Genomic DNA, 55,687 nt, shown 5'->3' on the forward strand with positions numbered 1-55,687 from the left:
ATCCTGCGACTGATTGTTCGCGGAAAATCCACCCGGGAAATCGCCAATGGCCTGGCTCTGAGCATCAAGACTGTCGAAACCCACCGCTCGCAGATCATGAAACGCTTGCAGATCTACGATGTGGCCGGCCTGGTGCTGTTCGCCGTGCGCGAGCAAATCATCAGTCTGGACGATTAACTGGATTCGAGACGCTCAGCAGCGGCGAGCCTTCGGGCAAATGCACACGCAATGCCGCCGGGCGCGCCGAGAAACGCAGACTGTCGCCCTCCAGAGGCTCACCATCAAGGTTGATATAAAGGCCCTCCGAGACTTTGATCTCCACCCATGGCAAGCGAGCTCGTACGAACATGTTGTCGATGCCGAAGCCATCGGCCAGCAAATCTTTCAAGGTACCGACCACTTCCTGTGGCGCGGGCAAAATGCTGATATCCAGCAGACCATCGTCAGCCAGCGCCAGCGGGCACAACACATGACCACCGCCAGCCTGTCGGCCATTGCCAATGCCCAATGCCAACAATTCGCCGCGCCAGTGAAAATCTGGCCCCTGCAACTCGCCATAGGCCGCATGCAACTCACTGAAGCGCGATAAACCCGTGAAGAGATAAGCGGCGCCGCCAAGAATTTTTTTCAGATCTTCGGAGGTATTGGCCGTGACCTGACTGCCAAAGCCGCCAGTGGCCATGTTCAGGAAAACCTGACCGCCGACTTCCCCCAGATCAATGGTTCGCGGGACAGCCTCCAGAAGATCCAACGCCTGAGCGGGCTCCAGAGGCACACCGGCAGCACGCGCAAAATCATTGGCGGTGCCCAAGGGCAAAAGTACCAGACTGGCCTGCGTCGAATGCGCCGCCATGGCTTCAGCGATGTCACGCAAGGTACCGTCGCCGCCGCCGGCAATCAGTTGCGTATAGCCTGCCGTCAGCGCTTCTTCCACCAACCGCTGCGCATCACCGGCCTCCCAGGTCAGTCGAACAGCCAGTTTCCAGCCCTGCCGGCGCTTGCCTTCGACGGCTGCACGGACCTCCTCATTGAGTGCCTGCTTGCCATGCAGAATCAACAGTGCCTTGCGCTCGCTCATTTTTGCCACTCCCCTATCCGCAATTCCATGGGATATGTTGACCTCGCAGCCCCTGATAAAAGTCGACTGGATTTCAATTATTTCCAAGGGAAGGAAACGTGAGTCCTACAGAGCGGTATTTTTTCGTACAAAACATGAGGAATCGGCTCAATTGACCCATCCGAACAATTGGTACACCGTTGGGTCTCTGTCATCAGTGATTACCCGTTTAATTTACACAGGGATGTGAAAACAATGAATGAAACCCCCTTAAGGGCCTCAAAAAGCGCAAGCAACAACGGCATCGATCACCTGAATGGTTTTAACGCAAGGAGCCAGTTAGTCCATGCAAAGCCATGACCTCAGACTACCGGTAACCCCGGTCGCGCCGTTCGCGCCGTTCGCAGAAAATCGCGCCAATCATCAGGCTGAACTCAAAAACAGCGCAAAGCACGCCGGAGAAGTGGACATGGAACCTCGCGTCATTGAACTGGAGACACACCTCAAGTACATCCGCAGAGACATGGATGAAGTCCGGGGTGACGTCAAATCCATCAAACACAGGCTTGCCTATTCAGCTGGCGCAACAGCCGTGATCCTGGGTCTTCTGGCCTGGATCGCCAACAGCCGCTTCGATCAGGTCGTGACACTTCTGGCACATTAAGAAATGGTCACGCACGCAAGCCCGATGCGATCAACCGGGCTTGCGGGGCAAAACCAGTGCCTGTATCAGCTCAAGACTTCACTCAGCGGGATGAAGCTCACCCAATCACCCTCGATCAGCGTACGGTCCTCCAGCACCTCAACCAGACCGTCAGCCCAGGCAGCACTGCGCAGTACGCCAGAGCTCTGATTCCTGTAGATGATTGCCCGGCCATTCTCCAGACGTCCGCGCAAGTACTCACGTCGGTTACCCGCCTTTGGCCAGACGAATCCTGCCGGCACCTGAAACTTCAGGGGCTCGACTTCTTTTACGCCTTGGCGGCGCAAAAGGTAGGGCCTTGCCAACAGAGCAAAAGTCACCAGGGTAGACGCCGGATTGCCGGGTAAACCGATCACAGGCACGCCGCGAAAATGCCCGAACGTCAGCGGCTTGCCTGGTTTAATGGCAAGCTTCCACAGCGTCAATTCGCCTTCTTCCCGCAAGGCAATGCCCAGAAAGTCGGCCTCTCCCACTGATACGCCACCAGTCGAGAGAATCAGGTCGACATCCTTCAACTCACCGAGGCGAGCACGAGTGGTCGCTAAATCATCGGGAAGAATACCGGCATCTATCACCTCACAACCTAACCGCTGCAACCAGCTGCAAAGCAACACTCGATTACTGTTGTAGATCTGTCCTGGCCCAAGGGCCTGACCAGGCTCAATCAACTCATCACCGGTAGACAAGACCGCAACACGAACCTTACGAACCACGTCCAGCTCAGCGCATCCCAGTGATGCCGCCAGCCCCTGCTCAATAGACCCCAGACGCGTTCCGGCGGGCAGGATCAGCTCACCGACGGTGGCTTCCTGACCTTGTGGACGGATGTTCTTTCCTGGGGTCATGGTTTCGGTGAAACGTACCCGCTCATCCGCCTGAGCCTCGGCGTTCTCCTGCATCTCGACACAGTCGGCACCGGCGGGCACAGGCGCGCCAGTGAAGATCCGCGCACAAGTACCTGGTTTCAAGGGCTCCGGGGCCTGGCCTGCAAAAATCTTCTGACTGACCACCAACGGCTCTCCCGTCCAGTCGGCCAGGCGCAAGGCATAACCGTCCATGGCACTGTTGGGCCAAGGCGGCAAATCAAGTGTCGAGACCAGGTCAGCGGCCAGTACACGCCCCTGAACCTGCGCCAACGGCAAGCGTTCGTGCTCACGAATCGTCGAGGCGTCGGCCATTCCCAGTAAACGCGCCAGTGCCGCCTCGACAGCCATCAGACTGCCTGTCTTGCCTGGCTTACCCGCGGGTTTCACAGGGTGCCGCCTGTTTCAGATGGGCCACGAAATTGCACGGACGGTGACGAGAATCCAGTTGCTCGGCGAGAATGCCGTCCCAACCGGTGCGCACCGCGTTGGTCGAGCCCGGCAAGCAGCACACCAGCGTGCCATTTGCCAGACCGGCCAAAGCCCGGGACTGAACCGTCGATGTGCCGATATCCGCTACCGATATCTGCCGGAACAATTCACCAAAACCATCGACCTGTTTATCCAGCAGGCAACTCACGGCTTCGGGCGTGCTGTCGCGACCGGTGAACCCGGTACCACCGGTGATCAGCACCACTTGCACGACCTCATCAGCAATCCAGTTGGCGACTTGCGCGCGAATTTTGTAGAGGTCATCTTTAAGCAATACACGGGCCGCCAGGTTATGACCGGCAGCGCTCAAACGGTCGACGAAGACCTGGCCTGAGGTATCGGTTTCCAGGGTACGGGTATCGCTGACAGTCAGCACCGCGATGTTGAGCGGTGCGAAAGGTACATCAGCCTTGGCTTTCATAGGCTCGTCCAGTTGTAGGAGAAACAGCCCGGTGTTATATCACAGCGCCTCATTTTTTCGCCGCCCTCATGGAGAAGTGTAATGACCTCGAATACACCTCTGGCACCTTGCTCCATTCTGCTCCTGGCCGGCGGTCGCGGCCAACGCATGGGCGGTCAGGACAAGGGATTGCTGGATTGGCACGGCGAACCGCTGATCGCGCATCTGCACCGCAAGACGCGCCCGCTGAGTGATGACCTGATCATCTCCTGCAACAGAAACCTGGAAAAATATGCGCCTTATGCGGATCAGTTGGTCCATGACGACGAAGGCGACTTTCCGGGACCGTTGGCGGGTATTCGCGCAGGCTTGAGAGCCGCCCGCCATACTCACCTACTGGTGCTGCCCTGCGATGTACCACGCATCGATGCCGCGCTGCTCCAGGACATGCGTGAAACCGCCGGACAGCATCCGGACAAACCGCTGATGCTGCGCCATGGCGAACACTGGGAACCCTTGCTGTGCATGATTCCCGTCGCCCTTTCAGCGGCTTTCGAAACCGCCTGGAACGAAGGCGAGCGCAGCCCGGGCCGCCTTATGCGCAAGCTGGGCGCCACAGCCCTGCAATGCCCGGATAACGACCCCCGTCTGGCCAATCTCAATACGCCGGAACTGTTAAGCACACACCACACTGTGTCAGACTGACACGCGAAGGAACTTGCGCGCGTTGTATACGTCTCAAGCTCAGCAACCAAAAGAATTCCCATTCGGAGACACACCCATGACTCAACGGACCCTCGCCACTTTCATGCTCGCACTGGGCCTTGCCACCCTCGCCGGTTGCGCATCGCCTACAGTGATCACCTTGAATGACGGTCGAGAAATCCAGGCCGTCGACGCGCCTAAGTACGATGAAGAATCGGGCTTTTACGAATTCGAACAACTGGATGGCAAGCACACCCGCGTCAACAAAGATCAGGTCCGTACCGTTAAAGATCTGTAATCTTTACGGCGACAACCAGATACAGAAAAGCCCGCTTTTAAAGCGGGCTTTTTCGTGGCTGAAGAAAAGCAGGGTCGTTAGCCCTGTGATCACCACTGCAAGGTGATGGTGCTTTCGAATTCTCTTTCCTGCCCCGTGACCGGATCGACAAATCGCAGCCCCTGGGCCAACAGCTTCAAGGGATTGGCATAGTCATCTTCTACGTCCTTGAGCACCTGCGGGTAGAACGGATCATTGCAGATGCTGGCCCCCAGGGCTGTCATGTGAACTCGCAACTGATGTTTCTTGCCCGTCACCGGGTACAGCGCATAACGCCAGAGTTCACCGTTTTTTTCCCTGACCTCGACAGCCGTCTCGGTATTGCTGACTCCCGGGCCTTCTTGCATGCGAAAAAACGGCTCGCCATCGATAAGTCGGCTTTTATGAACCAGCGGGAAGGAGTGTTCCGGCAATGCCCGGGCGATTGCTTCATAGCGCTTTTCGATCTGGCGTGCAGGAAACAAGGATTGATACGCCGACCGACTCTGAGGGTTTGCTGAAAACAGCACCAGCCCGGCCGTATGCCGGTCAATGCGATGCAAAGGCACCAGATGCGGGTTATCCAGGCGACGGATCAGCCGCCGCAGCAATGTCTGCTCCACGTATTCGCCCGCCGGAGTCACGGGCAGAAAGTGTGGTTTGTCCGCCACCACCAGATGCTCGTCGGCATAGAGGATCGACTCCACCACCGGGATCGGTTTTTCGTCCGGCACCTCACGGAAATAATGAATCCGCAGACCTTCCTTGTAAGGCAGGTTCAGGGGAATCGGCAGGCCTTGCCCATCAAGGACACGACCGCGAGCAATTCTGTCCAGCCATTGTTCACGACCGATGGCGCTGAAGTGTTCGCACAGGCAATCGAGTACAGTCTGCCACGTCCCCGGCGGCAGATAGAGCGTACTGGCCTGGTTGTGTGCGGCAGAAAAAGATGAAGTGGACATACGAAAAGCTCTAACCCTCAATACAGAGCGGCATTATCCAACAGTGGCCGGAACGAACCTAGAAGAGAATCCTCAGGCCGGTATCGACTGTGCTCGAGCGGCCGCTTCGGTGAACTCCTTGAGCCAACGCAGCACATCGACCGCTTCCCAGCGCCCCGGATCATAAAGCGCATACAACAACCCCTGATAGCCCACGACATCCAGCTGCCGGTGGTAGCCCGCACGCTGGAACAAGGCTTCGATTTCGGCGAAACAGGTATTGAAATGCAATTTGTTGAAGGGTGTTTTCCCCTCCGTGACCAGACCATCCAAACGCAGTTCGAGGACAGCCTCGCGCACCACGTCCGCCGACATCCGGTTCACGCTGTTCTTCAATTGCTCGACATTGACCAAGGTTCATCCCTCTGACGTCCGGGATCGCCTGCGTAAACCCGAAACAGGGAAAAGCATGGCAGGCAATCGGAATAACTGTATGCGCATACAGTAGCCGAATAACCAACCTTTCGCCAATGGATGAAACGAGTACTGCGACGGGTGGGGCATCGCTGACAGTGTCAGAGTCAGCGCAGGAACGCCACCACTTCATCGGCACTGAACGGCCAGCTCAGCTCTGCGCCGGTATCGACCCGTCGCAACACTGGAATACGCAGACTGTAGGCTTCGAACCACGTTTCGTCGTCAGCGATATCCACCAGTTCCACCAACAGACCACGCTCGACAAACTCCATCAGCATGGCTTCGGCGACTTCACAAAGATGGCAACCAACGGTGCCGAACAACTGACATTCAGGAGGCATGACGACAAGACCCATCGAAGTAAGCGCTCATTCTAGGCCCGCGATCAAACGCAGTCGAGCCGATGCCCTATCTGTCTGAGCAATGGCATTTCAAGAGATTTCGGCAAACTCCTGACGCACATCATTCGCCTTAACGGCCATTTGCGCGATGCTCGCGTCTTTTTTACTTCTACGCTTGAGTAGCCAGATCCCTCACCGGAGTTTTTTGTGTTCGCCAATCTGTTGATCATCTTCACCGCCTCTTTGGTAGTGATTGCACTGTTCCAGCGCCTGCGCTTGCCACCGGTGCTGGGTTACCTGTGCGTAGGGCTGATGATCGGACCGACCGCGTTCGACTGGGTGAATGAAAGCGAAGAGTTGCCCGACCTTGCCGAGTTGGGCGTGGTGTTCCTGCTGTTTTCTCTCGGGCTTGAATTTTCCCTGTCGAAAATGCTCGCCCTGCGCCAAGTGGTATTTGGCCTGGGCAGCCTGCAAGTGCTGGTTTCCGGGGTCGCGCTGGGGGTGTTGCTGATGCTGTTCGGCATGCCAACCACGCCTGCACTGTTACTCGGTGCCGGTTTGGCGCTGTCGTCCACTGCCATTGTCAGCAAGGAGTTAAGCAGCCTCGGTGAGCTTTTCAGCCGCCACGGCCAGAATGCCATCGCCGTGCTGTTGTTCCAGGACGTGGTCGCTGTTTTGCTACTGACTCTGGTCCCGGTGTTCGCCGGTACCAGCGACCAGGTTTGGTATTGGGCTCTGCCATTGACGCTGGGCAAGACTGTCGTGCTGTTCGTCGGTCTGCTGCTGGTCAGTCGCTGGTTTTTGCCACGGCTGTTTCATGAAGTCGCCGCGTCCCGGTCCGCTGAGCTGTTCGTGCTGTTGGCACTGGTGATCGTTCTGCTGACGGCCTGGCTGACTCACCTGCTCGGCCTCTCCCCAGCCCTGGGCGCCTTTCTCGCCGGCATGCTACTGGGGGAAAGCCACTACCGACATCAGATCGAGGCGGACATCCGTCCGTTTCGCGACATTCTGCTCGGGGTATTCTTCGTCAGCATCGGCATGTTGATCGACTTGCGCTTGTTTGCCAGCCACGGCTTGCTGATTCTCGGACTGACGCTGGGATTACTGCTGATCAAAGGCACCGTGGTCGCGCTGCTGGTCAAATGGCGCGGCAGCGATGTCGAAACCGCCTGGCGCAGCGGCCTGGCCTTGGCTCAAGGCGGTGAATTCTGTTTTGCCCTGATGACGCAAATGCAGCAGAACAAACTGATGCCCGCCGACTTCGGTGGCCTGCTGCTGGCTGCCACGTTCTGCTCGATGCTGGTGACGCCTTTACTGCTGCGCGCCGCTCCCCACATCGCCACACGCCTGCACCACAAGCCCAACGAAGAAGCCGAACTCGAAAAAATCAGTGCACTCAACGCAGGCTTGCACAATCACGTAGTGATCTGTGGGTATGGCCGCGTAGGTCAGTCCATCGGGCGCGTCCTGCGTAATGTAGATCAACCGTACATTGCGCTGGATACCGACCCGGTGCGGGTTCAGGAAGCAGCCGTCAATGAAAGCTGCGTTCATTACGGCGATTCACGTCGCGGCGAACTGCTGGTGGCGATAGGGCTGGAACGCGCCAGACTATTGGTGGTCGCCGTGGATCAGACGGACATCGCACTGTTGATACTCAAGGAGGCACGCCGGTTCAACCCGAGTGTATCGATCCTGGTGCGCACACGGGACGACAGTCAGTTGGCCGAGTTGAAGGCGGCCGGTGCCAGCGAAGTCGTACCCGAGTTGCTGGAGTCGAGCCTGATGCTCGTCTCCCACGCGCTGATCATGCTGGGCATACCCGGCCAGCAGGTGCGAGACCGGGTCGACCAGGTACGGCGTGACCGCTATCGCCTGCTGCACGGCTTTTACCCCGGTGCCGACGATGAGGAACGCTGATTCAATCCTGGCTCACGGCACCGATCTTGTGCACCGACAAGTCCGCGCCGTAATACTCCTCTTCCTGGCTCAGGCGCAGACCATGGAACGCCTTGATTACGCCATACACCGTAAAACCGCCGGCAAGCGCCACGATCACACCCAGAGAAGTGCCGATCAACTGGCTGATCAGGCTCACGCCCCCCAAACCACCCAAGGCGGTTTGACCAAAGATGCCGCAAGCGATCCCGCCCCAGACACCACACAGTCCATGCAGAGGCCAGACGCCCAGCACATCATCGATATGCCATTTGCCTTGAGCTGCGGTAAAGCACCAGACAAACAGTGCCCCGGCGATGGCACCGGTCACCAACGCGCCCACCGGGTGCATCAGATCCGATCCGGCGCAGATCGCCACCAGTCCGGCCAATGGGCCGTTATGCAGGAAGCCCGGGTCATTGCGCCCGACAATCAACGCCGCCACGGTGCCGCCGACCATGGCCATCAACGAATTCACCGCGACCAGCCCGCTGACCCCTTGCAGTGTTTGAGCGCTCATTACGTTGAAGCCGAACCAGCCAACGATCAGAATCCAGGAACCCAACGCCAGAAAGGGAATGCTCGACGGTGCGAATGCCACCAGTCGTCCATCGCGATAACGACCTTGCCTTGGGCCGAGCAACAACACCGCCGCGAGTGCCAGCCAGCCACCCATGGCGTGAACCACCACAGACCCTGCGAAGTCATGGAAACTGGCACCGAAGCGTTCCAGCAACCAGGCTTGCAGACCAAAGTTGCCATTCCAGATCATGCCTTCGAAGAAGGGATAGATGAACGCCACGATCAGCGCCGTCGCACACAACTGCGGGACGAACCGGGCGCGCTCGGCGATGCCTCCGGAAATGATTGCCGGTATCGCCGCAGCAAAGGTCAGCAGAAAGAAAAACTTCACCAGCCCATAGCCATGATCGGCAGTAATCACCGCCGCCGGCTGCATGAAAGTGACTCCGTAGGAAATCCAATAGCCTATAAAGAAGTAGGCCAGGGTCGAAATGGCGAAGTCGCTGAGGATCTTCGACAAGGCGTTGACCTGGTTTTTTTGTCGAACCGTACCCACCTCGAGAAAGGCGAAACCGGCGTGCATGGCCAGGACCATGACCGCACCGATAAGGATGAACAACGTGTTGGAGCTATGGACCAGACTGTCCACAGCACTTTGCAGATTTTCCATGGATTGGCAGACCTGAAGGCTGAAAAAAGCACCAAAGCAGTTCGCGCAGAAGGCTGGCGCACCAAGTTGCAGCCGATCCAGACTGAAGCGCTGATCCGGATGAACCGCTTTGGCGCACAAGAACGGAACCTTTGCGCGAGTTTTGATTATTTGAGTTAAGGTTTTCCTTAAATCATGCCCAGCAACAGCGCAACGGCGCAGGCTGACGCACCACGACATAGCAAAAGTTGTACCAGTCATTTGTACTGAACCTTCACGCAAGGCTCATACTCGAACGCTTCAGAAGCCACTCACGGAGATCACCAATGGCACGCACCACAGCAAAGACTGCTCAAGAAGTTCTGATGGAAGATTTTCAGACACTGGTCACCGACACTGAAAGGTTGCTGGAACACACCAAATCCCTGGCTGGCGATCAAGCCGATGAGTTGCGCCAGCAGATCCATGACAGTCTGCTGCGCGCGCGGGAAACCCTGAAATTGACCGAAGACTCTGTGCGCGAGCGCGGCAAAGCCGCTGTCACCGCCACGGAAGATTACGTCCAGGCCAACCCATGGCAATCGGTCGGAATCGCGGCTGGCGTGGGCTTCCTGATCGGCCTGCTGGCCACTCGGCGCTAATATGGCGATCGGCGAATCCGGCCCGTCCGCGACGGGCACCGGCTCATCCCCGCGGCGCCTCGGTGCCGCGTTTCTTGGACTGCTGCACAGTCATGTCGAACTGTTTGGCATTGAATTGCAGGAACAAAAAGCACGCACGGTAAGCCTGTTGTTGTTTGCAGGCCTGACGCTGGTCTTTGCCTTGTTATTGCTGGTGGGCTTGTCGACGCTGGTGTTGATCCTGTTTTGGGACACCTATCGCCTGGCAGCAATCATCGGGCTCTGTGTGTTCTATACCCTCGCCGCGTTGTTCTGTGCGATGCGCTTGAGAGCAGCGATTTTCGATGAATCCTCGCCCTTCCACGGCACCCTGGAAGAGTTGGCCAATGATCGGGAGCGTCTGTTGCCATGAGCCTGTCTGAACTTCCCCGCAACAGCTCGCGCACGGAAATGCGCAAGGCGCTGATTCGCCTGCGCATGGAAATGCATCGCCAGGAAATTCGCCACGAATCCCAACAGCTGCTGCATCCCTTGCAACGGGTGCGTGGCATGACGCAAAACCTGCAAGACGGTCTCGGCATCAAACACGCCCCGCTCTGGGGCATCGCGGCCGTGATCGGGTTGGGCTTTCTGACCGGCAAGGGTGCCAAGGGTGGAGGTATCGGCAGCCTGACCCGGCTGGCTCGCCTGGGCGTCACGCTGGGGCCACTGATCAAGCTGATCATGCAGAACTCTTCGCGCAAACACTAATCAGTCCTGTTTGGCTGCATTCTTGCAACACCACCAGGATTAACCTCTTTATCGAGAGGTTAGTCCTGCGTGCCTGCTTGGTGTCCAGGTTTACCCGGAACAAAACCTTACTAAGGAGGCCTCGTGATCGACGGGCAACCGCTCGCCTGCTTTCAGCCGTTCATCGATACCGCCACGGGCCGCATCGCTGGCGTCGAGGCGCTGGGTCGACTGCGTCAGGCCGACGGTCAACTGTCCTCGGTAGGACCGCTGTTCGCCGACCCGCGAACCCCCGCCATCGCCCTGCGTCGTCTTGATCGCCAGATTCGCGATGATGCGCTGAGCCGTCTGCATGAAGCGCCCCCGGACTGGTTTCTCAGCCTCAACATATCGCCCCGCTGGATCAGTCGCTTGCACCGGGACCAGGCACTGCCAAGCCTCAAGCAGCTGAGCAGGCATGGCGTCGACGCGCAACGAATCGTCTTTGAGATCACCGAACTGGGCGGCGACAGCCAGCGTCTTGCCGAAGTCGTGGCCCGTTACCGACAAGCCGGGGCGCGGATCGCCATTGATGATTTCGGTGCCGGTTACTCTCAGCTCGATCGCGTGCTGGCCCTGCAACCGGACATTCTCAAGCTCGACATGCGATTGTTCCAGGCCGCCGCATTGGGAGGCCCCAGCAGCGAGGTGGTGAAGGCACTGGCGCAAATGGCGGAGAAAACCGGTTGCTGGATTATCGCTGAGGGCGTGGAAACCGAAGCTCAACTGAATTTTGCCCTGGAGTGTGGTTCTCGCTACGTACAGGGCTTTCTGTTCGCCCGTGCGCAAGCTGATTTCTTCGCCACAGATGCCTTTGTCGAGCGCTTCGCGCAACTGCGTCAGCGCTATGTTCAGCAAAAACTGGCTGAGCGCGCTCGCCTGATGATCATGCGCCAGCAACTCAGCGAACTGATGACCATCCTGCAAGCCTGGGCTCAAGCCAGCGCGCCCCTCAGCACCTTGCCGCAACTGGAAGCGTTTCCCTGGTTGCTGCGCTTTTATCAATGCGACCGCCACGGCACGCAGCTGACCCCCAACCTGGAATGGCACAACAACGGCTGGGAAGCCGATAACCGCTACCTGGGCCATAACTGGTCATGGCGCCCCTACTTTTATCACTTGCTGGCCGAGGGTTGGGATGAGCGCCGGCTGACGCTTTCCAACACTTACCGCGACGCCACCAGCAATCAATACTGCCTCACCGCCGGGCAATTCTTCGATAACGGCGAGCGACTGCTGCTCATCGATATCGATGCCGCGGGGCTCTAGTTCTCCTTGCAGGGACCGGCGCGAACCGGGAAGCTAGGGGATCAGTCACCTGACGGAGAAACCAGCCTTGGATTGGCAAACCCTGCTCACCCGCGAACGCCTCGGAAAGCCTGTGCACAGCCCGGAAGAACTCGGCCGCAGCCCTTTCCATAAAGACCACGACCGCATCATTTTCTCGGGCGCGTTTCGCCGTCTCGGGCGCAAGACCCAGGTCCATCCGGTCTCCAGCAACGATCACATCCACACGCGCCTGACCCACTCGCTGGAAGTCAGCTGCGTCGGCCGTTCGCTGGGCATGCGCGTTGGTGAAACCATCCGCAGCGCCCTGCCCGACTGGTGCGAACCGAGCGATCTGGGCATGGTGGTGCAATCGGCTTGCCTGGCCCATGACATCGGTAATCCGCCCTTCGGTCATTCCGGTGAAGACGCGATCCGCCACTGGTTCCAGCAGGCCGCCGGCCGTGGCTGGCTGGATGCGATGAGCGAAGCCGAACGCAACGACTTCCTCAATTTCGAAGGCAATGCCCAAGGTTTCCGGGTACTTACCCAGCTTGAATACCACCAGTTCGAAGGGGGGACCCGGCTGACCTACGCCACGCTGGGCACCTACCTCAAATACCCGTGGACTGCCCGGCACGCCGACTCACTGGGCTACAAGAAGCACAAGTTCGGCTGTTATCAGAGCGAACTGCCACTGCTGGAACAGATCGCTCACAAGCTCGGTTTGCCCCAACTGGACGAACAACGCTGGGCGCGCCATCCACTGGTGTACCTGATGGAGGCCGCCGACGACATCTGCTACGCGCTGATCGATCTGGAAGATGGCCTGGAGATGGACCTGTTGGAGTACACCGAAGTCGAGTCCCTGCTGCTGGACCTGGTGGGTGACGATCTCCCGGAAACCTATCGCCAGCTCGGCCCGCAAGATTCGCGTCGGCGCAAACTGGCGATCCTGCGGGGCAAAGCCATCGAACACCTGACCAACGCAGCAGCCCGAGCGTTCGTCGAGCAACAGGATGCGCTGCTGGCCGGCACGCTGGCTGGCGACCTGGTGGAACACATGCATGGTCCCGCCAAACGTTGCGTCTTGAATGCCAAGGACATGGCGCGCAAAAAAATCTTCCAGGACAAGCGCAAGACACTCCACGAAATAGGCGCCTACACCACCCTGGAAATCCTGCTCAACGCCTTTTGCGGCGCGGCACTGGAGCAACACAACGGCCGTACGCCATCCTTCAAGCACCGCCGCATACTCGACCTGTTGGGCAACAATGCACCCGACCCTCACGGCCCTTTACACACCTCCTTCTTGCGCATGATTGATTTCATCGCCGGCATGACCGACAGCTATGCCGGAGAAATGGCGCTGGAAATGACCGGTCGTTCAAGCCACCGATAAAAACGTATCGATCAGCCTGTCAGAGAGCTCTGAGCGGCTGATCGAATTCTCGACATTCATCTGTATTTCAACGCCGACAGAATCGCCCTACACCTTGTGCGGAGCGGACTGATCGATTGTTCGGCCATCTCGCGAAATAATCGCACTCCCTTTGCTCGACAGATGACTCATGAAAACTCCTGTATTCAAACATGATTGGCGCATCTTGCTGGTGGAAGATCATCCCTTTCAGCTACGGGCGACTCAGTACCTGCTCGAGAGTTTTGGCTTCACCCAACTGACCGCCACTGACAGTGCCAGAGGCGCCTTGCAACAAATGCTCAAGGCTGCGCAACCGTTCGACATTCTTCTTTGCGACCAATGCCTGCCCGACCTTGCAGGCCTTGATTTGATCGAATACGCCAGTCACCGGGGGATGATCAGGCAGGCAATACTTCTGAGCAGTCTGACATCCGTCGAACTGGACAAACTTAAAGTCATGGCCTACGAACATGGATTGCCCTTGCTCGGTTACTTGATCAAACCATTGAAACAATCAGACTTCAGAAACTTATTGACCTTGGCCTCCATATAAAAACACGAAAACCCAAACACACTAAAACAATGACCAGCGTATAGATTCAGACCTCTAACTCAATGCCTTCCATCGTTTGACTAGTCCTACCAGACTTTTGCCTTTCCTCATGCAAAACCTAGTTGATACGTAGTCCCATTCTTCTTCAGTTGTAGGACTTTTCCTATATTGCCGCTGTAGCTCCCTCAGTTCATGCGGCCCCACAACTATCTGAGCTAAGGTGCGCGCATTATTTGTGCACGTATGGGATTTGATTATGAACTCCGTTTTTATTGTCGACGATCACCCTGTCATCCGCCTTGCGGTTCGAATGTTGCTGGAACATGAAGGTTACAAAGTCGTCGGCGAAACTGACAATGGGGTCGATGCTATGCAGATGGTTCGCGAATGCATGCCTGACCTGATCATCCTCGATATCAGCATTCCCAAACTGGATGGGCTGGAAGTTCTTTCCCGTTTCAACGCCATGAGCACACCCTTAAAAACACTGGTATTAACTGCACAGTGTCCGACACTTTTCGGTATTCGCTGCATGCAGTCCGGTGCATCGGGCTATGTATGCAAACAGGAAGACCTCAGTGAACTGATGAGTGCGATCAAAGCAGTTTTATCTGGTTACAACTACTTCCCCAGTCAAGCGTTGAACCCTGTTCGTCGTGACGACGCGCGCTGGGCCGACCTGGAATTGTTCAAATCCGTCAATGATCGAGAACTGATGGTATTACAACTTTTCGCCCAGGGTCGTACAAACAAAGAAATTGCCAAAGGCATGTTTCTCAGCAACAAGACGGTCAGCACTTATAAAAAACGACTGATGCAGAAACTCAAGGCCAAATCCCTGGTTGAACTCATCGATATGGCAAAACGTAACGCGTTAGTGTGAGAAACAGGATGCCCAGCCGTTTCAAGGATTGTCTGATACTCATGGCCGCGGGTTTATGCCTGAGCACTTCAGTACTCGCGGCTCAGACAGCCAGCGAACACTACACCCTGCTCAGTCGTTCAACGGCCGGGCACATGGAAGTCCAACTGGATACCTCACAACGACAATGGGTCAAAGACAAACGTGAATTGATCCTGGGTACATCGGCCCCGGATTATCCTCCTTTCGACCTGACCCTCAGCGGCCACGACTATGAAGGTTTCACCGCCGATTACGCAGGCATCCTCGGCCAGGCCATAGGGTTGCCGGTCAAGGTTCAGCGCTTCGCCTCCCGAGGGGCCGCTATCGAGGCGCTGGAAAAAGGCCAGGTAGACATGCTTGGCACCGCCAATGGGTTCGAGGCCGACAATGCCGACATTGCCCTGTCCACGCCTTATGCGGTGGATCAACCGGTACTGGTGACACGAGAAGGAGAAACCAGATCGCTGACCGATGGACTTGCCGGCATGCGGCTCAGCATGGTGTATCACTATCTGCCTCTGGACGAAGTCAGGGCGCTGTATCCGAAGGCAATCATCACCTCTTACCCGTCCTACCAGAATGCAATCAATGCGGTTGCCTTCGACCAGGCCGACGTTTTTCTCGGCGACACCATTTCAACCCACTACATGATCAACAAGGGGTATTTGAACAACATCCGCATGGCCAACTTCGGTAAACACGAAGCCCATGGTTTCAGCTTTGCCGTGCAGAAGGACAATCCGGATCTGCTCGCGATCATCAACGCAGTCCTCAAGGCCATCCCCACCAGCGAGCGAGAAAACATCGCAAAACGCTGGAGTGCCGGCAGCGACATTCTTCTCACCGATCACAAGCTGCAACTCAGCCACAGTGAAGAGCGCTGGCTGGCACAACATCCAGTCGTGCGCGTCGTGGTCAATGAAGCGTTTGCGCCACTGACGTTTTTCGACAGCGACGGCAACTTTCGGGGCGTCACGGCTGATCTGCTCGAGCTGATCAGATTGCGCACCGGTTTGCGTTTCGACATCCAGCGCAGCCGAAGCGATGACGAGATGATCGAGCAGATCGCTAACCATCAGGCCGACCTGATCGCTGCCCTGCTCCCCAGCGTTCAACGTGAAACGACGTTGAGCTTCAGCCGTCCCTATCTGGAAAACTCCTTTGTGCTGCTGACGCGCAAAGCGGCCGACAGCCCGACAAACCTCACGCAATTGCAGGATAAACGCCTGGCCATCGCCCAAGGCAACCCACTGGTGGATTACCTGCGCAGCGAGTTTCCGCGGATCAACCTGGTTGAAACCCCGGACACGTTCAGTGCCGTTGAGTTGCTCGCCGAGGGCCAGGCAGAAGGTGCGGTGAACTCACTGGTGATCGCCAACTACTTCATTTCATCGCGGATCTTTGAACAGACACTTCAGATCAGCACCACCATCGGTACCCGACAGGCAGCGTTTTCCCTGGCGACCGGGCGCGACGCCAAGGAACTGAATGCCATCCTCGACAAGGCACTGCTGAGCATCGCCCCCGAAGAGCTGGGCATCATCAACAGCCGCTGGCGCGGCTATTCAGCAGCCTCGCAAAGCACCTGGCGCAACTATCATCGCGTGTTCTATCAGATCGTTACAGGCGCCGGCGTGTTGCTGCTGATATCCGTTGCCTGGAACGCCTATATGAGGCGCCAGATCAAACAGCGGCAGGCGGCCGAGCGCGCATTGAACGATCAACTGGAATTCATGCGATCGCTGGTCAATGGCACGCCTCATCCCATTTACGTGCGTGATCGCCAGGGATTGCTGCAAAGCTGCAACGACAGTTATCTGGAAACCTTCTGCGCGAAACGCGAAGACATCATCGGTAAAGGCGTCATACAAGGCACCCTCGGCAACCTCTTCGAAGCACGGGAATATCAGGCGGACTACCAGCGCGTCATGGCCGAGGGAACGCCGCTGATTCTCGACCGTCCGTTGCACATCGAAGACCGCAAGCTGACGATCTATCACTGGATTCTTCCCTATCGCGACTCCAGCGGTGACGTGCAGGGCGTCATTGGCGGCTGGATCGACATCAGCGAACGCCGGCAACTGTTCGATGAACTACGGGCCGCGAAGGAACAAGCCGATGCTGCCAACCGAGCCAAAAGCACCTTTCTGGCGACCATGAGCCATGAGATCCGCACGCCCATGAATGCGATCATCGGCATGCTCGAACTGACGCTCAAACGTATCGATCACAGTCATCCGGATCGGCCAGCCATCGACGTCGCGTACCACTCGGCGAAAGACCTGCTGGAACTGATCGGGGACATTCTTGATATTGCGCGCATCGAATCCGGGCGTCTGAACCTGAGCCCGGAGCGCGTCAATCTGGCTGAAACCGTAGCCTCGGTGGTGCGGATTTTCGATGGACTGGCCCGGCAGAAAAATCTCGGACTGCAACTGGAGTTCAGCCCTGCCAAACCGACCACCGATGTCGTGTTGGACCCGATGCGCTTCAAGCAGGTGCTGTCCAATCTGATCAGCAATGCCATCAAGTTCACGCAACAGGGCCAGGTCAGGATCAGCGTCGAGTTGCAGTCGACCGACGAGCCCGACCGGGTCCAGTTGCAGTTACTGGTGGAAGACAGTGGCGCAGGAATCAGCGAGCAGGATCAACAGCGGTTGTTCGAGCCTTTCGTCCAGGCCGATAACTCCGGCCAGTTAGCCAGAGGTGGTGCGGGGCTGGGCCTGGTGATCAGTCGCAATCTGTGCGAAATGATGGGCGGCAGCCTGCAATTGGACAGTCAATCGGGCGTCGGCACGCAGGTCCGCATTTCGCTGAACCTGGCCACCCTGCCGACGGAACGGATGCCGGAATCTGTCGAGCCGCAAATCCAGCCAAGCACTACCCCCTTGAACGTGCTGGTGGTCGATGATCATCCGGCCAATCGCTTGCTCATGTGTCAGCAACTGGAGTTTCTGGGGCATCGGTTCAACGTCGCTGCAGATGGCAAGGCGGGGTTCGAAGCCTGGAAGAGTCAGCCATTCGACCTGGTGATTGCCGATTGCAACATGCCGATCATGAATGGATATGAGCTGGCCAGGGCCATTCGCCAACATGAACAGCACCTGCAACGCCCTCCCTGTACCGTTCTGGGTTTCACCGCCAACGCACAGCCGGAGGAAAGACAACGCTGCAAACTGGCCGGGATGGACGATTGCCTGTTCAAACCCCTCAGCCTGACGGCCTTGAGCCAGAGGGTGGAAGGCATCACGCCGACGGTCCGCGCACCGGCCTTCAGTCTGGAGGGGCTGCACCTGTTGACCGGCGGCAACCCGACACTGAACCAGCGATTGTTGACCGAACTGCTGAACAGCACCCGCCTGGACCGCAAAGCGCTGCTGGCGTTATCCGGGTCAAAGGACCGGCAATCACTCCTCGACATTGCCCACAAAATCAAGGGCGCGGCCCGAATCGTCCTGGCCTGTCGACTGATCGACAGTTGCGAGGCGCTCGAACAGGCCTGCAATAACAGACTCCACCACGATGAAGTGGCCGATTGCAGCAAGGCCATGGAGCGCGCCATGCTCGAACTGGAGCAATCATTGCAACAACAGATGGCACGCCATGACAAAAGCACAATGAAGGAGCATTAACTATGCTTGGGGGCTGAGCAGTGTGTTAATCATCATGGAGAAAGCTGCAATGCCCAGCCCACTGCGTCCGGATCAACGCCGGTTTCCTCTGCACATCCATATCAGCGTGATGTTCACCTTCCTGTTGTTACTGACCGGGGTGGTACTGGGTATTTTCAACTATCAGCAAACCACCCGGATCATCCTTTCCAGCAGCGAAAAACTCTTCAACCGCATCGAGCAGGATGTCCGTCTGGGCCTGCATCGCATCTATCAGCCGATTCGTCATCTGCTCAACCTGCTGGCGGACAACCCGGCGACCCAGGCGCCCGACCTTGAGCAACGCCTGGCGTTGCTCAAGCCCTTCAGCCAATCGCTCAAGGACAATCCCGACCTGGCCTCGCTGTACCTGGGCTACGCCAATGGCGACTTCTTCATGGTTCGTCCCCTGCGTACCGTCACCCTGAAAACACAAGTCAAGGCACCGGCCACGGCGGCGTATCAGGTGTGGAGCATCGAGCACCCAAGCGGCGGTCAGATCCGCTCCCAATCATTGTTTTTCGATCAGAACCTGGCCCTTGTCAGCCGCCAGGACAACCCCGACGAGACCTACGATCCCCGTACCCGCGCCTGGTTCTCCAGCGCCCTCGGCAACCACGATCAGATCACCACCGAGCCCTACCTTTTTTTCTCCACCCACAACGTCGGCACCACACTGGCCCGGCGCAGTGGCGAGCATGCAGTGATGGGGGCCGACCTCACGCTGGCTGAACTGTCCGCGACCCTGGCCGAACATGTGGTGACCCCCAGTACCGAAATTGTGCTGTTCGATGCCCAGGGCAATGCCATCGCTTACCCCGACAGCAGCAAACTGATCGTCGACGATCAGACCGCCCGGCTGATCAAAGCCGCCGATCTGAGCCCCACGCTCGCGGCTCTGCTCACCAGCCCCTCCGAGGTCAATCGCCTGAACACCGCGGGCCGTCAATGGATCGTGGCGCGCAGCAGCATCCAGGAGGGTGGCCCGCAGGGACTGCAACTGGCGCTACTGGTGCCGGAGGACGAATTGCTCGTCGATGCCTACCGCATACGCTGGCAAGGCGCGTTGATTACCCTGGCGACGCTGCTGTTGTGCCTGCCGATGGGTTGGCTGACCTCGAGAATCCTGGTCAAACCCTTGCGCGCCCTGGTGCAGGAAGCCGATGCGATTCGCAGTTTCGATTTCAACTTTCCGGCCTCCCGTCGCTCGCCGGTGCTTGAAGTCGACCAACTGAGCGTGTCGATGGCGCGCATGAAAGACACCCTGGCGAGTTTTTTCCAGATCACCGACAGCCTGAGCGCCGAGACCCGTTTTGCCCCGCTGCTGCAACGGGTGTTGTTTGAAACCGTAAAGATCGGCCAGGCCCAGGCCGGTCTGCTCTATCTGCGGGAAAGTGATGACGATCGCGTGGAGCCTCATGCGCTGGTCATCCATGGCAACTCACAGACGTTGCCGTCATTCGCCATTCAAGGACACACGCCTCAGGATCCGCAGAGCCCTCAATGGATGCAGAAATTGTCGAACGCCGACAATGTCGTCACCAGCCTGGGGTTCGAAGAGGCGGGAGATTTGCAGAAGGTTTTGCTCGCACTGGAGTGCCCCAGGGTTCATCTGATCGGTATCCGGCTGCACAATCGCCATAACGAAACCGTCGGCCTGCTGATCCTGCTGCTGGCAGACAGCGGCACGCAGGAAGACCTGGAAAAACTTCGCCCGGACCGCATCGCGTTTCTCCAGGCGGTTTCCGGTGCAGCCGCCGTGAGTATCGAAAGTCAGCGCCTGCAAGCCAAACAGAAACAGCTGCTGGACTCTTTTATTCAACTGCTGGCTGGCGCGATCGATGCCAAGAGTCCCTATACCGGCGGTCATTGCCAACGGGTGCCGGCACTGACGCTGATGCTGGCGCAGGCGGCCGCAGCCAGTCAGGCCCCGGCCTTCAGCAGCTATCGGCCCACCGACGATGAGTGGGAAGCCTTGCACATCGCTGCCTGGCTGCATGATTGCGGCAAGATCACCACGCCGGAATACGTGGTCGACAAAGCCACGAAGCTTGAGACCCTGAACGACCGCATCCACGAAATCCGCACACGGTTCGAAGTGCTCAAGCGTGATGCCTGGATCAACTATTGGCAGGCCATCGCACTAGGGGGTGACGAGCAGCCTCTGGCGCAATTACGCCATGCGAACCTGGCGGCGCTGGATGATGATTTCGCGTTCATCGCCCGCTGCAATCTTGGCAGCGAGGCCATGGCCGAGGCCGATCTGCAACGCCTGAACACCATCGCTCAACGCACCTGGACCCGAACCCTGGACGATCGACTGGGGGTTTCGTGGGAAGAGAACCGTCGTCAGGCACGGACCCCGCCGCCGACTCTGCCGGTCAGCGAGCCGCTGCTGGCGGATAAACCCGAACACCTGATCGAACGCGCCGACAGTGAACTGATTCCGGCCGACAATCCGTGGGGATTCAAGCTTGACGTGCCACGCTACAAGTACAACCGGGGCGAGCTCTACAACCTGAGCATCACCCGAGGCACCCTGACCCGCGAGGAGCGTTACATCATCAATCACCACATGGTGCAGACGATTCTGATGCTCAGTCACCTGCCCTTCCCCGGCCATCTCAATAACGTCGCGGAGATCGCCGGTGGCCACCACGAAAAAATGGACGGCACCGGTTATCCCAAACGCTTGAAGCGCGAAGACATGAGCTTGCCGGCGCGGATGATGGCGATTGCCGATATCTTCGAAGCGCTGACCGCCGCCGACCGCCCCTACAAGAAAGCCAAGTCCTTGAGCGAAGCGCTGGGCATCATGGCCACCATGTGTCGTGACGCCCACATTGACGCTGAGTTGTTCGGGTTGTTCATCAACGATGAAGTCTATTTGCAGTACGCCAACCGTTTTCTCGACCCACGACAGATTGATGCGGTCGACCCGTCAAGCCTGCTGATCAAGGCCGGCTTGAAGGCCTGATCAGCAGTCGGTCAGACGCAGGAAAATCGCCGCCAGTTGCTCGATACCGGCCTGATCTTCAGCAGTAAAACGTGCAAGTTTCGGGCTGTCGAGGTCCAGCACACCGATCAGTCGACCGTCCTTGACCAGCGGCACTACCAGTTCACTGTTCGAGGCACTGTCGCACGCGATGTGCCCGGGGAACGCATGTACATCTTCGACCCGTTGAGTCTGCAAGGTGGCTGCTGCCGCCCCGCACACACCACGACCGAATGGAATTCGTACACAGGCGATCTGCCCCTGAAACGGGCCAAGCACCAGTTCTTCGTTGCGATTAAGGTAGAAACCGGCCCAGTTCAGGTCATCGAGCTGGTTGAACAGAAACGCCGAAAATTGTGCGGCGTTGGCGATAAAATCACGCTCGTCTGCCAGCAGTGATTCCAGCTGCGCCCACAGCATGCCGTAGCCCTCCAGGCCCTGGCCGCTCTTTTGTAAATCGATCATGCCTTGTGCTCCAACAGCTTCAGCCCGACCCAATAGCGGGCAAATTGATACGCGCAACGTCCGTTGCGATTGCCCCGGCCCGTGGCCCAGCGCACTGCGAGGATGTCCAGCTCTTCGTCACGCTGCCACTCAAGGCCGGCCTTGTCGGCCAATTGGCCGATCCAGTGTTCGACGACGTTGAGGAAATGCTCCTGAGTAAACGGATAGAACGACAGCCACAGGCCAAAACGGTCCGACAGCGCGATCTTGTCTTCCACCGCCTCACTGGGATGGAGTTCGCCATCGACCCTTTTCCAGTTCTCGTTATCGCTTTCCTTTTCCGGCACCAGATGGCGACGGTTGGAAGTGGCGTACAGCAGAACGTTATCTGGCGCCTGTTCGAGAGAACCATCGAGCACGCTCTTGAGCACGCGGTAATCGCCCTCGCCCGAATCGAACGACAGGTCATCGCAAAACAGCACAAAGCGCTGAGGCAACTTGGCGATCTGCTCGACCACGCGCGGCAAGTCCGCCAGGTGATCGCGTTCGATCTCGATCAGCCGCAAGCCACTTTTGGCGTGTTCCGACAGCAAGGCACGCACCAGCGACGATTTACCGGTGCCCCGCGAACCCCAGAGCAAAGCATGGTTGGCCGGCATGCCATCGAGGAACTGGCGGGTGTTGCGGCCCAGTTGCTCCAGTTGCCGGTCAACGCCGATCAAGTCGGACAAACGCGTGTCCAGGCTGACTTGCAGCGGCAACAGAAAACCGCTGCGCCCCTCGCGCTGCCAGCGTGCGGCCAGGCAGTGCGCCCAGTCGATGGCTTGCCGAGGCGCGGGAAGCAGCGGCTCGATACGGGCCAGAACGGCATCGGCGCGTTCAAGAAAAGCATTCAATCGGGAATCCACGTCTTCTCCTCGGGCACGTTCACGGTAATGATGGCGGTACAACGACGAAACACAGCGCCTACACCCCCTATGGGTGTTTTGCGAGAACATCGGTATCCATTGATGATCGACTATGCTTGAGCAGCGAAGGGAAACGGAAGTGGTTCAACATCCCATGGATATCAAGTTCAGCCACCGGCTGTCGTACAAACAGGCCAGGATTACGGTGCTGGCCGGCTTCATTCTGGGCACGCTGCTCAGCCTGCTGCAAATAGGCATCGATTATGCCAGCGAAGACGCCTCCATCAACCGCGAAATACTGTCCTTGCTGGAAATCAGCCATAACCCCGCATCTCGCATCGCTTACAACATCGATGCCGAACTTGCTCAGGAACTGGCCCTGGGTCTGTTGCGCTCGCCGGCAATCATCGGCGCGCAATTGACCGACAACAACAATACCGTGCTGGCCAGCGTCAAACGTCCGGGCCTGGAAAACAATGACCGGATGATCAGCGACTTCCTGTTCGGCGCCAACCGGCAGTTCGCAGACCGCCTTTACCTCGACCACTTGCCGGACGAATCCCTCGGGACCTTGCAACTGGAAGTCGATACCTACACCTTCGGCAGTCGTTTCCTGCGCCGGGCCGAAGTGACCCTGCTCAATGGCTTCGCGCGCAGCCTGATTCTCACGGGCATTCTGCTGGCGCTGTTTTATGTGATGCTGACCAAACCGCTGGTGCGGGTTATCCGCGAACTCAGTGGCCGTGATCCGCGCAGCGCGGAACCGACGTTGCTGGAGTGTCCGATGGGGCATGAAAACGATGAAATCGGAGTCTTGGTCAAGGTCGCCAATCAACAGTTTGAAAACATCGCCACCGAAATCCAGCAACGGCGAAACGCCGAAAACCGCCTGACCGACTACCTCTCGCAACTGGAAAACATCGTCTCGGCCCGCACCGCGGAACTCAAGGCGATCAATTCCCGCCTCAGCCAATCGAACGAGGAGCTGGAGGTCGCCCGCAGCACTGCCCTGGACATGGCCGAAGCGCGTTCGGTATTCCTGGCCAACATGAGTCATGAAATCCGCACGCCCCTCAACGGTCTGCTGGGCATGATCGCGCTCTCGCTGGACGGCCCGCTCAACGCCGAGCAGCAGCAACAACTGTCCATCGCCCATGACTCGGGCAAAGTGCTGGTGGAACTGCTCAACGATATTCTCGACCTGTCGAAGTTCGATGCCGGCCAGCTCGAACTCGAACACATTCCGTTCGACCTTGGTTCGCTAATCGAAGACACCGCCAACCTGCTGTCCCAGAACGCCGCGCCCAGTGTCGAGCTGGCATGCCTGATCGACCCGCAATTTCCCGCTCTGGTGCTCGGTGATCCGACCCGGGTCCGGCAGATCGTCAGCAACTTGTTGTCCAACGCTCTCAAATTCACCCGTTTCGGACGGGTCGATGTGCGTCTTTCAACGTTCGAAGACGGTGTGCGAATCGAAGTCTGCGACACTGGCATCGGCATCGCCCAGGATGCGCAGGTGAAAATCTTCCAGCCCTTCACCCAGGCCGGTGCCGGTATTACCCGGCAATTTGGCGGCACCGGGTTGGGCCTGGCGCTGACTTATAGCCTCTGCGAAGCCATGCAAGGGCGTCTGACGATCAGCTCGGAAGCGGGCTTCGGCAGCCAGTTCTGCGCCGACCTGCCCCTGCCCTGCCATACCCGGGCCATTTCCCCGGCCGCACTGCGGGGCAACATCGTCGCGATCACCGCCGCCAGCAGCGGTCTGGCGGAACTGCTGCACAGTCTGCTGCCCAGCTGGGGCCTCGACTATCAGCAGCGTTCCATTGATGACCGGTTGATCGGGCTGAAGCCGGATGTGCTGATCACCGACTGCCCCGAATGCCTGTTTGGCCTGCGCCCTACCTTCACCGCGCCGATTCTGCTGGTGACCGCCTACGGCAGTTTCCTGCCCAGCGACCAAGTCAACGCCCTCGCGCCCTTGCAGCAACAGGCGCGACCTCTGGCGCGCAATGCGCTTTACCAGACATTGCGGCGGATCTTGCAGCCGGAACTCACCACCATCAACGGGGCGCGGATCGAAGCCATCTCACCCCTGCGACGCGGACGCATCCTGCTGGTGGAGGACAATCCGGTCAATCAGTTGGTGGCCAAAGGCATGCTCGGAAAACTCGGTTGCGAGGTGAGCGTCGCGGCCCACGGCGGCGAAGCGCTGGATCAGCTTGAGCAGAGCGAATTCGATCTGGTGCTCATGGACTGCAACATGCCGGTGATGGATGGCTATGAAGCCAGTCGGCAGATTCGTCGCAGCGGGCGCTGGCCACAGCTGCCCATCGTCGCCCTGACCGCCAACGCCATGTCCGAAGAGCGCGAACGCTGCCGTGCGGCGGGCATGAGTGACTACCTGGCCAAACCTTTCCGCCGGGAAGAACTGGCTGCTTTGCTCGACTTGTGGATACCTACTACGACAGCGCTTTGATTTGCCCCAGCAGGTGATCGAGGCCATCGCGCAGATCATTCAGGCGATCCAGATCGACACCGCTATCGCATAACAGCCGGGCCTTGAGCGGCCCGACCTGATCGCGCAAAGCCTTGCCGGCGGGCGACAGGCTCAAGTGCACCTCACGCTCATCGCGCGCCGAACGCTGACGCTGCACCAGTTGCAGTTGCTCAAGCCGCTTGAGCAGCGGCGTCAAGGTTCCGGAGTCCAGCGCCAGGCGCTCACCCAGGGCCTTGACCGTCGGCTGCTCCGGCGCCGCCTCCTGCCATTCCCACAGCACCAGCATCGCCAGGTATTGCGGGTAGGTAAGGCCCAACTGATCGAGCATAGGCTTGTAGGCACGGATCACCGCCCGCGATGCGGCATACAGCTTGAAGCAGAGCTGACTGTCGAGCTTCAGTGAATCAACTGACAACGTATTCATTTGAGCAGGGCTTCGATCTCGCGGCTCAGGTCCTGCGGCTTGGTCGCCGGAGCAAAGCGCTTGACCAACTTGCCATCCTTGCCGATCAGGAACTTGGTGAAGTTCCACTTGATGCCCTTGGATCCCAGCACGCCCGGTGCGCGTTTTTTCAGCTGAACGAACAGTGGATGGGCTCCGGCACCATTGACTTCGATCTTCTTGAACAGCGGGAAGCTCACCCCGTAGTTCAACTCGCAGAACTCGGAAATCGCCCCCTCGTTGCCCGGCTCTTGCTTGCCGAACTGATTGCAGGGAAAGCCGAGCACCACCAGGCCTTGATCCTTGTAGGTCTGCCACAACTCTTCGAGACCTTTGTATTGCGGGGTGAACCCGCATTTACTGGCGGTGTTGACCACCAGCACTGCTTTGCCGGCGAAATCGGCCAGGGTCTTTTGCTCGCCCTTGATGGTGGTGCAAGGGATGCTCAACAGGTTGTCGCTCATGGCACGAACTCCGAGTGGAAGAACAAAGACCAAACATAGCGAGCAATTGAATTGCGTGCAATTTAAATTGTGAGACGCTGATCCTCTGTAGGAGCGAAGCTTGCTCGCGAAGGCGTCTTAACATTCAACACTGATATTGACTGACCCGACGCCTTCGCGAGCAAGCTTCGCTCCTACGGGGCTCGCCTTACTCGCGGGGAACGAGGTCCAGGCACACCGAGTTGATGCAATAACGCAGGCCAGTGGGTGGCGGACCGTCCGGAAAAACGTGCCCAAGGTGCGCATCACACTTGGCGCAGACCACTTCGGTGCGGATCATGCCGTGGCTGACATCACGGATCTCGACCATGGCGCTGTCGCCGATCGGCGCGTAGAAGCTCGGCCAGCCGCAGCCGGAATCGAATTTGGTCTTTGAATCGAACAGCGGCGCATTGCAGCAGATGCAGTGGTAAACACCGTCGACCTTGCTGTCGTTGTACTTACCGGAGAACGGCCGCTCGGTGCCCTTGAGGCGGCAAACGTTGTACTGCTCCGGATCGAGCATGGCCCGCCATTCTTCCAGGGTTTTTTCCAACTTTTCCATGATCACACCTCAGCAGCTGAAAAAGCCCGATCTGTACCTTTTCCACGGATCGGGCGGCACGTATGATTGCGCCTCGTCAAACGCCAGTCTGGCAGCCAGACCACGCGCATTCAAACGGATTATGAGTGCCGCCACTCAAGGCGTCAGGCCTGTGTGAATACGCAGGATTCCCAGTACGGTCGTTCATACGCCGCCTGGATCGTTCATTTTCGGGAACACATCGCCATGCAGGTCAGCAAATCGAACAAGCTCGCCAACGTCTGCTACGACATTCGCGGCCCAGTGCTCAAGCACGCCAAACGCCTGGAAGAGGAAGGCCATCGCATCCTCAAGCTGAACATCGGCAACCCGGCGCCCTTTGGTTTCGAAGCGCCGGATGAAATCCTTCAGGACGTGATTCGCAACCTACCGACCGCCCAGGGCTACAGCGACTCCAAGGGCCTGTTCAGCGCCCGCAAGGCCGTGATGCAGTACTACCAGCAAAAACAGGTGGAAGGCGTCGGCATCGAAGACATCTACCTGGGCAACGGCGTTTCCGAGCTGATCGTGATGTCGATGCAGGCCCTGCTCAACAACGGCGACGAAGTGCTGGTGCCGGCTCCCGACTATCCACTGTGGACTGCCGCAGTCAGCCTGTCGGGCGGCAACCCGGTGCATTACCTGTGCGACGAGCAGGCTAACTGGTGGCCGGACCTGGCCGACATCAAGGCCAAGATCACGCCGAACACCAAGGCGCTGGTGATCATCAACCCGAATAACCCGACCGGTGCGGTGTACTCGAAGGAAGTGCTGCTGGGCATGCTGGAACTGGCCCGTCAGCACAATCTGGTGGTGTTCTCCGACGAGATCTACGACAAAATCCTGTACGACGACGCCGTGCACATCTGCACCGCCTCGCTGGCGCCGGACTTGCTGTGCCTGACCTTCAACGGTCTGTCCAAGTCCTATCGCGTGGCCGGTTTCCGCTCCGGCTGGGTCGTCATTTCCGGCCCGAAACATCATGCCCAAAGCTACATCGAAGGCATCGACATGCTGGCCAACATGCGCCTATGTGCCAACGTGCCGAGCCAGCACGCCATTCAGACCGCGCTGGGCGGCTATCAAAGCATCAACGATCTGGTGCTGCCGCAAGGGCGTCTGCTGGAACAGCGCAATCGTACCTGGGAGCTGCTGAACGACATTCCGGGCGTGAGCTGCGTCAAGCCGATGGGCGCGCTGTATGCGTTCCCGCGGATCGACCCGAAAGTCTGCCCGATCCACAACGACGAGAAATTCGTGCTCGATCTGCTGCTCTCGGAGAAGCTGCTGGTGGTACAAGGCACGGCCTTCAACTGGCCATGGCCGGACCACTTCCGTGTGGTCACCCTGCCACGACTCGACGACCTGGATCAGGCGATTGGCCGGATCGGTAACTTCCTCAAATCCTATCGCCAGTAAGTGGCCTGTCACCGTGCGACGCGGGTTAAAGTCGCACGGTGATTAATTCAGCAACACATCTGTGCACCCTACCCTGTATCGTTGTTTCAAGCGCTGACGGACGACACGTTTCATGCCCGCGCCTAACAACGGCGGGGGCCTGCGACGCTAATTAGCTGACAACCGTTTCCCATGCCGACGTCGGAAATACCCTTCAAGCCGCTAGACTGTTGCTGTAGGACACAGTTTGAAATAGTCACTCGGTTGAATAGCCCGGTGCAGCACCTTATATACCCCGCAGTACGCTACATCTTTAGCACGAGGAGATTTCTACAACCATGATGCGCATTTTGCTGTTTTTGGCCACTAACCTGGCGGTCGTGCTGATTGCCAGCATCACCCTGAGCCTTTTCGGCTTCAACGGGTTCATGGCGGCCAATGGGGTTGATCTCAACCTCAATCAGCTGCTGATTTTCTGTGCGGTCTTTGGTTTCGCCGGTTCCCTGTTCTCGCTGTTCATCTCCAAGTGGATGGCGAAAATGAGCACCAGCACCCAGATCATCAGCCAGCCGCGCACCCGGCACGAGCAATGGCTGCTGCAAACTGTCGAGCAATTGTCCCGCGAAGCCGGGATCAAGATGCCCGAAGTCGGGATTTTCCCGGCCTATGAAGCCAACGCCTTCGCCACCGGCTGGAACAAGAACGATGCACTGGTCGCGGTCAGCCAGGGCTTGCTCGAGCGTTTCTCGCCGGATGAAGTGAAAGCCGTTCTGGCCCACGAAATCGGCCACGTGGCCAATGGCGACATGGTCACCCTGGCGTTGATCCAGGGCGTGGTGAACACCTTCGTGATGTTCTTCGCCCGGATCATCGGTAACTTTGTCGACAAGGTGATCTTCAAGAACGAAGAAGGCCAAGGTATCGCCTACTACGTAGCGACCATCTTCGCTGAACTGGTCTTGGGCATCCTGGCCAGCGCCATTGTCATGTGGTTCTCGCGCAAACGCGAATTCCGTGCCGACGATGCCGGTGCACGCCTGGCGGGTACCAGTGCAATGATCGGTGCCCTGCAGCGTCTGCGTGCAGAACAAGGGCTGCCGGTGCACATGCCGGACACGCTGAATGCCTTTGGCATCAATGGTGGCCTCAAACAAGGGTTCGCCCGTATGTTCATGAGCCACCCGCCTCTGGAAGAGCGAATTGACGCATTGCGTCGTCGGGGCCAATAAATTCCGCACTAAAAGAAAAGGCCCGCAGCGATGCGGGCTTTTTTTGTCTGCTTGATAGGGTGTTCTCAATGGCCTCTTCGCGGGCAAGCCTCGCTCCTACAGGTCTTGTGTCGTTCACATAATCGGCGAATAACACAAAACCTGTAGGAGCGAGGCTTGCCCGCGAAGGGGCCGACACAAACAACACAAATCTATCAGCTGGAAATCCGATACACCCGCTCCTCAAGCCGCGTGACACCGGCCTCAAGAAACTTCCAGCTCTCACCCAGGACGTCCTGGTCTTCCAGAATCTTCAGCGCCCACACATCGCCGAACAACCGCTGCACCTCATCATCCAGCACCGCAAACGGCGGCCCGTCCATCTGCGCCTGATCGTAATCCAGGGTAATCAACAGCCCCAGAGAATCCTTCGGCAGAATGCGAATCAAATGAGCCGCGTATTGCGCACGCATCTCTGGCGGCAGGGCAATCAACGCCGCACGGTCGTACAACCCGCTGCAGTCGGCCACATCGCCTGCCGTCAACTCAAAGAAATCGCCACACCACAACTCGATTGAACCGGCACGGTAGACCTTGAATGGCCCCTGCTCACTGACATCCGGGTCAAATTGATGCTCAGCGAAGAAATCCTCCACGGCCTTTTCCGACAGCTCAATCCCCAAGACCTCATGACCTTGGTGCGCCAGCCACAACAGATCCAGACTTTTCCCACACAGCGGCACTAGAACACGAGCGCCCTCTTCCAGGCCCAACGCTGGCCAAAACCGTTGCAGATGTGGATTCACTTCCGGCAGATGAAAGCCGATCTGATTCGACGCCCATCGTTTGTGCCAAAACTCCGGCTGCATAATTAACCCCGAAAAATTCGATCAAAAGACCCTAAAACTTATATTAGATTTAGATCAATGATCTGACTGAAGATGGTGCCATCTTACTCTCAGGAGCTCATTCATGTTCCCCAGCCTGTATATCTCTCATGGCTCCCCGATGCTAGCCCTGGAACCCGGTGCCAGCGGACCGGCTCTGGCGCGTCTGGCCGCCGCATTGCCGAAACCCAAAGCCATCGTGATGGTTTCCGCGCACTGGGAAAGCAGCGAACTGTTGGTCAGCGGCAACCCTCAGCCTGAAACCTGGCACGACTTCGGCGGCTTTCCGCAGGCCTTGTTCGAGGTGCAATACCCGGCCCCGGGCAATCCGCAACTGGCGGCGGAGGTGGTCGAGCTGCTGAAGGCCGATGGCCTGCCGGCGCGCATCGACAGCCAGCGACCGTTCGATCATGGCGTTTGGGTACCCTTGTCGTTGATGTATCCGCAGGCTGACATCCCGGTGGTGCAGGTCTCGCTGCCCACCCGTGGCGGCCCTGCCCTGCAAACTCGCATCGGCCATGCCTTGGCCAGCCTGCGCGAGCACGGTGTGCTGTTGATCGGCTCCGGCAGCATCACCCACAACCTGCGCGAACTGGACTGGCACGCCGGCCCGGAAAGCGTCGAACCCTGGGCCAGGGCGTTCCGCGACTGGATGATCGAGAAGCTTGAAGCGAATGACGAAGCCGCATTGCACGACTATCGTCAGCAAGCTCCTAATGCTGTGCGCAGCCATCCGAGTGACGAGCATCTGCTGCCACTGTACTTTGCCCGTGCGGCTGGGGGTGAGTTCAGCGTTGCCCATCAGGGATTCACCATGGGAGCTCTGGGCATGGATATTTATCGCTTTGGCTGACAGGTAGACCGAGTCGCCCCCCTTCGCGAGCAAGCCCGCTCCCACACTGGATCTGCGACGTACATAAATTCTGAATTCACTGAAGATCAAGTGTGGGAGCGGGCTTGCTCGCGAAGGGGGCGACACAGCTCTCCAGGCAAGACATCAAACAGCAGGCAAAAAAAATCCCCGAACCAGTCGGGGATTTTTTATGTGCGATCAATCAGCTCGAGAGCGGATCAATCTTCGCGATAGCGACGCAGCTTCAACTGCTTACCGGCAACGCGAGTGTCCTTCAGTTTGGTCAGCAGCTTCTCCAGACCATCTTCCGGCAGCTCGACGAGGCTGAAGCTGTCACGCACCTGGATGCGACCGATGGCTTCACGTGCCAGACCACCTTCATTCAGGATGGCGCCCAGCAGGTTCTTGGCAGCGATACCATCACGCGCACCCAGCGCGGTACGGCAACGAGCACGACCTTCAGCCAATGGAACCGGAGCACGACGCTCGCGATCACCACGGTCCGGACGATCACCGGAACGCTCTGGACGATCGCCACGCGGTGCGTTGTTCGGCACCAGTGGACGTTCTTTCTCGATTGCGGCCAGGGTCAGCGCCTGAGCGTTGGTTGCCTTGCGCAGCAGAGCAGCGGCCAGTGCACGCGGGGTGCAACCGATGTCGGCGGTCAGGCGATCCAGCAGATCACCGTGAGTCGATTCGGCATCAGCGACCAGCGGCGACAGGCTGTTGGTCAGTTTCTTGATGCGAGCATCGAGAACCGCCTGGGCGTCCGGCAGACGAACTTCGGCAACCTTCTGACCGGTTACACGCTCGATCACTTGCAGCATGCGGCGCTCACGAGGAGTCACCAGCAGCAGTGCACGACCTTCGCGACCGGCACGGCCGGTACGGCCGATACGGTGAACGTAGGACTCAGGGTCGTACGGCATGTCAACGTTGAACACGTGAGTGATGCGCGGAACGTCCAGACCACGAGCGGCAACGTCGGTCGCCACAACGATGTCCAGACGGCCATCCTTGAGGGATTCGATCACGCGCTCACGCTGGTTCTGAGCAATGTCACCGTTCAGCGCAGCGGCTTTGTAGCCTTTGGCTTCCAGGGCACTGGCCAGGTCCAGGGTCGCTTGCTTGGTGCGCACGAACATGATCAGGGCGTCGAAATCTTCCACTTCCAGCAGGCTCAATACAGCCGAGGTCTTCTGGTCAGCGTGAACCAACAGGTGAGCCTGTTCGATCGCGGTAACGGTCTGAGTCTTGGTCTGGATCTTCACGTGTTGCGGATCGCGCAGATGGCGTTCGGCAATGGCACGGATCGACTGCGGCAGGGTGGCCGAGAACAATACGGTCTGACGGGTTGCAGGCAGGGCCTTGAAGATAACTTCGAGGTCGTCCATGAAACCCAGTTTGAGCATTTCATCAGCTTCGTCGAGAACCAGGTGGTTCACGGTAGCCAGAACTTTTTCGTCACGACGCAGGTGGTCGCACAGACGGCCCGGCGTGGCGACAACGATCTGTGCGCCATTACGGATTGCTTTCAGTTGTGGGCCCATAGGCGCGCCGCCGTAAACGGCCACAACGGTAACGCCCGGCATTTGCTTGGCGTAGGTTTCGAAAGCGGTTGCTACTTGCAGCGCCAACTCACGGGTTGGCGCCAGGATCAGGGCTTGCGGCTCGCGCTTAGCAGGATCGATGCGATGCAGGATCGGCAGGGCGAACGCAGCGGTTTTACCCGTACCGGTTTGCGCCTGACCAATCATGTCGTGACCGGCCATGATGATCGGGATCGATTGCTGCTGAATAGCCGAAGGTTCTTCGTAGCCGGTCGCAATGACAGCTGCAAGAATATTCGGATTAAGATTAAAAGCGGCGAAGCCGCCGGTTTCCTGGGTCATGGGTCTGCCTCTAAGTGCATCCGCAAAGACCCATGCTCCAAAGCTGCGCATGCCGTGTAAGACTCAAGAGTCGCCCTGGCTGCTTTGTCGGCGGGGATTTGCGAAAACGAATGAATGAAAAAGATTCGTCAAGGAAGAGTCCGCTGTGCGGACGTGCAGCCGAAGCTGGCTTCGGGGAATTGCGCTACCTAAACGCGGCCCGGTTAAAGGCCGGCGCGCACTATACCGGAATTCGCCCAAAAAGGGAGCTTTTTTTATCGGAAAAAACCGGCGCATACCGTTGTGTCACGGGCTTTGCGGATAATTGTGCGACGGTCTATTTTGCAAAGGCCCGGCCCTGCTGACGATGGCGCTAAAACGGTTCACTCTAGCGACGCAGCCCCTTCGGTCTGACACCCCTTCCCCACCCGAGGAAATGCCCCATGAATCAGCCCAGTCCCAGTCGTGTAACCCGTGAACGACACGGTCATGTCCTGATGATCGGTCTGGATCGGGTGGCCAAACGTAATGCCTTCGACCTCGACCTGCTCAACGAACTCAGCCTGGCCTATGGTGAGTTCGAGGCCGACAGCGAGGCGCGGGTGGCGGTGGTGTTCGGCCATGGCGAGCATTTTACTGCCGGGCTCGATCTGGTCAGCGCCGGCGCGGCCCTGGCCGAAGGCTGGCAGGCGCCGCCCGGTGGCTGCGACCCATGGGGCGTGCTCGCAGGCCCTCGGGTCAGCAAACCGGTGATTGTCGCGGCGCAAGGCTACTGCCTGACCGTTGGCATCGAGCTGATGCTGGCCGCCGACATCAACCTGTGCGCCAGCAATACCCGTTTTGCCCAGAAGGAAGTGCAGCGCGGAATCTTCCCGTTTGGCGGCGCGACCTTGCGCCTGCATCAGGTCGCCGGCTGGGGCAATGCCATGCGCTGGCTGCTCACCGGCGATGAATTCGACGCCCATGACGCCTTGCATCTGGGGTTGGTGCAGGAGGTCATGGCCAGCGAGGATTTGTTGCCGCGGGCCATTGAATTGGCGGAGCGGATTGCCCGACAGGCACCGCTGGGGGTTCAGGCGACGTTGATGTCGGCCCGGCAGGCACGCTATGAGGGTGAAATGGCGGCAGCTCAGGCCTTGCCGGCGCTGGTGAAAAAATTGTTGAACAGCGAGGATGCCAAGGAGGGTGTGCGGTCGATGATCGAGAAGCGGCCGGGGGTTTTCAAAGGGGTTTGAGGGATGTATTGGCTGCGAGGCCCTCTTCGCGAGCAAGCCCGCTCCCACATTAGAACGCGATCCAATGTGGGAGCGGGCTTGCTCGCGAAGGGGCCCTTACAGGCAACCATTCAAGTCGCAGGCCGAATCGCCTTGATCAACGACTGCAACGAATACCCCAATCGCGGTGCCAGGCCTTCAGCGCGCGCGATCAGCCCATCCATGTCCAGTTCCTGATCCAGCTCAGACGGCACGATCAGAATTACGTTGCCCTCTTTGACTGGCAACTCCCAGTAATGCCGGTGATAGAGACCGCGCAACAACGCCGCCCCCAACGGTCGACCATCGTCGGTGGCCCACTGGTTGATCACCAGCCAGCCACCCGGGTTCAACCGTTTCTGACAGTTTTCCAGAAAACCCCAGGCCAGATGCCCGACACCCGGCCCGACATCGGTATAGAGGTCGACGAAAATCAGATCGGCCGGCTCAGCCGTTTCGAGTAGTTCCAAGGCATCGCCGACGCGGATGTACAGGCGCGGATCGTCATCGAGCCCGAGGTATTCGATGGCCAGGCGCGGTACATCCGGGCGCAGCTCGATGGCTTCGACGTCTTCCAGCGGCAGGAACTTGAGGCAAGCCTGGGTCAGCGTGCCTGCACCGAGCCCGAGAAACAGCGCGCTTTCCGGCAGCTCGTGGCACAGCGCGCCAATCAGCATCGCCCGGGTGTAATCGTACTCGAGCCAGCTCGGGTCAGCGGTGAACACACAGCTCTGTTCGATGGCATCACCGAACTCCAGGAAACGGTAATCGGCCACTTCCAGCACGCGAATCACGCCGAACTCATCCTGTACCTCGGCGAGCAGATGCTCGACGCGCTCCTCAGTCATTTCGTCTCCTGATCGTCACCGGGATCCGGCAACGTAATAAGACCGCGTGGGTGGCGCGGCAAAGGCGCGATTGTCCGCGAAGCGACGGGAACAGGTCACGCACTAATTGCTGATAACATAACCGTCCGAGCGTAAAACACTAGAGACTGCAATGAGCCAACCCTGGAGCCCTGACAGCTGGCGCGCCCTGCCGATCCAGCAACAACCTCAATACCCCGACGCAGCGCATTTGCTGCACGTCGAGCAAACCCTGGCGAGCTATCCGCCGCTGGTGTTTGCCGGTGAAGCCCGGGAGTTGCGCCGTCAGTTTGCCGAAGTGACCCAGGGCCGGGCGTTTCTGTTGCAGGGCGGCGACTGCGCCGAGAGCTTCGCCGAATTCTCCGCCGCAAAAATTCGTGACACGTTTAAAGTGTTGCTGCAAATGGCGATCGTCATGACCTTCGCCGCCGGTTGCCCGGTGGTCAAGGTCGGACGCATGGCCGGCCAGTTCGCCAAACCCCGTTCGGCCAACGATGAAACCATCAACGGCGTGACGCTGCCGGCTTACCGTGGCGATATCGTCAACGGCATCGGTTTCGACGAAAAAAGCCGTGTACCGGACCCGGATCGTCTGCTGCAGTCTTACCACCAGTCCACCGCGACCCTGAACCTGCTGCGTGCCTTTGCCCAGGGCGGCTTTGCCGACCTGCATCAGGTGCACAAGTGGAACCTGGACTTCATCGCCAACTCGGCGCTGGCCGAGAAATACAGCCATCTGGCCGACCGCATCGATGAAACCCTGGCCTTCATGCGCGCCTGCGGCATGGACAGCTCGCCACAACTGCGCGAAACCAGTTTCTTCACCGCCCACGAAGCGCTGCTGCTGAACTACGAAGAAGCCTTCGTGCGTCGCGACAGCCTGACCAACGACTACTACGATTGCTCGGCCCACATGCTGTGGATCGGCGACCGTACCCGTCAACTGGACGGTGCGCATGTCGAATTCCTGCGTGGGGTGCACAACCCGATCGGCGTGAAGGTCGGCCCGAGCATGAACCCCGAAGACCTGATTCGCCTGATCGATGTGCTCAACCCGGACAACGACCCGGGTCGCCTGAACCTGATTGCGCGGATGGGCGCGAACAAGGTCGGCGATCACCTGCCGCAGCTGATCCGCGCAGTGCAGCGCGAGGGCAAGCAGGTGCTTTGGAGCTCCGACCCGATGCACGGCAATACCATCAAGGCCAGCAGCGGCTACAAGACCCGCGACTTCGCGCAGATCCTTGGCGAAGTGAAACAGTTCTTCCAGGTTCACGAAGCGGAAGGCAGTTATGCCGGCGGCATCCACATCGAAATGACCGGGCAGAACGTCACCGAATGCATCGGCGGCGCGCGGCCGATTACCGAGGATGGGTTGTCGGATCGTTACCACACCCACTGCGACCCGCGGATGAATGCCGATCAGTCGCTGGAATTGGCGTTTTTGATTGCTGAAACCCTGAAGCAGGTTCGGCGCTAAACCGCATTAAACCCTTCGCGGGCAAGCCTCGCTCCTACAGGAATTCACGATCCCTTGTAGGAGCGAGGCTCGCCCGCGAAGGCGTCGGTTCAATCACCCTCAATCTGTGCCAATGCCACCCGCAACCGCGCCGCACTTGCCCGCGGGCAATTCAATTGAATCTGCGCAAGCCCCAACCAATCCGCCATCTGCCGCAGATTCACCGCCAACGCCAACATCCCCGCCTCATCCAGCCCCGGCTCCTCCTCGTGCACGGCATGCACCGCCAACCGGCCCAACGCCCGTTCGGCGCGCAAGTCGACCCGCGCAGCAACCCGCTCATTGTGCAAAAACGGCAATACGTAATAGCCATAGATGCGCTTGTGCTGCGGCGTATAAATCTCCAGCCGATAACGGAAATCGAACAATCGCTCGGTACGACTGCGCTCCCAGATCAGCGAATCGAACGGTGAAAGCAGCGCACTGGCCTCAACCTTGCGCGGTACTTTCGGCTCTGCCAGGCAATAGGCCGGTTGCCGCCAGCCTTCAACTTCACAGACCCGCAGATCACCCGCCTCTACCAACTCCGCCAGCCGCGGCCGGCTGTCTGCCGGGCTCAGGCGAAAATAATCCCGCAAGTCCTTTTCTGTACCGACACCCAAAGCCGTGGCAGCGTGCAGTAACAGGCCGCGCTGAGCCTCGGCCTCGCCGAGCAAAGGCTGCTGAAGAATCGCCGAAGGAATCACCCGCTCCGGCAAATCATAAAGCCGTTCGAACCCGCGCCGGCCGGCCACGGTCACTTCACCGGCAGCGAACAACCATTCCAGCGCATGCTTTTCCGCGCTCCAGTCCCACCACGGCCCTGCCCGCTCCTGACGGGTCGACAAACTGCCCGCACCCAGCGCACCGAGTTCCTGAACCGACGCCAACACGCGGCGAATCGTGTCTTGCTGCTCACGACCGAAGCGCGCCAGTCGCTGATAGATGTCTTCGCCGCGGGTTGCACGCTGCATGCGCCAGCGCATCAAGGGGTACATCGACAAGGGCAACAAAGACGCTTCATGGCCCCAGTACTCGAACAATGTGCGTCGACGGCCCTGACTCCAGGCAGCCTGATCGAGCAAGTCGGAGGAGTAATTGCCAAGACGGGAAAACAAGGGAAGGTAGTGCGAACGCACCAACGCATTGACCGAATCGATCTGCAGAATGCCCAGGCGCTCGATCAGCCGGTTGAGCTGAACCGGTTTGATCGCCGCCGGCGGCTGACGCCCATTGAACCCTTGGGCAGCCAGCGCCAGACGCCGAGCCTGTTTGAGGGAAAAAGACAGTGTGGCGGGCATGAGCATCTCCTTGTCTGCTCGCAACCTACCTCACCCGCAAGTGGTTTGTGTAGCGATGGCATCATCATTTATGCATCGGATCATCCCAGAACGGTCTTACCGTCTCATGCTCCACATCCGCACGGCTCACGCCGATATCCTTCAGTGCTTCGTCGCTCAAGCCCGCCAACATTTCACGTTCACGGTGAAGTTCGTACCAGCGACTAAACTTGTGCAGCAGATCGGATACCGCGTGGATTGAGAATTTTTGTTCCGTTACATGCTCGTTGTGACCTTTCATCGTATTGCCCTCCTTTAGGGATGGCCCAAGTCTCGCGCCAGCGATAAGATCAATCCAACGAATGTTTCTGATGGCATACATCTCGGAGATTGATGAATGTCCGCCTACCCCAGTATCGACACCGATGTACTGCGCACCTTCGTCGCGATTGCCGATCAGGGCGGTTTTACCCGCGCCGGTGAAATGGTCAACCGCACCCAGTCGGCGGTGAGCATGCAGATGAAACGCCTGGAAGAAGACGTGTTGCAGCGCCAGCTGTTCGAACGCGACGGGCGCCAAGTCAAGCTGACCGCCGAAGGCCAGGTATTGCTGGGCTATGCGCGGCGCATCCTCAAACTCCACAGCGAAGTCTTCAATACCCTGCGCGAGCCGCACATGGTCGGCACCGTGCGCATCGGCACACCCGACGATTACGTCATGCGCTTTCTGCCGGGCATCCTGTCGCGCTTTGCGCAGTTCTACCCGCTGATCCAGATCGAGGTTCATTGCGAATCGACCCGGCAACTGTTGCAACGCCAGGACCTGGATTTGTCCATCGTCACCCGTGAACCGGGTAACGAGATTGGCCAATTGTTGCGCAAGGAGCGTTTTGTCTGGGCCGAAGCTCAATGCTTCAGCGCCCACGAACAGACACCGCTGCCTCTCGCGATGTTCAACAGTGATTGTTTCTGCCGCCTCTGGGCATGCAATGCCCTGGATGCCATGGGCCGCGACTACCGCATTGCCTACAACAGCTCCAGCCTGTCGGCATTGATGGCCGTGGTCAGCGCGGGTCTGGCGATCACCGCGCAGCTGGAAAGCCTGATCACACCGGACATGCGTATCCTTGGCGCCAACGAAGACCTGCCGCTGCTGCCGGAAGCCAGCATCATGCTGATCCGCAACCTGAACAACCCTTCGCCGATCACCGAATGCCTGGCCGAGCACATCGTCGAAGGTTTCAAACTTTAAACGCGAGCATCACCGCACAAACCACCAGAAAACCACAGAACAGCCCGCGCAGAAGCCGCTCCGGCAATGCGTGGGCAATTCTCACGCCCCAACTGATGCTCATCAATCCACCAACCGCCAACGGCACACCGATCGCCCAATGCACCTGATGGTGCACCGCATAAGTCGCCAGGGTGACGCCCGTACTCGGCAACGCCAGCGCCAGCGCCAATCCCTGGGCAACCACTTGAGTGGTACCGAACAGGCTGGTCAACACCGGCGTTGCCACCACCGCCCCGCCCACTCCGAACAGTCCGCCCATCGTCCCGGAAGCCGCGCCGAGCACACCCAGCCACGGCCAGGAATAGCGCATCTGCGAAGAGGCCGGTGCGTTGGTGGTGAACATTCGCATCAGGTTGTAGGCCGACAGCGCGATCAGGAAAGCGACGAAGCCCAAGCGCATGGTTTGCGCATCGATACCCACCGCCCAGATCGAACCGACCCAGGCAAAGCAGAATCCCATCGAGGCCAGTGGCAGCGCATGCCGTAATTCGATGCGATTGCGCTGGTGATAGCGCCACAGCGCCAGCATCACGTTCGGCACCACCATCACCAGCGCCGTGCCTTGGGCGATCTGCTGATCAAGACCGAACCACACGCCCAGCAGCGGGATCGCGACCAACCCGCCACCAATGCCGAACAGGCCGCCGAGGGTTCCCAAGGCCGCGCCAAAAACCAGATACAACATGAACTCAATCACGGGGCGTTTTTCCTTTTGTGAGGCTGTTCATCCTACGCAGTCGGCTCTGGCGGGGAAACGCACAGCAACGCACAATGGCTGTGCCAATTTCGCACAAGCGCAAACAAAACCATGAACCCCAATCAATTGACCGAACAACTTGGCCTGTTTCTCGATGTGCTGGAAAGCGGCAGTTTTTCCGCCGCCTCCCGACGCCATCCATTGACGCCTTCGGCCGTGGCGCGACGCATTGACAGCCTGGAAAACGCCGTTGGCAGCCAGTTGTTCATTCGCAGCACCCATGCAGTGCGCGCGACCCCGGCCGGGCTGGCTTTTGCTGAACGTGCGCGGCGGATCGTCGCTGAACTGCGCCTGGCCCGGGCAGAAGCGGTGTCTCTTAGCAGTGCGCCGGAAGGCTTGATTCGGGTGGATGCGCCCGCAGCGTTCGGACGACGACACCTGGCGCCGGTGATTGCCGATTTCCTGACGCTTTACCCTGGCCTCGACGTGCAATTGCACCTGATCGACAGCTTTGTCGACATGCAAGGCTCGAATCTGGGCAAGGTCGATCTGGTGTTGCGTGCCGGGCAGATGGCCGATACCCGACTGGTGGCGACGCCGCTGGCGAGCATGGTGCGCATCGCCTGCGCCAGCCCCGATTACTTGCAACGCCGTGGCGTGCCGACCGATCCGGCGCAGTTGGTCGACCATGATGGCCTCGACTGGGAGGGCTTGGCTCCGCCCTTCGCCTGGCGCTTCGAACGGGATGGGCAGAAGCACTTGCACCGGCCAGCGCGAATCCGCATGAGCGCCAACAATGCCGAGGCGTTGGTCTGCGGTGCACTGGCCGGGTTGGGCATCGCCCATTTGCCGACCTGGCTGGCCAGCGAATATTTATTACGCGGCGAACTGCTGCCGCTGTTCTGCGAGAACGGTCTGCCAAAACCGGAAAGCACCGGCATTTATGCGTTGCGCCTAGAGCAGCAACCCAGTTCGCGCAGCCGCTTGTTGCTGGAATACCTGAAAACCCGTTTCAGTCCCATCCCGCCGTGGGATCTGGCGCTGCAAACCAACCTGGACCGCCACTAGTCCAGAATTATCTGGCGCATTAAAGATTCGCCCGCTAGATTTATGACGATCACTGATCAAGGCTTTGAAATGAACACCGAGCGCAACAACCCGGATAACTGCGACGACCTGCTGCTGGACAATCAGGTCTGCTTCGCCCTGCATTCCACCTCGCTGCTGATGACCAAAGTCTACAAGCCGCTACTACAAGCGCTGGGCCTGACCTATCCGCAGTACCTGGCGATGATGGTGTTGTGGGAAAAGGATGGGCTGACGGTCGGCGAAATCAGCACCCGACTGCTGACCGATCCTGGTTCCCTCACCCCACTGCTCAAGCGCCTGGAGGCCGAAGGCCTGCTGAGCCGCACCCGCAGCCGTGAAGACGAGCGAGTAGTGATTGTCGAACTGACCGAGCAAGGCCGTGCACTGCGAGACAAGGCGCGGGGCATTCCCCAGTGCATCCTCGGCGCCAGCGGACAAACGCTGGAACAGCTGAAAAAGCTGCAAGCGGATCTTCAAGCGCTGCGTAGTCATCTGCAAGACAGCCTCTGACCTCCAAAACACCCCAGATCCCCTGTGGGAGCGGGCTTGCTCGCGAAAGCGGTTTGTCATTCAGCATCAGTGTTGACTGACAGTCCGCCTTCGCGAGCAAGCCCGCTCCCACATTGGTTTTGTGGTGTCCTTTCCAGCTTCGCCCGCCTCTCTCGAAAAAAACTCCCCACCAAAAATTCCGTCTCGACAGCTCTAGCTCAATACTTTTAACCGCATGCTTTCATTGTGGATCAAATTTTTTCGAAAATTTATCTTGCGCACTAAATATTAGCGAGCTACATTCACCTCGCACTTACTTAGCGCGCAAACATTTAGCGCAAAAATATCAAAACCCGAACGAGGCTCACACCATGCAAACTCTCTACACCGCAATCGCAACCTCCACTGGCGGCCGTGACGGTCGTGCGATCTCCAGCGACAACGTCCTCGATGTCAAACTCGCCACCCCGAAAGAACTCGGTGGTGCTGGCGGTGCGGCAACCAACCCTGAACAACTGTTCGCAGCCGGCTACTCCGCCTGCTTCATCGGCGCGCTGAAATTCGTCGCCAGCCAGACCAAACGCAAAATCCCGGACGACGCATCGATCACCGCCCATGTCGGCATCGGCCAGATCCCTGGCGGTTTCGGTCTGGACATCGACCTGCACATCAGCCTGCCGGGCCTTGAACAAGCCGACGCACAAAGCCTGGTCGAAGCTGCCCACCAGGTTTGCCCGTACTCCAACGCCACCCGTGGCAACGTCGATGTGCGCCTGCACGTTACCGTCTAACTGCTGACTCCAAGGCCTGACAGGAAATGAATATGAACACTTTCAGCAACGTCTTGACCGGTACCCTACTCGCCCTGTCCATCAACAGTGCATTCGCAGGCAATGGGGTTGAACACAACACCCAGGCGTTCCTCGATGTACTGAATGCCGGCACCGGCAAACCGATGGAACAGCTCACCCCTGCCGATGCCCGCGCGGTGTTGGTGGGTGCACAGGCCGGGGTGAAACTGACGCAGCCCAAAGCCGACGTCAGCGAGAAGACCATCCAGGTCGACGGCCAACCGATCAGCCTGACCATCGTTCGGCCGGCCGGGGTCAAAGGCGAGCTGCCGGTGTTCATGTTCTTCCACGGCGGTGGTTGGGTGCTGGGGGATTTCCCGACCCACGAACGGCTGGTTCGGGATTTGGTAACGGGTTCGGGCGCGGCGGCGGTGTTCGTCAATTACACCCCGTCGCCGGAGGCGCATTACCCGGTGGCTATCAACCAGGCCTACGCTGCGACGAAGTGGGTGGCCGAGCACGGTAAAGAAATCAACGTCGACGGCAAACGTCTGGCCGTGGCCGGCAACAGCGTCGGTGGCAACATGGCAGCCGTGGTTGCGCTGATGGCCAAAGACAAAGGCACGCCGGCGATCAGGTATCAGGTGTTGTTGTGGCCGGTGACTGACGCCAGCTTCGAAACGGCGTCTTACAACCAGTTCGCCGAGGGGCACTTCCTCACCAAAAACATGATGAAGTGGTTCTGGGACAACTACACCACCGATGCCAAGCAACGGAACGAGATCTACGCTTCACCGCTGCGGGCAACCACCGCGCAACTCAAGGGCTTGCCACCCGCTCTGGTGCAGACGGCCAGCGCCGATGTCCTGCGCGATGAGGGTGAAGCCTACGCCCGCAAACTCGACGAGGCGGGTGTGCCGGTCACGGCAGTGCGCTACAACGGCATGATCCACGACTACGGTTTGCTCAACGTAGTGAGTCAGGTGCCCGCGGTGCGTTCGGCGATGTTGCAGGCTTCTGAAGAGCTCAAGCAGCATTTGATGAAATAATACCCCTTGTAGGAGCGAGGCTTGCCCGCGAAGGCGTAGTGTCAGTTGGCATCAATGTCGAATGATTAATCGCCTTCGCGGGCAAGCCTCGCTCCTACAAGGGCACGCACAAAAAAGCCCGACTCAATGGTCGGGCTTTTTCATTCCTCAAGCTGTGCTTATTTAGCACGGCCTTTGTAGGAACCGCCTTCGCGGGTATCGATCTCGATCATGTCGCCGATTTCGATGAAGTCAGCAACCGACAGCTCGGTACCGTTCTTCAGTTTGGCAGGCTTCATCACCTTGCCGGAAGTGTCACCGCGAGCGGAACCTTCGGTGTAGTCAACCTGACGCACGATAGTGGTCGGCAGCTCTACGGAAACCAGACGCTCTTCGAAGAAGATCGCTTCGCAAACATCGGTCATGCCTTCTTCAACGAAAGGCAGAACGGCTTCGATGTCTTCAGCGTTCAGCTCGTACATGGTGTAGTCAGTGGTGTCCATGAACGTGTAGGAGTCGCCGCTGATGAAGGACAGGGTCGCTTCTTTGCGGTCGAGGATTACGTCGTCCAGTTTGTCGTCGGCGCTGTAAACGATCTCGGTCTTGTAACCGGTCAGCAGGTTTTTCAGCTTGGTCTTCATGATCGCGCTGTTACGACCCGACTTGGTGAATTCAGCTTTCTGAACCAGCCAAGGATCGTTTTCGAGACGGATCACCATCCCGGGTTTCAGTTCTTTACCAGTTTTCATTGCGAATATCCGAATTTGGATGGGATTTACAAAAATCTAGGCCGCGTATCATATCCAATTTAGGTAAAACTGTACCAGCGCTGCGGCAAGATCTGCCTGCAAGGCTTGTTCCAGACACCATGTCTCGGCATGTTTTTCCAGTTCAGGCCAGTGTTTGCGGGTTGATTTCCAGTGATCGGTCATTGTCTCACCTGCATTCCATGCCCGCCATAGACCGCTGATCGCCTCGCCAGCCGGCTTTGAAAGGCCTTGGGTATACAAGGTCAGGAAGGCGTCGAGCTTGTCCAGATGGATGTCTTCGTCCTGCCGATAGATGTGCCAGAGCAGCGGCCGGCCTGCCCATTGGGCGCGGACGAAGGAGTCTTCGCCACGCACGGCGTTGAAATCGCAGCTCCACAGCAGCAGGTCATATTGATCCTGCCGGACGAACGGCAGCACTTGCACGGTCAAGGCGCCGCGCACATGCACCGCCCCGGCCTTCAGCCCATCCACCCCGAGCCAGCGTTCGACGTCGCCGAGAATCCGGCCTTCGGGCACCAGCAGATGAGTCGGCGTCGAGTCGGTCGCCATCGTGTCCAGCCAACTGGCCAGCCCGGTATTTTCGTAGGCAAACAGCGAGATCAGTTGTGCATTCGGCGCGCGATCAATTCCCAAGCCTTGCAGGAATTCTCGCTGAGCTTGCGGACTTTGCTGAAACTGCCGACGCCGCTCGAGCAATCCGCTTTCACGCAACAAGCCACCAGTGCCCCTGCGAAAGCCCGGGAAGAAAAAGAACTTCTGCACGCTCTTGTACTTCACCGACGGCAAGCCGTGGCAGCCGACGACCCAGTCTTCGGCACTCAAGTAATCGAGGTTCATCCACAGCGGCGGTTTTTCCCGTGCGGCCATGGCCTCCATATAGGCACTCGGCAACTGGCAGGCGAACGCGGCGATGACGACATCGGCGGCTTCTGTGGGCTGCCAGTCGGCCGACCACTGTCGCACCTCTACGCCCTGGTGCCACTGCTGCGCAGCGTTGATGTCGATGTCCGGACACAAACGCTCGAAGGCTCGCAAATCGTCGACCCACAAGCGCACCGTCACGGCATGTTCGGCTACCAGTTGTCGGGCCAGACGCCAGGTCACACCGATGTCGCCGAAGTTGTCGACCACGGTGCAAAAAATATCCCAGCGCCAGCGGTTTTTCACTTGAGGCATTTCAGGCATTCCAGGCTCCCGTTGGCAAAGGCGCCGATTGTCCGCATAAATTACCCCGTGCAGAAGAGCCGACGGCGATTAATCTTCATGCGACAATCGCCACTTGCCCGCGACCACCCGCCAGGAGGCAGTCATGCCCTACCGTCCCAACCCGCGCCGTCCCTTGCCGATCCAGTTCAATGCGTTGCAACTGACCGGCATTATTGCCCTCGGTTTGTGGCTGGGATTCATCGCGATCGCACTGACTTGCTGGCTCGCCTGGCGCTTGTTGTTCAATGAGCAATTGGCGCCCTTGGCCCAGGCGGTGGAGCAACTGGCCAAGCCACCGGTGATTGAGCAACCCGCCTCGCAGAACCCGATGTTCGAACAGTACGAGGACCATCTGCGCAGGAATGAACAGCAGCAAATGGTGGAACAGGCCAGAAGCAGCAAACACAATCTGTCCAATCCAAAATGCCAGTTCTGGCTGCAGCAGAATCAAACTGCGCCGAGCGAAAAAAGCCGCGCCAACGTCCTGCAATTCTGCGACTGATCAAGAAGCTCTCCATGCACAAGCCGACCGTCCACCAACTGATTATCGACAAGCTGCGGATCGATCTCGACATCGCCGAACGTGCCGCGCAAACCGCTTACGAAACCGCGACCCACGAAGAAAACATAGCCGAAAACAAGTACGACACGCTGGGGCTGGAGGCGTCTTATCTGGCGGCCGGACAGGCCAGACGAGTGGAAGAAATCAGGCAGTCATTAACCCTTTGCCAGAACCTGACTTTACGGCCTTATGACGATCAGCGCGGCATCGAAGTCGGTGCACTGCTGGGCCTGGAAGACGAAAAGGGTCGCGAACAATGGCTGTTCCTGGCCCCCGACGCGGCCGGGCTGAAGATCGATCTGGTGGGGCAATGGATTACCGTCATTACCCCTCGCTCGCCGCTGGGCAAAAGCCTGCTGGGCAAGTTCGAAGGGGATGAAGTGGAGATTCTGGTGGCGGGCGCTCGGCAACAGTTTTCTGTCACCGAGGTGATCTAGCGATTAATGCACCGGCAGTTCAACGCCGTCGAACAGCTCTTCCAGTTCCTGTTTGTTGTGGCACTGAATGGCCTTGGCCATGACTTCGCGGGTCAGGTGCGGCGCGAATTTCTCGATGAAGTCGCACATGAAACCACGCAAGAAGGTGCCGCGACGGAAACCGATTTTGGTAATGCTGGATTCAAACAACTCGCTGGCATCGAGCACCACCAGATCGCTATCGAGTTTGGTGTCGACCGCCATTTTCGCCACGATGCCCACGCCCAGGCCCAGACGAACATAAGTCTTGATCACGTCGGCGTCGGCGGCGGTGAACACCACTTTGGGTGTCAGACCACGATGGCTGAAGGCTTCGTCGAGTTTCGAACGGCCGGTAAAACCGAACACGTACGTCACGATCGGGTATTCGGCCAGGGCTTCAAGGGTCAGCTTCGACAGCTTGGTCAGCGGGTGGCCTTGAGGCACGACCACGCAGCGGTTCCAGCGGTAGCACGGCATCATCACCAGGTCGCCGAACAACTCCAGCGCTTCGGTGGCGATGGCGAAATCGACGGTGCCGTCAGCGGCCATCTCGGCGATCTGCATCGGCGACCCCTGGTGCATGTGCAGGGCAACGTCCGGGTATTGCTTGATGAAATTGCTGATCACCGGTGGCAACGCATAACGCGCCTGGGTGTGCGTGGTGGCGATCGACAGGGTGCCTTTTTTCTCGTTGGAGAATTCCTGGGCGATCTGCTTGATGCTTTCAACTTTGCGCAGGATTTCGCCGGCGGTGGTGATGATGCGCTCGCCAGCCGGGGTAACCCGGGTCAAGTGCTTGCCGCTGCGGGCGAAAACCTCGACCCCCAATTCGTCTTCCAGCAGACGGATCTGTTTGCTGATGCCCGGTTGCGAGGTGTAGAGGCTTTGGGCTGTAGCTGAAACGTTGAGGTCGTGGTGCGCCACTTCCCAGATGTAGCGCAATTGTTGAAGCTTCATATGAATCCCTCAAAGCAGGTAGACGCCACGGGCATCAGCGACGATATATAACTATATTAATGGTTTGATTAATAAATCTAGAACTTTTTTATCAAAACGCCATTATTCGTGTCCTAGCGATCCCCTTTGCGGCGACGTTCCATCAGCGGCACCAAATAGACCGGCACTCTGGACAGTTGCAACACGCGCGCAGCGGTTCGGCCCAATGGCGTTTCCGCGCCAGCGCCATGACTGTGACTTCCTACGATCAGCAAATCGACGGAGAGTTTCTGCGCCTGGTCGAGAATCACCTGCGACGGATCGCCCTGCAGCACCCGCACTGCCCGAATCCGTTCCAGGTCCTGCTCCCCCTCATCCCCCAGCTCTTCGCGAAAGCTGTCGAGCACCCGCTGCTCGATATTGGCAATCACCGTATTGAGGCCCTGACTGTGAAACTCGTTCAAGGCCTGCTCATCGAGGTAACTCTGAAGCACCGATTCGGCGAACAACCCCATCGGCTCAACCGCGTGCACCACATACAAGTCGGCATTGAATGTTCGAGCCAGTGCCAACGCATGCTGCATCACAAAAGGTGCATACAGACCGAGGTCGGTGGCATACAGCATCGAATGAATCATAGGGACCTCCTTTAATGCCAACATGGCGGAGATTGATTCAGCTTAGCAGTGCCGTGGCGAGTGCGGCGTTCGGCTCAACGCATTGAACCGCAGCGCTTTAAATCGACGGCTCGTTACTGATGCCATGCGGCACGTGACCGGTGGCGACCACTTCACGGGCCAGCTCGCAATGGCCGGCCTGGTCATCGAAAAATACGTCGGCGGCAAAGGCTTCGAGAAAGGCTGATTTGGTCAAACCGCCTAGGAACAGCGACTCGTCCAGACGGATGTCCCATTCGCGCAAGGTGCGGATCACCCGTTCATGGGCCGGCGCCGAGCGTGCAGTCACCAGTGCGGTGCGGATCGGACAGGCATCGTCGGGGAACTCGCGCTGCAACAGGTTGAGCGCCGCGAGGAAACCTTTGAACGGCCCGCCGCGCAAAGGCTCGCGGGCGGCCTCACGCTCGCTGGCCTGAAACGCTGCAAGGCCTCCCGACTGATAGACCCGCTCCGACTCATCGGAAAACAGTACCGCGTCACCGTCGAATGCAATGCGCAATTCATCGCTGGCGGCGCGACTGGCACCGCCCGACAGAATAGTCGCTGCCGCGAAACCGGCATCCAGCGCACTGCGCACATCGTCGGAATGGGTCGAAAGAAACAGGTCGCAGCCAAAGGCCTTCAGGTATGGGTAAGGACTGCGCCCGCCGACAAATGCCGCACGCGAAATCGCCAGGCCATAATGATGAATCGAATTGAAAACCCGCAGGCCGGTGTCGGCGCTGTTGCGCGACACCAGGATTACCTCGACCCGGGCACGGCCGAGACTGGCGTTCAGGTTCAGGAGTTTTTCGACTAACGGGAACGCATCGCCGGGCTCGAGAATTTCGTCTTCGTGTTCGATCTGGTACTGCCGATAGGCCTCGACGCCGCTCGACAGATAAACCTTGTGGCTCTCGCTCAAGTCGAACAGTGCTCGCGAAGAAATCGCCAACACCAGTTTGTCGTCTATGCCATTGGCCATGCCCTTCCCTCTCCTTTTGACCGACTCAGTGATTACGTCGGTCGATGAAACTCAAGCTGCGATACAAGGCTTCTATTCGCGGCAACTCACATCCCGCCGCTTTCGCCGCTGCCAGTGGCCGAGTGTAGATGGCATCCAGCTCCAGCGGTCGCTTGTGCAGGAAGTCGTGGTACATGCTCGGCCAATAGTCGGGCATTTTCTCAGTCATCATGAACAGATAATCGGCGTAACCCGGCGGCATGTCGTGACCACAGGCCTTGGCCCCCTGAACCACCTCGGTCATCAAGGCCTGAATCAGCGCGCGGCTGTCGGCATCCGTCATCAATGGCGTGGTGCTGGCCCCAAGCAGAACCGACAGGCCGTTGTAGGGGATATTCCACACCAGTTTCTGCCAGCGCGCCTGATGCAGGTTCGGCATGGCCTGGGCGTCGATGCCTGCGGCGCGAAACAGCCCGGCGCCCCCTTCGACGATGTTCATGCGCGCCTGTTCATCGGCGGCGGGGCCGCTGTGATAGCCGACGTTCACCGCACCGAGCGCCTGATGGGTAATGACCCCTGGGCCGGCGCGATGGACGCAAATCAGACAGAGCCCGCCCAGCAGGTGCAGCGAGTCGGGGAGCAACTCGCGCAGACTGTCTTCAACGTCCAGGCCATTTTGCAGCAACAGCACTTTGGCACCAGGCGCCGCTGCTTGAATAATGGCGGGGGCCAGGTCCGCGTTACTGGTGGTTTTGGCGCCCACCAGCAACCAGTCGCACGGCGGCATGTCGGCAGCCGACGAATAAGCCTGAACCGGGTTCAGGACCAGCGGCCCCAACGACGCATGATCAAGATGCAAGCCGCGTTCGGCCACCGCTGAAAACTCACTGCGCAACAGGAAATGCACATCGAAGCCGGCACGCGCGAGCATCAGCCCGTAGAAACCACCGATCGCGCCGGTTCCGATAATGCCGATTGTCGGTTTGGTCCCTATATCTGTCATGGCAACTCCTCTGCTTGTCGACTCAACGCCTGCCCCACGGCTTCGTTGAGCGCTGTGCGGGTCAAACGCGACTGTAGTGCCCCAAAGAATTCACCGTCGCGCACTACAAACAGCGCCGGTAAATGAAAGACCCGATAACGCTCGACCACGCCACCATTGTTCCCGGCATCGATCCAGCACAGTCGATCGACCGCCAGATCGAACGTGGGCAATTGCTCACGGGCAAAACGGCAACTCGCGCAGCCGACGCTGGTAAAGATCACCAGGGAAATGCCGTTCATCGCCAACAGCCGTTGGTCGGCGTCGAAATCGGTCAGTTCCGATTCGACCACTATACTGGGAGAAACGATGTCAGATGGCCGACACAGGGAGTCCGTGTTCATGGGACGTTATCTTCCTCATCCTGACGATGTACCCGTCGAATTGACGTTGCTCAAACATGAGTGTATTTCGCGGCAACAGCTGCACACTATCAGCCTCGGCGGCGTGGCTTGCAATTACCACCGCGGATGGCGAAGGGGCACCGCACTTCAAGTGCGCATGCCGACCCTGAGCACCACAATCTGTTACCTGGGCTATGTGGCGTGGTGCCTGCGACGAAAACGCAGCTACCTGGTGGGCATCGCTTTTGTCGACGAACAGACCCTGTTCAGCGCGCGAATGGGTGAGCAGGTTTGCCAGATCGAACGTTACTGCCGTCAGCACGAACTCCAAAGCGAACAGGTGAACAACCAGACCCTGGCCCTCGAATGGGTCCAGCTGCACGCTAACGAGTTCTCCCACGACACGGTTCGCAAGGCATTTGCATAGGTAATGCTGGATTAAACCGGTGTCTGCCCATTGTCGAGCCACGGTGTAACGCGCTAAGGTTCGGCTCCCCGACGCGCTTAATTTGCTGTGCTCCGCCGCGCGGGTTCGCTGGCGGCCGGCACCCGTGACCTGACGAGTAAACGATGGCTGATTTACCGATCAACGACCTTAACGTCGCCTCCAACGAGACCCTGATCACTCCCGATCAGCTCAAGCGTGATATCCCTCTGAGCGACGCTGCCCTGCGCACCGTCACCAAGGGCCGCGAAGTCATTCGCAACATTCTTGATGGCACCGACCACCGCCTGTTCGTCGTGATCGGGCCGTGCTCGATCCATGACATCAAGGCTGCCCACGAATACGCCGAGCGTCTGAAAGCACTCGCGGCAGAAGTGTCCGATACCTTGTATCTGGTCATGCGTGTGTATTTCGAGAAACCACGCACCACCGTCGGCTGGAAAGGCCTGATCAACGACCCGTACCTGGACGACTCGTTCAAGATTCAGGATGGCCTGCACATTGGTCGTCAGTTGCTGCTGGACCTGGCCGAAATGGGCCTGCCGACCGCAACCGAAGCCCTCGACCCGATCTCCCCGCAATACTTGCAGGACCTGATCAGCTGGTCGGCGATCGGTGCACGCACCACCGAATCCCAGACTCACCGTGAAATGGCTTCCGGCCTGTCCTCGGCTGTCGGCTTCAAGAACGGCACCGATGGCGGCCTCACAGTGGCCATCAACGCCTTGCAATCGGTCTCCAGCCCGCACCGCTTCCTGGGCATCAACCAGGAAGGTGGCGTGTCGATCGTCACTACCAAGGGCAACGCCTACGGTCACGTGGTGTTGCGCGGTGGTAATGGCAAACCGAACTACGATTCGGTCAGCGTCGCGCTCTGCGAGCAAGCGCTGAACAAGGCGAAGATCAAGCCGAACATCATGGTCGATTGCAGCCACGCCAACTCCAACAAGGACCCGGCCCTGCAACCGCTGGTGATGGAGAACGTCGCCAACCAGATCCTCGAAGGCAACCAGTCGATCATCGGCCTGATGGTCGAGAGTCACCTGAACTGGGGCTGCCAGGCGATCCCGAAAGACCTCGCCGACCTGCAATACGGCGTGTCGATCACCGATGCCTGCATCGACTGGACCGCCACCGAAAACACCTTGCGCAGCATGCACGCCAAGCTCAAGGATGTGTTGCCTAAACGCGATCGCAGCTGATCACCGTTTCACGCAAAAAAAAACGCCAGGTTTGAACCTGGCGTTTTTTTATGCGTTCGCTTTGTTCACAGCTTGGCGGCATGCCGCGCGTGACGCTCCATGTAGCGCTCCACATAGGAACACGATGGAATGACTGTGTAGCCCATTTCCTCGGCGTATTGCAGTGCCTGCTCGGTCAACGCCGCCGCGATGCCGCGACCACGCAGTGCGTTGGGCACAAAGGTACGATAAATATCCAGGGTCTGTTTTCCCAGATCCATATAGGTCAGGTAGGCACGATAACCGTCCACAGTGGTCTCGAACTGATGACCAGCCTGGTCATGGTGGATGGACAACGCCTCGCTCATCACTACTCCTCGCGGGTCTTTAATTCTGACCCCTACCTTACCGATGTTTTTCCGGCGAAGGAACATCTACGCCACCCTGTGCCTGAATGGACACCGAGAGAGCAACACCAATCTCGCGCAACCGAGCACGTATCAAATAGTAGGCACCATTGGCAGAAATGCTCAAGGGACGCTCGTCATGCTGGCAGGCGGATGTTGCTTGGGTAATGCAGGGGCGGCCTGACCGGAATCTTCCCGAGTCGAGCCTGAACATTGCCGGATATTGCGACTTAAGACGAGCGCCCTTTGTTTAAGTCACCTCAACATGGATAAAGATATGAGAGCCGCTGCGCAAAATCCGAACAAAAGTGTGGACGATTCCATCTAGACAGACTTTAGTCGAGACTGAAAAACAGCTGCCGAGGTGGGGAACTTTTCTTTGGCGGCTCGCTCAGCTCGGGCCTCGCAGCTGGATATTTTTTATACAATGCAGTTAAAAGTTGCTCGAAAAAGAATCAACGCCTACAATTTTTTTTGCTTCTTGCTCTACGTCAGTTTACTTACTACAAGTAATGGGTAGTATGTACGCCGGCTATTTCCTCACTCTGAGGAGACAGCTACTTAATAGAAAGTCCTTGAAGGGGAACACGATGAACAACGTTCTGAAATTCTCTGCTCTGGCTCTGGCCGCAGTTCTGGCTACCGGTTGCAGCAGCGTATCGAAAGAAACCGAAGCACGTCTGACTGCTACTGAAGACGCAGCAGCTCGCTCCCAGGCTCGTGCAGACGAAGCTTACCGTAAAGCTGATGAAGCTCTGGCTGCTGCTCAAAAAGCACAACAGACTGCTGACGAAGCTAACGAGCGTGCTCTGCGCATGCTGGAAAAAGCTAGCCGCAAGTAATAGTCCTTCGGGATTGTTATCAAGCCGACCCATTTTTTGGGTCGGCTTTTTTATTGCCCGCTGTTTCTGCAGGCCATAAAAAACCCGCCGACGCGGCCTGCGTCGGCGGGTTCCTTTAAAGCGTTACTGCTGCAGGTCGATCGGCGCACTCGTTACCATCGACGCCGATGCATTCGGCACGGCGATTTCCACCGGCAGGCCATCTTCAGCGGCAACCACGTCACGCACCACATCCCAGTTCATGCGCAAGTTGTTGGTGATGTCCTCACGCTTGAGCATCGCATTGATCACTGCGGTGTGCTTGTCGACCACCGAAGGGTTGCCCGAATCGTCCAGCGGCGTGTGCGCTTCCAGATAAACCTTGCCGGCGCTGAGGCCGAACTTGTATGGATCGTTGATGATCCGCACCGACGTCCCGACCGGCACCATGCTGGCCATTTCCAGCACGTTGTTGTTGAACATGCGGAAGCAGCCGTGGCTGGTGCGCATGCCGATACCGAATTTCTTGTTCGAACCGTGGATCAGGTAGCCCGGAGTGCCAAGCGTGAACTTGAACGGCCCCAGCGGGTTGTCTGGGCCGGCCGGCACCACGTTCGGCAGTGGATCGCCATCAGCGGCGTGCTCGGCCTTGATCGACGCTGGAGGCGTCCAGGTCGGGTTTGGCGTCTTGGCGGTGATGGTGGTATGGGCAATCGGCGAGCCCCAGCCTTCACGGCCGATACCCAACGGAAAGGTGTACACCACGTCCCGGCCTTTCGGGAAATAGTAGAGACGGTATTCAGCCAGGTTGATGACGATGCCTTCACGGGGGCCCGGCGGCAGGATGAAACGCGTCGGCAAGACGATTTCGGTCCCGGCGCCCGGCAGCCATGGATCGACCCCAGGGTTGGCCGCGACCATTTCCGAGTAGCCCAGATCGTAGGTGGTGCCAAGGTCGGCGAAGGTGTCTTCGTACTTGGCCTTGATCACCTGCACCTGGCCGATGATGTCTTCACCGGGAGGTGGCAGGGGTAGCTCCAATGCTGCTACCGGACCCGCGACACAGAGGGCGGCAAGAGACAGGCAGCGGGTGACGGCGGGAAAGCGCGGCAACATCCGGAAAATCCTTCGCATGATCGACAAGGGTATAAAAACGGGATTGTACACCGCTGCCCGTTATTTCGGGGAGGTCGAGAAGTGACAGGCGATGCAAGGCACTTGGGGGGCGCAATTTCCGCAAATGGATTTTTGCCCACACCCTTGAGGTGCATGGGAAGCCGCCTTCGCGAGCAAGCCCGCTCCCACACTGGATAAGTGCCGAACACAAATACTGTGTTCACTGAACATTTTAATGTGGGAGCGGACTTGCTCGCGAAGGGGCCCTAAAGCTCGAACCGCAACTCAGGCCAGATCGGCGAGGTGCCGCGTTTTTGCGACTCCAGAATGGCCCGGCACAGCGAGCACAGGCGCTGGTCCTGGAACACGGTACGGTCGACGCTCGACCAGCGCGGCTGCGCCGGCAACAGGCTGCCGCACAAGGTTCGGTCCACCGAGCCGCCCAACTCCAACTGACGAGTCACCAGATGCACGCGCACTTCCTGGCAGGCGAACAGATCCAGCTGTTCGTCAGGCTCGATCAGTTGGTAGGCAAATAGGGACCAGGCAGGACGCGGCATCGGGGGCTCCAAATCGGGGGCGCCACCTTAGCCGAAACACCGCCGCTAGAAAAGCGTCAAAGCAGCGGTTTCAGTGTCGGCCAGACATTTTCCAGCAACTTGTCCTGAGCCGCCGCAGCCGGGTGCAGGCCGTCGCCTTGCATCAGGTCCGGATGACCGCCCACACCGTCGAGAAAAAACGGCACCAGCGGGATCTTTTTCTCTTTGGCCACCTTGGTGAAAACCTCGGCAAAGGCCTGGGTGTAGCGCACGCCATAATTGGGCGGCAATTGCATGCCCAGCAACAGCACCTTGGCGCCACTGACGCGGGAGCTGTCGATCATCGACGCAAGATTTTGTTGCAATTGTGTTGGCGGCATTCCGCGCAGGCCGTCATTACCTCCCAACTCGAGGATAACCAGCTCAGGCTTATGCTCTGCAAGCAGCGCCGGCAGGCGCGCCCGGCCTCCGGCGCTGGTGTCGCCGCTGATGGATGCATTGACCACCTTATCATCGAAACCTTCGCGCTTGAGCCGTTGCTCGAGCAACGACACCCACCCCAAGCGGGTATCCAGGCCGAAACCGGCGCTGATACTATCGCCAACGATCAGGACTGTACCCGCCGCTGCGTTCTGGGCCATGCACATCAAGGCCAGGCCAGCACTCAAAAACCACACACGCATCGGATTCTCCATGGGCGCAAGCATTCTCACCGCGAAGAACCTCAGCAAAGTGGTTCCGAGCGCGGAAGGTGAACTGACTATCCTGCACGAACTCAGCCTGGAACTGAACAAGGGCG

Annotated in this window: 60 protein-coding genes (2 of these 60 only partly in view); 31 read left to right on the top strand and 29 right to left on the bottom strand. The window is 58.5% G+C overall.

Going from position 1 to position 55,687, the window contains the following annotated elements:
• Positions 1-177: the end of a response regulator transcription factor gene (locus KW837_RS17295; RefSeq protein WP_123497551.1), read on the top strand. 483 nt of this gene lie to the left of the window's left edge; the window shows 177 of its 660 coding nt (coding positions 484-660); its start codon lies off the left edge, out of view; it ends in the stop codon at positions 175-177.
• Here KW837_RS17295 and yegS read toward each other — a convergent pair.
• Positions 161-1,078, bottom strand: a complete 918-nt coding sequence (yegS, locus tag KW837_RS17300) for a lipid kinase YegS (RefSeq protein ID WP_218397476.1) — start codon at positions 1,076-1,078, stop codon at positions 161-163. The two genes, KW837_RS17295 and yegS, sit on opposite strands and share 17 nt — an antisense overlap.
• 325 nt (positions 1,079-1,403) lie before the next feature.
• Between yegS and KW837_RS17305 the strand changes: the two genes are divergently transcribed.
• Complete coding sequence (locus KW837_RS17305; RefSeq protein WP_218397478.1) at positions 1,404-1,721, top strand: hypothetical protein; 318 nt, start codon at positions 1,404-1,406, stop codon at positions 1,719-1,721.
• Positions 1,722-1,786: 65 nt separating this feature from the next.
• Here KW837_RS17305 and glp read toward each other — a convergent pair whose 3' ends face one another.
• Both glp and moaB read right to left on the bottom strand, forming a co-directional pair.
• Positions 1,787-3,013: a gephyrin-like molybdotransferase Glp gene (glp, locus tag KW837_RS17310; RefSeq protein WP_218397480.1), complete on the bottom strand. Its 1,227-nt coding sequence runs from the start codon at positions 3,011-3,013 to the stop codon at positions 1,787-1,789.
• Positions 2,997-3,536: a molybdenum cofactor biosynthesis protein B gene (moaB, locus tag KW837_RS17315; protein ID WP_008075630.1), complete on the bottom strand. Its 540-nt coding sequence runs from the start codon at positions 3,534-3,536 to the stop codon at positions 2,997-2,999. Before moaB ends, glp begins: the two co-directional genes overlap by 17 nt.
• An 81-nt stretch (positions 3,537-3,617) precedes the next feature.
• Between moaB and mobA the strand changes: the two genes are divergently transcribed.
• Positions 3,618-4,220, top strand: a complete 603-nt coding sequence (gene mobA, locus KW837_RS17320; RefSeq protein WP_218397482.1) for a molybdenum cofactor guanylyltransferase MobA — start codon at positions 3,618-3,620, stop codon at positions 4,218-4,220.
• Positions 4,221-4,296: 76 nt separating this feature from the next.
• Positions 4,297-4,518 (top strand): YgdI/YgdR family lipoprotein, encoded by a 222-nt coding sequence (locus KW837_RS17325; RefSeq protein WP_007895056.1) that lies wholly within the window; start codon positions 4,297-4,299, stop codon positions 4,516-4,518.
• 89 nt (positions 4,519-4,607) lie between these two features.
• Here KW837_RS17325 and KW837_RS17330 read toward each other — a convergent pair whose 3' ends face one another.
• The 3 genes from KW837_RS17330 to KW837_RS17340 form a co-directional block, all read right to left on the bottom strand.
• Positions 4,608-5,498 (bottom strand): pseudouridine synthase, encoded by an 891-nt coding sequence (locus KW837_RS17330; protein WP_123497560.1) that lies wholly within the window; start codon positions 5,496-5,498, stop codon positions 4,608-4,610.
• Positions 5,499-5,570: 72 nt separating this feature from the next.
• Positions 5,571-5,891, bottom strand: a complete 321-nt coding sequence (locus tag KW837_RS17335; protein WP_008075636.1) for a hypothetical protein — start codon at positions 5,889-5,891, stop codon at positions 5,571-5,573.
• Positions 5,892-6,058: 167 nt separating this feature from the next.
• Entirely contained in the window at positions 6,059-6,295 is a 237-nt protein-coding gene (locus tag KW837_RS17340) for a glutaredoxin family protein (protein WP_123497593.1), read from the bottom strand.
• 207 nt (positions 6,296-6,502) lie between these two features.
• Between KW837_RS17340 and KW837_RS17345 the strand changes: the two genes are divergently transcribed.
• Positions 6,503-8,215 (top strand): monovalent cation:proton antiporter-2 (CPA2) family protein, encoded by a 1,713-nt coding sequence (locus KW837_RS17345; RefSeq protein ID WP_123497561.1) that lies wholly within the window; start codon positions 6,503-6,505, stop codon positions 8,213-8,215.
• Position 8,216: 1 nt separating this feature from the next.
• Here KW837_RS17345 and KW837_RS17350 read toward each other — a convergent pair whose 3' ends face one another.
• The gene (locus KW837_RS17350) at positions 8,217-9,425 is read right to left on the bottom strand and encodes an ammonium transporter (RefSeq protein WP_218397484.1); all 1,209 of its coding nucleotides are present in this window, start codon (positions 9,423-9,425) and stop codon (positions 8,217-8,219) included.
• A gap of 305 nt (positions 9,426-9,730) precedes the next feature.
• On the opposite strand from KW837_RS17350, the gene KW837_RS17355 reads away from it, so the two are divergent.
• The 9 genes from KW837_RS17355 (at position 9,731) to KW837_RS17395 (ending at position 21,565) form a co-directional block, all read left to right on the top strand.
• Positions 9,731-10,045 (top strand): YqjD family protein, encoded by a 315-nt coding sequence (locus KW837_RS17355; RefSeq protein WP_007895050.1) that lies wholly within the window; start codon positions 9,731-9,733, stop codon positions 10,043-10,045.
• A gap of 1 nt (position 10,046) precedes the next feature.
• A complete protein-coding gene (locus KW837_RS17360; protein WP_007895049.1) occupies positions 10,047-10,436 on the top strand; it encodes a phage holin family protein in 390 nt (129 codons plus the stop codon).
• Entirely contained in the window at positions 10,433-10,774 is a 342-nt protein-coding gene (locus KW837_RS17365; protein WP_218397486.1) for a hypothetical protein, read from the top strand. Before KW837_RS17360 ends, KW837_RS17365 begins: the two co-directional genes overlap by 4 nt.
• A 123-nt stretch (positions 10,775-10,897) precedes the next feature.
• Positions 10,898-12,061 carry an EAL domain-containing protein gene (locus tag KW837_RS17370; RefSeq protein ID WP_218397488.1) on the top strand — a complete coding sequence of 388 codons (1,164 nt, stop codon included), beginning with the start codon at positions 10,898-10,900 and terminating at the stop codon, positions 12,059-12,061.
• A 67-nt stretch (positions 12,062-12,128) separates the two neighbouring features.
• On the top strand, positions 12,129-13,460 hold the full coding sequence (locus KW837_RS17375; RefSeq protein WP_218397491.1) for a deoxyguanosinetriphosphate triphosphohydrolase: 1,332 nt from the start codon (positions 12,129-12,131) through the stop codon (positions 13,458-13,460).
• A gap of 169 nt (positions 13,461-13,629) precedes the next feature.
• The gene (locus KW837_RS17380) at positions 13,630-14,034 is read left to right on the top strand and encodes a response regulator (protein WP_192344095.1); all 405 of its coding nucleotides are present in this window, start codon (positions 13,630-13,632) and stop codon (positions 14,032-14,034) included.
• A gap of 256 nt (positions 14,035-14,290) precedes the next feature.
• Positions 14,291-14,917 carry a response regulator gene (locus KW837_RS17385; protein ID WP_007895044.1) on the top strand — a complete coding sequence of 209 codons (627 nt, stop codon included), beginning with the start codon at positions 14,291-14,293 and terminating at the stop codon, positions 14,915-14,917.
• An 8-nt stretch (positions 14,918-14,925) separates the two neighbouring features.
• Positions 14,926-18,570: a transporter substrate-binding domain-containing protein gene (locus tag KW837_RS17390; protein WP_218397492.1), complete on the top strand. Its 3,645-nt coding sequence runs from the start codon at positions 14,926-14,928 to the stop codon at positions 18,568-18,570.
• Positions 18,571-18,619: 49 nt separating this feature from the next.
• The gene (locus KW837_RS17395; RefSeq protein ID WP_218397494.1) at positions 18,620-21,565 is read left to right on the top strand and encodes an HD domain-containing phosphohydrolase; all 2,946 of its coding nucleotides are present in this window, start codon (positions 18,620-18,622) and stop codon (positions 21,563-21,565) included.
• Here KW837_RS17395 and KW837_RS17400 read toward each other — a convergent pair whose 3' ends face one another.
• Both KW837_RS17400 and KW837_RS17405 read right to left on the bottom strand, forming a co-directional pair.
• A complete protein-coding gene (locus KW837_RS17400; RefSeq protein ID WP_008075659.1) occupies positions 21,566-22,048 on the bottom strand; it encodes a GAF domain-containing protein in 483 nt (160 codons plus the stop codon).
• Positions 22,045-22,935, bottom strand: coding sequence for an ATP-binding protein (locus KW837_RS17405; RefSeq protein ID WP_192344092.1), 891 nt, complete (start codon positions 22,933-22,935; stop codon positions 22,045-22,047). Before KW837_RS17405 ends, KW837_RS17400 begins: the two co-directional genes overlap by 4 nt.
• A 154-nt stretch (positions 22,936-23,089) precedes the next feature.
• Between KW837_RS17405 and KW837_RS17410 the strand changes: the two genes are divergently transcribed.
• Entirely contained in the window at positions 23,090-25,411 is a 2,322-nt protein-coding gene (locus tag KW837_RS17410) for a response regulator (protein WP_218397497.1), read from the top strand.
• Here the strand turns inward: KW837_RS17410 and KW837_RS17415 are convergent.
• From KW837_RS17415 to msrB, 3 genes are all read right to left on the bottom strand, one after another.
• Positions 25,395-25,856, bottom strand: coding sequence for a MarR family winged helix-turn-helix transcriptional regulator (locus tag KW837_RS17415; RefSeq protein WP_038982224.1), 462 nt, complete (start codon positions 25,854-25,856; stop codon positions 25,395-25,397). The genes KW837_RS17410 and KW837_RS17415 overlap by 17 nt on opposite strands.
• Positions 25,853-26,338, bottom strand: a complete 486-nt coding sequence (locus KW837_RS17420) for a glutathione peroxidase (protein ID WP_218397499.1) — start codon at positions 26,336-26,338, stop codon at positions 25,853-25,855. Before KW837_RS17420 ends, KW837_RS17415 begins: the two co-directional genes overlap by 4 nt.
• Positions 26,339-26,525: 187 nt before the next feature.
• Positions 26,526-26,921: a peptide-methionine (R)-S-oxide reductase MsrB gene (msrB, locus tag KW837_RS17425; protein WP_123723198.1), complete on the bottom strand. Its 396-nt coding sequence runs from the start codon at positions 26,919-26,921 to the stop codon at positions 26,526-26,528.
• A gap of 225 nt (positions 26,922-27,146) precedes the next feature.
• Here msrB and KW837_RS17430 point away from each other — a divergent pair, with 225 nt between their 5' ends.
• A complete protein-coding gene (locus KW837_RS17430; RefSeq protein WP_123497595.1) occupies positions 27,147-28,358 on the top strand; it encodes a pyridoxal phosphate-dependent aminotransferase in 1,212 nt (403 codons plus the stop codon).
• A 317-nt stretch (positions 28,359-28,675) separates the two neighbouring features.
• Positions 28,676-29,566, top strand: a complete 891-nt coding sequence (gene htpX, locus KW837_RS17435; RefSeq protein ID WP_218397501.1) for a protease HtpX — start codon at positions 28,676-28,678, stop codon at positions 29,564-29,566.
• Between the two features lie 194 nt (positions 29,567-29,760).
• Here the strand turns inward: htpX and KW837_RS17440 are convergent, their stop codons facing one another.
• Positions 29,761-30,414 (bottom strand): thiopurine S-methyltransferase, encoded by a 654-nt coding sequence (locus KW837_RS17440; protein WP_218397502.1) that lies wholly within the window; start codon positions 30,412-30,414, stop codon positions 29,761-29,763.
• A 103-nt stretch (positions 30,415-30,517) separates the two neighbouring features.
• On the opposite strand from KW837_RS17440, the gene KW837_RS17445 reads away from it, so the two are divergent.
• A complete protein-coding gene (locus KW837_RS17445) occupies positions 30,518-31,285 on the top strand; it encodes a class III extradiol ring-cleavage dioxygenase (protein ID WP_218397503.1) in 768 nt (255 codons plus the stop codon).
• A gap of 218 nt (positions 31,286-31,503) precedes the next feature.
• On the opposite strand, the gene KW837_RS17450 is transcribed toward KW837_RS17445, so the two are convergent.
• Positions 31,504-33,177 carry a DEAD/DEAH box helicase gene (locus KW837_RS17450; protein ID WP_007899905.1) on the bottom strand — a complete coding sequence of 558 codons (1,674 nt, stop codon included), beginning with the start codon at positions 33,175-33,177 and terminating at the stop codon, positions 31,504-31,506.
• A gap of 422 nt (positions 33,178-33,599) precedes the next feature.
• Here KW837_RS17450 and KW837_RS17455 point away from each other — a divergent pair, with 422 nt between their 5' ends.
• A complete protein-coding gene (locus tag KW837_RS17455; RefSeq protein ID WP_192344086.1) occupies positions 33,600-34,391 on the top strand; it encodes a crotonase/enoyl-CoA hydratase family protein in 792 nt (263 codons plus the stop codon).
• Between the two features lie 110 nt (positions 34,392-34,501).
• On the opposite strand, the gene KW837_RS17460 is transcribed toward KW837_RS17455, so the two are convergent.
• Positions 34,502-35,257, bottom strand: coding sequence for a spermidine synthase (locus KW837_RS17460; protein ID WP_123501247.1), 756 nt, complete (start codon positions 35,255-35,257; stop codon positions 34,502-34,504).
• A 151-nt stretch (positions 35,258-35,408) separates the two neighbouring features.
• Here KW837_RS17460 and KW837_RS17465 point away from each other — a divergent pair, with 151 nt between their 5' ends.
• Positions 35,409-36,755 (top strand): class II 3-deoxy-7-phosphoheptulonate synthase, encoded by a 1,347-nt coding sequence (locus KW837_RS17465; RefSeq protein WP_007899909.1) that lies wholly within the window; start codon positions 35,409-35,411, stop codon positions 36,753-36,755.
• 89 nt (positions 36,756-36,844) lie between these two features.
• On the opposite strand, the gene KW837_RS17470 is transcribed toward KW837_RS17465, so the two are convergent.
• Both KW837_RS17470 and KW837_RS17475 read right to left on the bottom strand, forming a co-directional pair.
• Positions 36,845-38,074 carry a winged helix-turn-helix domain-containing protein gene (locus KW837_RS17470; protein ID WP_218397504.1) on the bottom strand — a complete coding sequence of 410 codons (1,230 nt, stop codon included), beginning with the start codon at positions 38,072-38,074 and terminating at the stop codon, positions 36,845-36,847.
• A 64-nt stretch (positions 38,075-38,138) separates the two neighbouring features.
• Positions 38,139-38,354, bottom strand: a complete 216-nt coding sequence (locus tag KW837_RS17475; RefSeq protein ID WP_008075682.1) for a DUF1127 domain-containing protein — start codon at positions 38,352-38,354, stop codon at positions 38,139-38,141.
• A 96-nt stretch (positions 38,355-38,450) separates the two neighbouring features.
• Between KW837_RS17475 and KW837_RS17480 the strand changes: the two genes are divergently transcribed.
• Entirely contained in the window at positions 38,451-39,305 is an 855-nt protein-coding gene (locus KW837_RS17480; RefSeq protein ID WP_007899911.1) for a LysR substrate-binding domain-containing protein, read from the top strand.
• Here KW837_RS17480 and KW837_RS17485 read toward each other — a convergent pair.
• Entirely contained in the window at positions 39,295-40,044 is a 750-nt protein-coding gene (locus KW837_RS17485) for a sulfite exporter TauE/SafE family protein (RefSeq protein ID WP_218397506.1), read from the bottom strand. The genes KW837_RS17480 and KW837_RS17485 overlap by 11 nt on opposite strands.
• A 111-nt stretch (positions 40,045-40,155) precedes the next feature.
• On the opposite strand from KW837_RS17485, the gene KW837_RS17490 reads away from it, so the two are divergent.
• The 4 genes from KW837_RS17490 (at position 40,156) to KW837_RS17505 (ending at position 43,462) form a co-directional block, all read left to right on the top strand.
• Complete coding sequence (locus tag KW837_RS17490; protein ID WP_218397509.1) at positions 40,156-41,112, top strand: LysR family transcriptional regulator; 957 nt, start codon at positions 40,156-40,158, stop codon at positions 41,110-41,112.
• 69 nt (positions 41,113-41,181) lie between these two features.
• The gene (locus KW837_RS17495) at positions 41,182-41,643 is read left to right on the top strand and encodes a MarR family winged helix-turn-helix transcriptional regulator (protein ID WP_007899914.1); all 462 of its coding nucleotides are present in this window, start codon (positions 41,182-41,184) and stop codon (positions 41,641-41,643) included.
• A gap of 350 nt (positions 41,644-41,993) precedes the next feature.
• Complete coding sequence (locus tag KW837_RS17500; protein ID WP_008009416.1) at positions 41,994-42,413, top strand: organic hydroperoxide resistance protein; 420 nt, start codon at positions 41,994-41,996, stop codon at positions 42,411-42,413.
• Between the two features lie 32 nt (positions 42,414-42,445).
• Complete coding sequence (locus KW837_RS17505; RefSeq protein ID WP_218397511.1) at positions 42,446-43,462, top strand: alpha/beta hydrolase; 1,017 nt, start codon at positions 42,446-42,448, stop codon at positions 43,460-43,462.
• Positions 43,463-43,620: 158 nt separating this feature from the next.
• Here the strand turns inward: KW837_RS17505 and KW837_RS17510 are convergent, their stop codons facing one another.
• On the bottom strand, positions 43,621-44,190 hold the full coding sequence (locus KW837_RS17510) for an elongation factor P (RefSeq protein WP_007899917.1): 570 nt from the start codon (positions 44,188-44,190) through the stop codon (positions 43,621-43,623).
• Between the two features lie 48 nt (positions 44,191-44,238).
• On the bottom strand, positions 44,239-45,396 hold the full coding sequence (gene earP / locus KW837_RS17515; RefSeq protein WP_218397513.1) for an elongation factor P maturation arginine rhamnosyltransferase EarP: 1,158 nt from the start codon (positions 45,394-45,396) through the stop codon (positions 44,239-44,241).
• A 124-nt stretch (positions 45,397-45,520) separates the two neighbouring features.
• On the opposite strand from earP, the gene KW837_RS17520 reads away from it, so the two are divergent.
• Entirely contained in the window at positions 45,521-45,919 is a 399-nt protein-coding gene (locus KW837_RS17520) for a hypothetical protein (protein ID WP_218397515.1), read from the top strand.
• A gap of 14 nt (positions 45,920-45,933) precedes the next feature.
• A complete protein-coding gene (locus KW837_RS17525; protein ID WP_218397517.1) occupies positions 45,934-46,416 on the top strand; it encodes a GreA/GreB family elongation factor in 483 nt (160 codons plus the stop codon).
• Positions 46,417-46,419: 3 nt separating this feature from the next.
• Here the strand turns inward: KW837_RS17525 and cysB are convergent, their stop codons facing one another.
• The 5 genes from cysB to KW837_RS17550 form a co-directional block, all read right to left on the bottom strand.
• Positions 46,420-47,394 carry an HTH-type transcriptional regulator CysB gene (gene cysB, locus KW837_RS17530; protein WP_007899921.1) on the bottom strand — a complete coding sequence of 325 codons (975 nt, stop codon included), beginning with the start codon at positions 47,392-47,394 and terminating at the stop codon, positions 46,420-46,422.
• 113 nt (positions 47,395-47,507) lie between these two features.
• Entirely contained in the window at positions 47,508-48,011 is a 504-nt protein-coding gene (locus KW837_RS17535; protein WP_007899922.1) for a universal stress protein, read from the bottom strand.
• Positions 48,012-48,108: 97 nt separating this feature from the next.
• Positions 48,109-49,014, bottom strand: coding sequence for a 5'-nucleotidase (locus KW837_RS17540; protein ID WP_008075703.1), 906 nt, complete (start codon positions 49,012-49,014; stop codon positions 48,109-48,111).
• Between the two features lie 25 nt (positions 49,015-49,039).
• Positions 49,040-49,996, bottom strand: coding sequence for a putative 2-dehydropantoate 2-reductase (locus tag KW837_RS17545; protein ID WP_218397519.1), 957 nt, complete (start codon positions 49,994-49,996; stop codon positions 49,040-49,042).
• On the bottom strand, positions 49,993-50,379 hold the full coding sequence (locus tag KW837_RS17550; RefSeq protein ID WP_123501229.1) for a co-chaperone YbbN: 387 nt from the start codon (positions 50,377-50,379) through the stop codon (positions 49,993-49,995). Before KW837_RS17550 ends, KW837_RS17545 begins: the two co-directional genes overlap by 4 nt.
• Here KW837_RS17550 and KW837_RS17555 point away from each other — a divergent pair.
• Both KW837_RS17555 and KW837_RS17560 read left to right on the top strand, forming a co-directional pair.
• A complete protein-coding gene (locus KW837_RS17555; protein WP_192344076.1) occupies positions 50,378-50,806 on the top strand; it encodes a PilZ domain-containing protein in 429 nt (142 codons plus the stop codon). The genes KW837_RS17550 and KW837_RS17555 overlap by 2 nt on opposite strands.
• Positions 50,807-50,949: 143 nt before the next feature.
• Entirely contained in the window at positions 50,950-52,026 is a 1,077-nt protein-coding gene (locus tag KW837_RS17560; RefSeq protein WP_007899930.1) for a 3-deoxy-7-phosphoheptulonate synthase, read from the top strand.
• Positions 52,027-52,091: 65 nt separating this feature from the next.
• Here the strand turns inward: KW837_RS17560 and KW837_RS17565 are convergent, their stop codons facing one another.
• Positions 52,092-52,373 carry a GNAT family N-acetyltransferase gene (locus KW837_RS17565; RefSeq protein WP_007899932.1) on the bottom strand — a complete coding sequence of 94 codons (282 nt, stop codon included), beginning with the start codon at positions 52,371-52,373 and terminating at the stop codon, positions 52,092-52,094.
• Positions 52,374-53,002: 629 nt separating this feature from the next.
• On the opposite strand from KW837_RS17565, the gene oprI reads away from it, so the two are divergent.
• On the top strand, positions 53,003-53,254 hold the full coding sequence (gene oprI, locus KW837_RS17570; protein WP_003172710.1) for an outer membrane lipoprotei OprI: 252 nt from the start codon (positions 53,003-53,005) through the stop codon (positions 53,252-53,254).
• Positions 53,255-53,377: 123 nt separating this feature from the next.
• Here oprI and KW837_RS17575 read toward each other — a convergent pair whose 3' ends face one another.
• The 3 genes from KW837_RS17575 to KW837_RS17585 all read right to left on the bottom strand — a co-directional run bounded on the left by KW837_RS17575 (position 53,378) and on the right by KW837_RS17585 (position 55,571).
• A complete protein-coding gene (locus tag KW837_RS17575) occupies positions 53,378-54,349 on the bottom strand; it encodes a L,D-transpeptidase family protein (RefSeq protein WP_218397523.1) in 972 nt (323 codons plus the stop codon).
• A gap of 266 nt (positions 54,350-54,615) precedes the next feature.
• Positions 54,616-54,909, bottom strand: a complete 294-nt coding sequence (locus tag KW837_RS17580) for a hypothetical protein (protein ID WP_008075246.1) — start codon at positions 54,907-54,909, stop codon at positions 54,616-54,618.
• A 56-nt stretch (positions 54,910-54,965) separates the two neighbouring features.
• Positions 54,966-55,571: an arylesterase gene (locus KW837_RS17585; RefSeq protein WP_218397526.1), complete on the bottom strand. Its 606-nt coding sequence runs from the start codon at positions 55,569-55,571 to the stop codon at positions 54,966-54,968.
• Between the two features lie 10 nt (positions 55,572-55,581).
• On the opposite strand from KW837_RS17585, the gene KW837_RS17590 reads away from it, so the two are divergent.
• On the top strand, positions 55,582-55,687 hold the start of the coding sequence (locus tag KW837_RS17590; protein ID WP_218397528.1) for an ABC transporter ATP-binding protein. The gene runs 578 nt beyond the window's last position; 106 of the gene's 684 nt are visible here — the first part of the coding sequence; the start codon lies at positions 55,582-55,584; its stop codon lies beyond the right edge, outside the window.

The organism is Pseudomonas sp. PDM24, from assembly GCF_019218905.1.
Lineage (GTDB): Bacteria > Pseudomonadota > Gammaproteobacteria > Pseudomonadales > Pseudomonadaceae > Aquipseudomonas.

Bases quoted from the DNA above. Each gene is read 5' to 3' on its own strand.
- KW837_RS17355 (WP_007895050.1), top strand. From the start codon at position 9,731: ATGGCACGCACCACAGCAAAGACTGCTCAAGAAGTTCTGATGGAAGAT.
- KW837_RS17420 (WP_218397499.1), bottom strand. From the start codon at position 26,338: ATGAGCGACAACCTGTTGAGCATCCCTTGCACCACCATCAAGGGCGAG.
- KW837_RS17490 (WP_218397509.1), top strand. From the start codon at position 40,156: ATGAACCCCAATCAATTGACCGAACAACTTGGCCTGTTTCTCGATGTG.
- KW837_RS17580 (WP_008075246.1), bottom strand. From the start codon at position 54,909: ATGCCGCGTCCTGCCTGGTCCCTATTTGCCTACCAACTGATCGAGCCT.
- KW837_RS17430 (WP_123497595.1), top strand. From the start codon at position 27,147: ATGCAGGTCAGCAAATCGAACAAGCTCGCCAACGTCTGCTACGACATT.
- KW837_RS17305 (WP_218397478.1), top strand. From the start codon at position 1,404: ATGCAAAGCCATGACCTCAGACTACCGGTAACCCCGGTCGCGCCGTTC.
- KW837_RS17545 (WP_218397519.1), bottom strand. From the start codon at position 49,996: ATGACAGATATAGGGACCAAACCGACAATCGGCATTATCGGAACCGGC.
- KW837_RS17550 (WP_123501229.1), bottom strand. From the start codon at position 50,379: ATGAACACGGACTCCCTGTGTCGGCCATCTGACATCGTTTCTCCCAGT.
- KW837_RS17475 (WP_008075682.1), bottom strand. From the start codon at position 38,354: ATGAAAGGTCACAACGAGCATGTAACGGAACAAAAATTCTCAATCCAC.
- cysB (WP_007899921.1), bottom strand. From the start codon at position 47,394: ATGAAGCTTCAACAATTGCGCTACATCTGGGAAGTGGCGCACCACGAC.
- KW837_RS17575 (WP_218397523.1), bottom strand. From the start codon at position 54,349: ATGTTGCCGCGCTTTCCCGCCGTCACCCGCTGCCTGTCTCTTGCCGCC.
- KW837_RS17415 (WP_038982224.1), bottom strand. From the start codon at position 25,856: ATGAATACGTTGTCAGTTGATTCACTGAAGCTCGACAGTCAGCTCTGC.
- KW837_RS17505 (WP_218397511.1), top strand. From the start codon at position 42,446: ATGAACACTTTCAGCAACGTCTTGACCGGTACCCTACTCGCCCTGTCC.
- KW837_RS17525 (WP_218397517.1), top strand. From the start codon at position 45,934: ATGCACAAGCCGACCGTCCACCAACTGATTATCGACAAGCTGCGGATC.
- mobA (WP_218397482.1), top strand. From the start codon at position 3,618: ATGACCTCGAATACACCTCTGGCACCTTGCTCCATTCTGCTCCTGGCC.
- msrB (WP_123723198.1), bottom strand. From the start codon at position 26,921: ATGGAAAAGTTGGAAAAAACCCTGGAAGAATGGCGGGCCATGCTCGAT.
- KW837_RS17565 (WP_007899932.1), bottom strand. From the start codon at position 52,373: ATGAGCGAGGCGTTGTCCATCCACCATGACCAGGCTGGTCATCAGTTC.
- oprI (WP_003172710.1), top strand. From the start codon at position 53,003: ATGAACAACGTTCTGAAATTCTCTGCTCTGGCTCTGGCCGCAGTTCTG.
- KW837_RS17540 (WP_008075703.1), bottom strand. From the start codon at position 49,014: ATGGCCAATGGCATAGACGACAAACTGGTGTTGGCGATTTCTTCGCGA.
- KW837_RS17470 (WP_218397504.1), bottom strand. From the start codon at position 38,074: ATGCCCGCCACACTGTCTTTTTCCCTCAAACAGGCTCGGCGTCTGGCG.
- KW837_RS17510 (WP_007899917.1), bottom strand. From the start codon at position 44,190: ATGAAAACTGGTAAAGAACTGAAACCCGGGATGGTGATCCGTCTCGAA.
- KW837_RS17380 (WP_192344095.1), top strand. From the start codon at position 13,630: ATGAAAACTCCTGTATTCAAACATGATTGGCGCATCTTGCTGGTGGAA.
- KW837_RS17500 (WP_008009416.1), top strand. From the start codon at position 41,994: ATGCAAACTCTCTACACCGCAATCGCAACCTCCACTGGCGGCCGTGAC.
- KW837_RS17340 (WP_123497593.1), bottom strand. From the start codon at position 6,295: ATGCCTCCTGAATGTCAGTTGTTCGGCACCGTTGGTTGCCATCTTTGT.
- KW837_RS17495 (WP_007899914.1), top strand. From the start codon at position 41,182: ATGAACACCGAGCGCAACAACCCGGATAACTGCGACGACCTGCTGCTG.
- KW837_RS17365 (WP_218397486.1), top strand. From the start codon at position 10,433: ATGAGCCTGTCTGAACTTCCCCGCAACAGCTCGCGCACGGAAATGCGC.
- KW837_RS17480 (WP_007899911.1), top strand. From the start codon at position 38,451: ATGTCCGCCTACCCCAGTATCGACACCGATGTACTGCGCACCTTCGTC.
- earP (WP_218397513.1), bottom strand. From the start codon at position 45,396: ATGCCTGAAATGCCTCAAGTGAAAAACCGCTGGCGCTGGGATATTTTT.
- KW837_RS17520 (WP_218397515.1), top strand. From the start codon at position 45,521: ATGCCCTACCGTCCCAACCCGCGCCGTCCCTTGCCGATCCAGTTCAAT.
- KW837_RS17385 (WP_007895044.1), top strand. From the start codon at position 14,291: ATGAACTCCGTTTTTATTGTCGACGATCACCCTGTCATCCGCCTTGCG.
- KW837_RS17560 (WP_007899930.1), top strand. From the start codon at position 50,950: ATGGCTGATTTACCGATCAACGACCTTAACGTCGCCTCCAACGAGACC.
- KW837_RS17410 (WP_218397497.1), top strand. From the start codon at position 23,090: ATGGATATCAAGTTCAGCCACCGGCTGTCGTACAAACAGGCCAGGATT.
- moaB (WP_008075630.1), bottom strand. From the start codon at position 3,536: ATGAAAGCCAAGGCTGATGTACCTTTCGCACCGCTCAACATCGCGGTG.
- KW837_RS17465 (WP_007899909.1), top strand. From the start codon at position 35,409: ATGAGCCAACCCTGGAGCCCTGACAGCTGGCGCGCCCTGCCGATCCAG.
- KW837_RS17445 (WP_218397503.1), top strand. From the start codon at position 30,518: ATGTTCCCCAGCCTGTATATCTCTCATGGCTCCCCGATGCTAGCCCTG.
- htpX (WP_218397501.1), top strand. From the start codon at position 28,676: ATGATGCGCATTTTGCTGTTTTTGGCCACTAACCTGGCGGTCGTGCTG.
- KW837_RS17400 (WP_008075659.1), bottom strand. From the start codon at position 22,048: ATGATCGATTTACAAAAGAGCGGCCAGGGCCTGGAGGGCTACGGCATG.
- KW837_RS17440 (WP_218397502.1), bottom strand. From the start codon at position 30,414: ATGCAGCCGGAGTTTTGGCACAAACGATGGGCGTCGAATCAGATCGGC.
- KW837_RS17330 (WP_123497560.1), bottom strand. From the start codon at position 5,498: ATGTCCACTTCATCTTTTTCTGCCGCACACAACCAGGCCAGTACGCTC.
- KW837_RS17555 (WP_192344076.1), top strand. From the start codon at position 50,378: ATGGGACGTTATCTTCCTCATCCTGACGATGTACCCGTCGAATTGACG.
- KW837_RS17535 (WP_007899922.1), bottom strand. From the start codon at position 48,011: ATGATTCATTCGATGCTGTATGCCACCGACCTCGGTCTGTATGCACCT.
- KW837_RS17460 (WP_123501247.1), bottom strand. From the start codon at position 35,257: ATGACTGAGGAGCGCGTCGAGCATCTGCTCGCCGAGGTACAGGATGAG.
- yegS (WP_218397476.1), bottom strand. From the start codon at position 1,078: ATGAGCGAGCGCAAGGCACTGTTGATTCTGCATGGCAAGCAGGCACTC.
- KW837_RS17350 (WP_218397484.1), bottom strand. From the start codon at position 9,425: ATGGAAAATCTGCAAAGTGCTGTGGACAGTCTGGTCCATAGCTCCAAC.
- KW837_RS17390 (WP_218397492.1), top strand. From the start codon at position 14,926: ATGCCCAGCCGTTTCAAGGATTGTCTGATACTCATGGCCGCGGGTTTA.
- KW837_RS17360 (WP_007895049.1), top strand. From the start codon at position 10,047: ATGGCGATCGGCGAATCCGGCCCGTCCGCGACGGGCACCGGCTCATCC.
- KW837_RS17585 (WP_218397526.1), bottom strand. From the start codon at position 55,571: ATGCGTGTGTGGTTTTTGAGTGCTGGCCTGGCCTTGATGTGCATGGCC.
- KW837_RS17325 (WP_007895056.1), top strand. From the start codon at position 4,297: ATGACTCAACGGACCCTCGCCACTTTCATGCTCGCACTGGGCCTTGCC.
- KW837_RS17455 (WP_192344086.1), top strand. From the start codon at position 33,600: ATGAATCAGCCCAGTCCCAGTCGTGTAACCCGTGAACGACACGGTCAT.
- KW837_RS17395 (WP_218397494.1), top strand. From the start codon at position 18,620: ATGCCCAGCCCACTGCGTCCGGATCAACGCCGGTTTCCTCTGCACATC.
- KW837_RS17450 (WP_007899905.1), bottom strand. From the start codon at position 33,177: ATGACCCAGGAAACCGGCGGCTTCGCCGCTTTTAATCTTAATCCGAAT.